This is a genomic window from Schleiferilactobacillus perolens DSM 12744, assembly GCF_001435585.1.
In the GTDB taxonomy this organism is placed as follows: domain Bacteria; phylum Bacillota; class Bacilli; order Lactobacillales; family Lactobacillaceae; genus Schleiferilactobacillus; species Schleiferilactobacillus perolens.
The window spans coordinates 57,672-115,342 of the sequence record NZ_AZEC01000003.1 but is presented as its reverse complement, the minus strand read 5'-3'; the positions used below and the strand labels follow the sequence as shown (position 1 = coordinate 115,342).

Below are 57,671 nucleotides of genomic sequence, written 5' to 3'. Positions count from 1 at the left end.
GATGGCATCAAATAGAGATTTGCCATCGGCATCTGTACCAAACCAATATTTAGCACTTGGCCACTGGTAACGGGCCGCTAAGTCATTAATTTTCCCGACATCAGTTAAACTATATCCGCTGAACAAAGGTTGGATGAAAGACATTCCTAGCATCACAATCAAGATTGCTAGCATAGCGATTGTCACTTTATTGGAGAAGAACGTTTTGGCAACCGACCCCCAATAAGAGTACTTGGGTGTATCAATTTTTTCGGTAGCTAACGAATCGAGATCTACGCGCTGAAAATCAGCAGCGGTCAACTGGTCATCAGTCATATTATTTCCTGATTTGCTTTCTTCCGGTACATCAGCCATTCTGTTCATCTCCTGACACAGCTAATTGAATACGAGGATCAACAATTGACATCAACACATCGCCTAACAGTACTGAGAAAACACCGATCGTAGTAAAGATGAATACCAGTGCAATCACCACAGAATTGTTGTGGGCGATGATTGAATCCGGCAGCATTTTCCCCATCCCTGGCATCGCAAACACTGTTTCAGTCATCATTGCGCCACTGATCAAACCAATAATATTGCTCGGAATTCCCTGGACAACTGGAATTGATGCATTCTTAAAGATATGCTTTCGGTAAATTTCTCGATCTGTTAAACCTTTACTTTTGGCAAATTTGACATAATCTGACTGTTGTTGATCGACCATGTATCGCCGGAACCAAATGACGATGCCCGAAACACTCAGCAAGGCCAGTACAACGGTTGGACCAACCCACGAACTGAATGCGCTAGCTCCTTTCGTGGGGAATGAATCAGGTGCTCCCGCAACCGAAAGAACATACCGAAATGTGTAAATCAACGCCAGGCCGGGTACAGCCATCAGTACTGTGACAACTCCGGTAAATAGTCTGTCAAACCATTTGCCCTTCAACCGAGCCATCCCCAACGCAATTGGAATCCCAATAACGTAAGACAGGATCAGCGCCCAAAAGCCCGCACGCACAGACGTACCGATCATGGACGGATCTTGATTAACTTGGTCCACGTTCGTGTAGTCATCCTCATAGCGCTCATAAGACATCTGGTTTCGTCTGGATGGTGATTGATACTGCCGCGTGTAGACGTTGTCAGCTGTATTCATCACTTGTCCATTTGGAAACTTATACTTTGTCGAAACTGTCTGTCCCTGGCGACCACCGATGACATCAGTTACTGCATTGCCAGCGAAAGTCGGATAAGAAGTACCTAGATTGAACTTAATAATGTTCTGGTGGATAAACGGGAATGAGCCATTGAAGTAAATCTGATATCGATATCGCGTACCAGAACCAACGACTGCCCAACCAACCGTCTTATCATTTTCAATCCGCAAATAACGAGCGAGTTTGGGATTGCTCTTATCGTGTATCGCCCAGGGTGTATCAATCTGAATCAAGTTGCCATAAAAACGGCCGAGTCGTTCCAACAGCGGCAACTCACGGGTAACATAATAATTTTTACTTACCGAATATCGATTCAGTTTATACCCATTATCATTTGCCCACTCTTTGAACAATTTTGCATTAGCCGCAGTGTGCGCGGTAGTAACTTTTGCATCAGGATGCTCAGCTTCTACCTTAGCGATTAACGACTTAGTGTCAAAATAGTCGATATAATTCATCTTGCGGTATGCATTTTCTTTGTAATCTGTTAGCGAATCCGGATCGTTTGCCAGCTTCTGAATCATTGGATCTTGTTTGAAAATATCCCGGCGCGGTACCATCGAAAAGACCATGATGTATGCAATGGTAGTGACCAAGAAGATACTGACAATGGATCGCAGAACCCGGAAGAACAAATATTTTTTCATTTTGCTGATCCCTTCTCAAAGCGTAAAAGAATGGGGAAAGAGTATTCCCAACTTGGGCCAGCTCTTTCCCCAAACTTTTAAAGTGCAAAGGTTCTACTGTCAAGAGAGCCTAGTCTTATTTAGCTGCTTCTTCTTTGGCAATTTTCGCACGTTCCGCATACCATGCCTTCTGTGCTTTTTCATATTGCGCAGCTGTCACAGTCTTGCTTTGCAGCTTCATCAGTTTGAACTTGTTAGCGCCTAAACCAGACCAGGAGAACGGACGGGAATAAGGTACGACTTTAGAAACAGATGGTGTACCACCCGCTGAATTGATTGGAATTTGAATTGCAGAATCCAACAATGTCGCCTCAGCCTTGGCAAACGCAGCATATCGTTCATTGTCATTCGACGTGATCTTCTCTGCGGCGGCAACCTGTTCGGCATAAGTATCTAGACCAACAGCCTTCTTAGCATCGGCTGTTTCATCCTTACCTTTCAACATTGCACCCGCTTCAAGACCGAGTGTCTGAACCATCGAACCAGTATCTGGGTTATAGATATCCAAGTAAGTGGAAGGATCATCATAGTCTGGAGACCAACCGGACGCATTACTGATATCGAAGTCTGATGCCTTACCAGTCGTAGCTTGGTAAGTGGCAGCCAGGTACTTATCTTCAGAAGTAAACTGAATATCGATATTAACGTTATCCTTACCCAAATTCTTTTCAACAGAACTCTTAAAGGATTTGGCCTGGTTACCTAACAGCTGTTGTTTCTCATCTTCAGGCAGATCCAAATGAATCGGGAAGGAGACACCCTCAGCTTGCAGTTCTTTCTTGGCCTTAGCGAATAATGTCTTCGCTTTTGCCGGATCATAGGCACCATCTTGCCCATCAGCTAGGCTAACACCTTTGTAAGTTGAAGGATCCAATGCAGCTAAATCCTTTTCGACTTGACTGCCATAATTCTTGCCGTCAATCGAAACAAATGCCGGTGGTGTCATTTCATTACGTAAGGACCGCTTAGCACCAGCTTCACCAACTGCTTGGGCATTATAAGCAGTCTTATCAAAAGCAAATTGAATGGCCTGACGGAAATTCTTGTTCAAAATGGCCTTCTTAGTATCTTCTTTTTCTTTGTCCGTCTTCTTAGATGTCAAATTGTATGTCTGACGATCCAAGTTGAAGGTCATGTTGTAGACCGATGCATCTTGAATACTCCAAGTGATGTTCTTAGCATCTTGCTTTTGGACGGTCTTATAATATGGTGATGTGGGATAAACTCGTGCACCACTCAAATTACCCTTTTTATAAGACTTGTATTGTGCATCTGGATCAGAGCCATCACTGTAGGTCAGCTTAACATTTTTAATGTGGACATTTTTCTTATCCCAATAAGAATCGTTGGCCTTATATTGGATGACGGACTTGGCGGTAAAGTTAGAAAGAATGTAAGGGCCATTGTACAGGATACTGCTGGCTTGCATCTTCCCAAAGTTGCTGCCCTCGCTCTTCAAGAACTTGGCATTGACTGGGAACATAACCCCATATGTCAACTTAGAATTCCAGTAAGGCTCTGCTTGGTTCAATGTATATTGCAATGTATCATCATTGATTGCCTTAATACCAACCTTAGAAAAGTCCTTGGTCTTCCCTGTTACATAGTCATTCAAACCTGCAATAGAGTTTTGAACAACATATAGTGTCTCGGATTTGGCGGCCACCGCGTGTTTCAAGCCAGTAACAAAGTCTTGGGCCTTGACGGTACCATATGTGTTGCCTTCACTATCTACCCACTTAACACCCTTACGAAGTTTGTAAGTGTAAGTCTTGCCATCTTTGCTGACGGTCCAAGACTTTGCCAAATCTGGCTTCAAACGACCATACTGGTCATTCTCTAACAAGCCGTCAACAAAATTGGCATAATGTGTGCTGTTCGTCGCCCGGGACGATACAGTGTAATCCAATGTGGTGGGATCTGTACTGTAAATGTAATTATAAGTGCTGGTTGCAGAATTGCTCCCAGAACCACTACTACTCTTTGAGGACTGATTGCAGGCCGCCAACAAAGCAACTGATGCTAATGCGACTACCATGAGTCCTTTCTTAAACTTCCTCATACACGTCAACCTCCGACATGATTTTTAGGTTTCGTCTGCGCAGACTACCTTGCAACAACGTTAGAGCTTTCTTAAGAATTAAGTCAAATTATAGGACTTCTGGCGGAGATGTCAATAGGTTTTGGGCCGAATTTCGTCATTTCCCTGATTGATTTACTCATTTTAGCCTAGAAAACGCTTATAATCAAGCCAAAACAAAAAGTGTTCTGCCACACTTATGGCAGAACACTCAGATTTGATCTTTTTCTCATTTAAGCATTTAAGAACTGGTCAAAAAGATCTTGGTACAAATCGCAAAATTGCAAATACATTTTCTTTGGTACTGATTCATTCACTTGATGCGGGGTGTTATTGCCTGGACCAAAGATAACGAAGGGATAATTCTTTGGTTTGCCTTCCAATAGGTTTGAGGCATCTGTCACTGGCGCAATGCCGCCGCGTTTTAACTCTTTGCCGCTGTATTGCTGACCGAGTTTGGCGGCTAAATCCGCCAATGCTGAATCGCCTTGAACAGAGCGGGATGGTTGGGACATGTAAACGTCCATGTCGATTTGAGCGCCATCTTCTTTTTGAATCGTCACTAGCCGTTGCAATTCTTCCTTCACTTCGGCATTGTTCAGCTCTGGAATGGTGCGGATATTCACTTCTGCGACTGCCTTGTCTGGAATCGAATTGACCTGGCTGCCGCCATTGAAGATTGTGGTGTTGAAGGTCAACGGTCCCAGGAGTTCATTGGTCTCGTGGTTCATTTCCCGAAAAAGATGGTTGCCGTCCTGCAGCAGTTGCAATAATGGGTCAATCGCGTTGAACCCGTCCTCAGGCATGGAACTGTGGGCTGCTCGGCCATGGGAGGTGAAACGAATGTCCATGGACCCTTTATGGGCATGGGCCACATACCAGCCAGAAGGTTCCCCGATCAGTAAAGCGTCCACATCCTTCATATAACCGTCGTCCAGGAAATATTTGGAACCTAATTCGCCGACTTCTTCACCCATGGTGGCCATGAGTCGAATCGTTCCTTTGGTCGGCTTGCCTTGGGCGGCCAATTCGATCATCGCGATCACCATGGCGGCTAACCCACTCTTCATATCGGTGGCGCCGCGGCCATAGAGATTGCCTTGGCGTTCCGTCAATGTAAAGGGATCACTGGCCCACTGATCGGCATCGCCGGGATCGACCACATCCATATGACCAGAAATTCCCAATATAGGATGACCGCTGCCAATTTCAGCCACCAGATTAGCACGGTCGCCGGTGACCGGTAATATCTGGCTATCGATCTGGTGTGCCGCCAGCAGTTTTCTGAGATATTCGGCCACTTTCTGTTCGTGGTCATTCACCGACAGAATGGCCACCAAGTCGTGCAAAATTTGAATCCGTTGATCCTCACTCAATACTGACATAAAAATCGCCCTCCCACTTACTATTGTAATGGTTTTAGCTGCAATTGGCCCACCCCATTTTTGATGGTATCTAGCAAAGTGTCAGTTTTGTAAGACGTGAGCCAATTCGTTGCAATGGTCTAACCGGACGCGCAAAATTTGGGTGGAGAGGGAGGTGTATTCTCATGGGTACACAAAAGGGTTTTGTGGCCGCATTTAAAGATTACTGGTTCCGTGCTGGTGACTTTCGCGGCAGTAGTACGCGTGGCCAGTATTGGTGGATTGTTTTGATGAATGTCATCGTCGCCCTGATCGGTGCGGCGATTACCTGGATCGCGATATTCATCAGCCTCGGTTTTGGGGCCTCGAACACGATTTCATCCGACAACATGGTCTGGTTCTTGGCAAGTTTTAGTATTGGTCCGATGGTCTACTTTATTCTTTATATCTTTCAAGGTTTACCCTGGTTGACTTTAAGCATGCGGCGTTATCGGGATGCGGGCGTCAGTCCGTGGGCGCTATTGATTACTGTCGTGGCCCCAGCACTCATTCTGGGAATTGCTGGCAAACAGTTGATACCTGTGATCATTGCGGCCGTCTTGACCATTATCGGAGTGGTGATCACCGTGCTGCCCACTCGGCATCCGGTGCCGCTGTGGTCCATGCGGCCAAATGAAGACAGCCGGCCGGTGGGCATGGGCGGCGCCATTGTCGATTTCTTCCGCCGGGGCGGCATTTTCAGCGGCCGGTCCAGCCGCTCGCAGTATTGGTGGATGATCCTATTACAAGTGCTGATCAGTATTGCTGCCTTTATTGTGCTTGTGCCCATGCTTGCATTTGTCGCATTTCACAATATCGGCACCAGTAACCTCAACAGCAGTATGACCAGCATGTCAGACAATTTTCTGAGCATCTGGGGATTCGCTTTTGCAGCCTACTCACTTATTGCTCTGCCTTCCTTGACCATTGTCATTCGCCGGTTTCGGGATGCTGGGTTTAGTCCGTGGTGGTATTTTGTGATCTGGTTGATCACAGTTGGTATCGGTGGTTACGTTGGCTTCCATCCCACTGTTGTGGCAGGCTGGATCGCGTATCTCGTTGTGGCTGTGGTCCAGACTGTGATTCTGGTTTGGCCGACACGAACTGATTTGCAAAATGGTCACGATTGATTCCTTATTTGCTATACTTCAATCAAAGGGGCGATGCGGATGTCTAAATCTAAATCAAAACAGTATGCCCATCCTTTCAGAAGAGGAAATATTAGCTAATTTCACAGATGAAGAATTGCGGCAGGTTGGCCTGAACATGGGTTACAAAATTCCTCAAGGCGCTAAATTTCATGCGGAGCAATCAAACCAAAAATCGTCAGAATAACTTTTTGCAAAACAAAGGACGGGCCACCAGCCAAACTGCTGGGTGCCCGTCCTTTTTAGATGTCCTTAGCCATGATTGTGTTGCTAATCTGAATACCCTCGCGCTCAACCGTATTGACTCGCACAACCTGATATCCCCGGGCTTTGAAAAACGGTAACGCCGTATGGGAGGCTGCTACGGTAATGTGGTGCACATGCCGTTTCTGCGCACGCTCTTCTAGCGTCGTCACAAGTTGCGTCGCAATACCTTCGCCTTGGTGGTCTGGGGCCACGTAAACGCGATCGAGATAACCAGACATGGTCATGTTGGCGAATCCGACGATAACAGCGCCCAGCACTGCAATCAACGTATCATCCACAAATAAGGGCGCACACCAAGTCGTCGGATCAATGCCCTGCAGTGGCGCCCAGGCAGCTAGCTGGGCGGGCGTGTAATCTTTTTTAGCAACCTCGTGCACACTCGCGATAAATAGCTGCACGATGGCCGTTTCGTCGCCTTTTTGAATCGCCCGCAACTGGATCATGCCGCCACCTTAAACGGCAGCCAGTCGAAAACTAATCCTAAATAGATCGTCAGGATCAATAAATCGGCACTGCCGCCCAGACTAAGGTTGCGGTCCATGAAAGTATTGTTCAAATCAGTCAGAAATTGCACTCCCGCCGGCGTTTGAGCGCCGCCCAGGCGGAAATATTCTGCCGCTTGCTCATGCACCCAGGGCACAATGGCTGCCGTACCTGCCCGTTTGATCACGTTGCTGTCGCGGGTATGGGCGACGATGACCATGAAAGTGTCGAGGAGCCGTTGGTTGCGGGTGCCTTGAGCGGTATCCCGGAGGTAAGGTACCGCCCATTGAGTCACCGCCGGGAAACCGGCCTCCGCCTCACCGCGAATGCCGGTGAAGCCGTATTTAAGATATTCCCGTTCGCCGGCCGTCAACTTCGTCGGGTCCTTCTTTTCAACCCCGGTAAAGTCATTCGCTGTGAGCCCGTGGAGCATGGTGCGCACCGCCGCCATAATTTGTGTAACCGTCAAGGAAGTCCCCTGCTGGGTACTCCAAGCAGTGGCAGCCACTAATACACCAAGGGAAAAGATCGCCCCTTTATGCGTATTAATTCCTTGCGTCGTTGCAAACATCGTCTTTTCTGCCGTCACGCCCACGGGTCGAATCTGCGCAAATAGATCCCGCAAATTGCCCGCAGAAAACGCCGCCCCCAGACGGGCGACTTCGGTGAAATAGGGCCGCAACGCTGTGGCGCTGTCAACGAAGGTGAAAGCATCCATGTCCTGATGGGCACCGGCACTCACCGGGTCCACCAGCCCTGGCTTGGGGTTGACCATCATTTCATAGATTAGCGCCCGCTCAGCCAATACCGGTAGTCTTTGGACGAGATCAGTTTGTACCATGCCCACCATCCTTAAAATAGTCAAAATAACGTTGACTAATATTAGCCTGCAGCTCCGCGACGCTATGCCGCCGGGACCGTGCACAATCCTTCGCCGGCCGCCCGCAAATCAGACACCGCCGGGCGGCAAAACCCAGGTCCTGGCGGGATAAAGGCCGCTCCTGAGTGGTCGCCGTGAGCGCATCCACATCAAAAAGCCGCCCGAGCGCAAAATCGTCCTCGAACTGAACAGCAATCTGCTTCGCTTCAGCCACGGGCATATCGACCACCCAGAACGCTTCGGGTCCCGTCGGTTTATGCCAAGTGGTCTCCGTTTTCAACGCTGTGGCAGGAAACAACTGCGCTAACTGGGCCACTCCAGTCGCAAAGAGGTGTTCTAGCTGGTCATTATTCTTAATTGGCCCTGGGATATTAAGCTTACTGGCTAAAATCGTGTCCTCTGGATATTCCGCCATCAACTTATCCTGCCAAGCCACCCGTGCATCCTTATTCGCCAACACTGACATAATATCCTGCGCCGCACCAGTCGCAAAAATCGTCTCTGCCATTCTTCCACCCTTTTCTCTACTCACCATTATATACAACAAGCGCCAGTGCCGCGAAAAAACGGCCCTGACGCTTGTTGAAGCATGTTTAATTAGCTCAAGTTAATCTTTTACTTGATTAATCACATCAATCAAACTGCCATCACGGTATTCGACCAAAGCAACCGGCCGATCCGTGTACTCAATTTCCTTAGGTTTGCCGACAATTGCTTCCGCCTTCGCCGCCAATTCCTGAATCGTATAGACCGGTACACCCGGAATATGGCTCAAGGCATCAATCAAGTCCTGCCGCTTCGGATTAATGGCAATCCCAATCTCCGTGGCGACCACATCAATGGATTCACCAGGCGTGGTGATTGACGTCATCTTCGGGACAATCGTCGCCAACCGGCCCCGGACTAACGGTGCCGAAATAATGGTCAATTTGGCCGTCGCCGCGTCTTGGTGACCGCCAACAGCGCCCCGAATGACTCCATCGGAACCTGTTAAAACATTGACGTTGAAGTCGGTGTCGATTTGCAAAGCGGACAAAATAACCACGTCCAACTTATCCACCATAGCACCCTTATTGTACGGATCAGCGTACCAAGAAGCATCGATTTCTTGTTGGGCCGGGTTAGTGTGCATGGAGTCTGCGGCGCCTTTATCAAAGTCTTGCACATCCATGACCTTGTTGACCAATCCTTCAGCCAACAGATCTGTCGTCGGCTTCGTAATCCCGCCCAGAGCAAAGGATGCTTTAATTCCCTTGTCCAGCATGGATTGCCGTAAGTACCGCGTCACAGCCAAGGCGGCACCACCAGAACCAGTTTGGAAAGAAAAACCGTTCTTGAAGTATGGGGAGTGGGTAATCACTTCATTAACTTCTTCAGCAATCTTCAATTCCTTAGGATCCTTGGTGAACCGGGTAGCGCCGGAACCGATCTTGTCGGGGTCACCGACTTGGTCGACTTTCACCACATAATCCACTTGGGTCTGGTTAATGGAAGCCGGTGTATTGGGATAGGCTACAATATTGTCTGTTAACAAAACGACTTTATTGGCGTATTTAGCATCCATCAGGGCATAACCCAGGGAACCAAAGACCGCGTCCCCAGTCATGCCGTTGGCGTTACCTTCTTCATCGGCGTTGGGTACGCCCAGGAAGGCCACGTCGATCTTAATCTTGCCGGTTTCAATCGCTCGGGCCCGACCACCATGGGAACGGAAAATCACGGGGGTCTTTAACGCACCGTGGGAAACAGCATCGCCTAAAGAACCGCGCATCCCAGAACTGGTGATGTGAGTAATGGTACCGGCTTTGATGGCTTTGACCACCATATCGTTCATGACGTTGGTCAAAGATGACGGCGCCAAAGTCAAGTCTTTGATGCCTTGGTCGATGATGACCTGCATCACTTCGTTAAAGACCTGATCGCCCTCCCGCAGATGATGGTGGAAGGAAATGGTCATACCATCTTTGACTTCCGCCTTAACCACATCAGCGATCGAGTCGACGACTTTGTTTTCGCCGAATTGCGCCCGTACGGTAGGGGCCACCCGTTGACTCACGGGGTTGCCCAGCTTCGTACCGGCATAAGGCTTGTAATCATACTGATTCAAAATTGAATCGGGAATATCAACACCGACATTATTCTTCGACATAGTTACCCTCCTCGTCAACTAAATGAGATGCCTTGGCTAAGTTCATGACCCGTTGTGCCCGCAAAGCAACTGGCCGGTCGACCATTTGACCGTTCAAGGAAATGACCCCGGAGCCCTTTTCGTGCGCCTCGTCAATCGCGGCAATGACCTGCTGCGCATTTTGCACTTCGGCCTTAGTCGGTGCATAAACGGCGTTGATCACTGGAATCTGGCGTGGGTTGATGACGGACTTGCCGTCGTAGCCCAATTGATGGATGAATTTAGTTTCGCGAATCAAACCAGCCTCGTCATCCAGGTTGGTGAAGACGGTATCGAAAGCGGCGATCCCGGCTGCCCGAGCCGCGTGTAAAATCACGTTGCGGGCATATTCCAATTCACGACCATCAGGATAGCGGTGAGTCTTCATATCGGTGGTATAGTCTTCGGCGGAAAGTGCGATTCCGATCATCCGATCTGATGCTGCAGCGATTTCATTGGCATTGATCACACCCTTGGCACTTTCAATGGCGGCCATGACGTGAGTGGAACCTTCTTCACGGCCAAATTCAGTTTCGGCAGCAGCCACATCGTCGACCAATTCCTTGATCATGTCGGCTGTTTCGGTCTTCGGCAGCCGAATGACATCGATGCCGGCCTTGACCATGGCCCGGACATCATCTTTATAAAAAGGTGTATCAACACCGTTAACCCGGACCACTTTTTCAGCAGTGCCGTAATCGACGGTCTTTAATGCTTCATAAACTAAGTCCCGGGCCGCGTCCTTCTCTTGTAAAGAAACGGCGTCTTCCAGGTCGAACATGATGGAGTCGGCGCCATAGATACCGGCGTCCTTCAACATGGCCGGATTATTGCCGGGGACAAACATCATTGTCCGGCGTAACCGTTCTTCTGTCTCAGCCATATTAGAGCACCTCCCAAGCTGGTTCTGTTTGTTCTAGTGCCCGCTGAGCGACAGCCACAGTCCGGGCTTTAATCACGCAATCCAAAGCGCCCTTATCCACAGCCTTGACCAGAGCATTCTCAATTTGGAAACCCTGAAGTGTCGTGGTAATGACGTCCTTAATTTGGTCACCATATTGGCTGGCCACGGCGGAGTCCAAGTCAATCTGGATACCACCGCTAGTGGCTGGCGACAGGGTAATCTGGATATCAGAAGATTCCAGCGTGCCCGCTAAAGCAGTTTTTTTAATTTCCACGAATATTCACGCCTTTCGCAATACGCTTAAGTAATTCATCTTGATGATCCTGAATAAACTGCCAGGTGCTGACTGGCAAGAAATCTTGAACGGTGGCCAATTGATGGTTCGCCAAGGCCTGGCGTACCTGAGTAGCCGTCACAACGGTTCCGGCCTGGGTCAAACGGGGCACGACGATCAGCTGTACCGCTGGCGGCAATTCTTTGGCCAATACCGTGTTGTAAATGGCCGTGGTATGAGATTTTGGCTCCTCTCCCACGTACCGCCGACTAATATGCAGCGTCGGGGCCACCCAATCTCGGAACAATCGGGCATCTAAAGTGGTTTGATACCGAATCACATCGTCCCCGGATTTAAGAAAATACGCGGGGAAGGTGGCATAACTGACCATGTAATCACCACCGGGATACACGCGGACATTTTTTAGATCCGCCACCCCGGCTTGGACTAATTGCATCCGTTCAGCACTGGTAAACAATGACCGATCAGTGGAAACGACGAAGACATCGACGATTTCGTTTTCCGCCGCGGCCTTTTCAACCAGATAACGATGGCCTTGGGTGAACGGATTGGCATTCATGACGATGGCAGCCACTTGTTTGTGGGCTTGATCCTGGACGCCGGGCAATTGCGTCAGATATTGCTTGATCCCAGGCGCACCAGCTTCCAGCAACACACCCACAGCGGTCTTTGCCAGCGTCGTGAATCCCACATGGCCAAAACTGGTTTCATATTGGGGCTTGGTGAACACCATCATATGGGAATGGCCCGCCATCATTAGGCGCGTCTGCAGTTCGGAGACCACCTGATTGAAGTTGGCCCCGGGCACATCCCCTTCGTCCACCGCAATGAACTTGAGGACGTTGCCGGCAATGGCCCCCGTGCCAACCAGCCGGTCGCCATCGAACAGGCCGATCACACTATCCACGCTGGCGACTTCTGCGTCAGAAAAGCCGCTGAGACCATGACTGGCCAAGAATGCGATCCATTCTTTTTTGACACTGGGCACCCGCAAATGGAGATCTCGAATATCAGCCATTGGCGATTAACCCATCAATACCATGATGATCGGGACCACGACGACGAAGAGCACAGAGGCCGATACCACAATGTTGGTAGCGAACTTCACATCGCCATGATAGGTCGTGGCCAGAATCGGCAGTACCGCAAAGGTCGGTGTGGCGGCCTGAATGATCAAGGTCTTTTGGAAGACGGGGACCATGCCGAGACCCGCTTTGACTCCGACTGCGATCAACGCAAACATGATAACGGGTGCTAAGACAAACCGGCCCAGCAACGTCACAATCACATTCTTGTCAAACTGCATGTTGCCAATTCCGAAGCTCTTCAACATAATCCCGATGTAAATCAAGGACAACGGGGTCACCAGCGCACCAATATCAGTCAGCGTCAAAGTGACGAAGTTGACCAGTAGATGGCTGCGCAGCCACGGAATGTAGATGAACGGTAAGGCCACAATGAATCCCCACAATGGCGTGGGAATTAAATGGTGCCAATCCAATTTGACTTTGGCCGTCCCATCGGCGCCCACGGTGGGGTCGTCGGCGGCAATGATCCATACCCCGATCGTCCATAACATGACCGTGTTGACGATGTAGTAAACCAACAGGTACGGAATGGAGCTATCACCGAATAGTGCTTGGTTCAACGGCATCCCGATGAAGACCGTGTTGGCAAAGTTCATGGCAGTCATCATCAAGCCGCGTTTACCCTTCGGTACTTTGAGTACCCGCACAACCAGCCAAGAAATCAGCAAGCCAACCGTGATACTCACGACACTGTATAACAGGCCAACGGATAACTTGGCCAATTGTTCTGGTTTGAAGTGGTTCATCATCGACATGAAGATGGATGCCGGTAAAGCCACTTGCATGATCAGTTTGGAAAGCGCGCCGGAGAACTTGTCGTCAAACCAGCCCTTTCCCTGGGCGAAGTAGCCAACTGCAATCATGATCATAATGGCTAGAACGCTTTGGATCGATGTCCAAAAGATTCCCATAATTCTCTCACCTCATCGTGGCGACACACCGAGTGCAGCTGCATCGCCAGTGTCTATTGTTTTATTTCTGTGCTTTTGCGAATTCTTCTACACCAGCAGTAACGGCATCCACAACGCCGTCATCGAAGACGCCCGGGACAATTTTTTCTGCCGTGGGCGTCGCGATCAAACCGGCTAGTGCTTGGGCAATCTTGGTTTCCAATGCCACGTTCACGGATTTTAAACCGCTCTTGAGCAAACCGCGGAACAGGCCTGGGAAAGCCAGAATGTTGTTCACTTGGTTCGGGTACTTGCTGGCACCAGTGGCAATGACTGCCGCACCGGCTGCTTGGGCCTCCGCCGGATCAATTTCTGGTACCGGGTTGGCTAATGCAAAGATGATGGGCTGATCGGCCATTTCCTTGACCTGGGCCCCAGTGAGTACGTGGGCATCAGATAAACCAACAAAGGCATCGGCGCCCTTAATCACATCGTCTAACGTCTCGCCGGCAGCACTGTCCACTTGGCCGGCCAATTCCCGTTGGTAGCTGTTATAACGGATATCATCAGGCTTCACGACACCGTGGATATCCACGAGAGAAATGTGCTTGATACCAGCCGCCAGTAACAACTTTGCAGTCGCAATGCCGGATGCTCCGACCCCAGTCAAGACAACTTTAAGATCGGTCACAGACTTGCCCACGACCTTTGCCGCGTTGATCAAACCAGCTAATACAACAATCGCGGAACCTTCTTGGTCATCGTGATACACCGGAATGTTCAATTCTTTTTGCAGCGCATCTTCAATGGCAAAGCAGCGTGGTGCCGCAATGTCTTCCAAATGAATCCCAGCAAAGCTCTTGGCAATATTCTTGATGGTGGCGACAAAGTCGTCAATGCTGACTTGTTCGACTGCCAGTGGAATGGCATCCACACCGGCCAGTTCCTTATAAAGGAGCGCCTTGCCTTCAACGATGGGTAACCCACCGGCAGGGCCGATGTTGCCTAAACCCAATACGGCTGAGCCGTCGGTGACCACGGCGACAAGTTTGCCGCTGGTGGTATAAACATCCTTCTTGGCGGGATCAGCCTCGATTTCTTTGGCTAAGCCGGCCACACCAGGGGTGTATGCCTTGCCTAGGTCTTCCCGGTTACGGACGGTCAATTCTGGGTGAATCGACAGCACGCCGGTGTGGGCGCTGTGTAATTGTTCCACTTCATTTTCTGCCACAATCATTACCTCCTTGTTTTGATGCATTCGTTCTTTTTGACGTCCATAGTATGGCACAATTCTTTTGAATTTTCAAAATTAAAGGCTTAAATTTTAAAATTGAAACTTTTGGGTAGATTCATGGTAAAATGGTTTTAGCAGACGGTTTAATGACGAAAGTCTGAAATTCGATGAACCAGTGCCATTGCGGAGCAGTCGTAGGTTGAAGGGGGCTCAGCTGTGGAAACCACACCGCGCGCTTTTTGCGCGGATGTGGTTAGGCGTGTTTGAGACCGCGCACTTTGCGGGCTCAAACCGCCATCACAGCTTGCTACGCCTGCGGCTCCGCACTTGCTGCGCTTCGCAGCCCCCTTCAACCGGAGACTGCGCAGCTTTGGCACGGCTCGTTTGGTCATTCTTGATTGGAGGAATCGTGATGGCGACGCAGGAACATCAGGCGCTTTTGACTGCGATTGCACAGGATTATTATTTTTCCCGGGCATCGGTCAGTGAGTTGGCCGAGAAGTATCACATTACCCGCTATTTCGTGGAGAAATACTTGCAGGAGGCGCAGGCCAGTGGATTGGTGACGATTACGATTCAGGCACCGACGACGCGGCTGCAGTCGCTGGAGTTGAAATTCAAGCAGGCGTTCGCTATTCCGCACTTGGTGATCATCAAAGATGCCGCCAATCCAACTCAGACGATTGAACATGTGGTGACTTATGCGGCCCAGCAAGTTCAGAATTTGATTCACGCCCAAAATGTTGTGGGGCTGTCGTGGGGGGCCACAATTTACGATGTCATCCAGCATTTTTCTGCCGATAATCAACCGGGTTTGACCTTCACCCAATATATGGGTGAGAATATGAAATACCATTCACGGGCTGGTTCCACGCGCATGGTGGAGATGGCGGCAAATAAATTCAGCGCCAACTACCAGACGATCGTGGGTCCGTTATATGTATTCAATCCCACTGTGCGGACCATGTTGACCAAAGAACCGGCCTTGGCTCCCGCCTTGCATTATGCGAAAAGCTAGATCTGATTATCTGCGGGATCGGGACCATGGATTCGATCGACTCGATTCCAGTTTGGCACCAGCATCGTAATGAGATCGTGCCGGCAGATCAAATTGAAAATGTGGCCGGGGTGTTGTTTGGGCGCCCCTATGATGTTCAAGGCCGCCTCATTGCACCGGACAAATCACCTCTTTTCGGAATTTCAGAAACCGCCGTCCGCGCCGTCCCGCGCCGGGTCGGGATTGTCACCAGTAAGTTCAAAACCCGCGCCACCCTGGGCGCGTTGCGCGGCGGGATGTTAACGGATTTAGTGATGAGTGAGGCAGTGGCCAATCGAATCGCCGCGGAAGCAGCAGAGTTACAGTAACCAACAGGGTCAATGTACGCCCATGGACGAACGACCCCCAAGAAATATGCCTGGTCACACTTCCGTCATCTTGTTTAAGGGTTCGCAAAGTCCCATAAGAGCTAGTTAAGAGGGGTACTGCTCCAGCACTGTGAGCAGTATCCTATTTTTGTGGTCAAGGAAAGCTTCGATTCCTGCTGGCTAAAGTGCCAATGCTCCGTATTGGCACGACCCCCCCTCACCAGAAAAAGCTTGTCCACTGACCACATCAAACATACCCATAAATCAGGAAGGACGATTCTTATGTTCAATATGAAAACAATTGGTTTATTCTCCGCTGCCTTATCCACAGCGTTTCTCGTCACCCAGTATGTGCGCATGCACCAACGGCGCCAATATGTCCACATTGACTCCGGTGCCCGCAAATAGATGATTAACCAGATTCAACCCACCAAAAAACGGAGCGGCCCTCGTCCAGAATTTTGGATGAGAACCGCTTCGTTTTTGCTTGCGGAATTATTCGATAACTTCAATCGCGTCCAGCAGGTAACTGCCTTGAGCCACCGTGATGGTCACAGTATGCTCGCCGGCAGCAAGACCCGCAATGATGAAATTCGGCTGTTTGGCCGGCGCGTTGAGCGGAGCCGCCAATGGTTGCGTCAATTGATCATCCACCTGGATGTCCAATCGGCCGGTCTCGTTACCGCCGCCGATAAGGGCAAAACCAGTGCCGCGGAAATGAAATTGCAGCGTGGTGGGCGTCGGGCTGTCGGCTTGCCCGACAGAATACGACCGTTCCCAATAATCACTGGCTTGCCCAGCCAAGTGCTGCCATTGACCGGTGTACGTCAGCCCTGGATGAAGATCATCCCAGCGGCGGGCACTAGTGGCCACCTGGTGAGGCACGGCGGTCACACTCAGGGCATGGAAAATCGTGTGGTAATAACCTGTGCCCACTTTAACCCGGCCGCTTAATGCCGGCCGATCCACAGCACGATGTTCAAATTGCGGCGCGCCGTCCAGCAGCACGGTGATGATGTGGCCAACGGCGGCCATGATCAGTTCATGGTCGACTGCGGCGTCAAACATCCGCAAGTACTGCCGGGCCACGATGCGGCCATGTTCCCACAGCACCAACCGGCCATCGGGCCAAAGCTGGGTGACATAGGGGGCGGCCATGACGCTGCCATCAGGATCGAGCTGTTCGCGCAGACCCAGCGCCACATAGTTGCCCTCGGCTGAATTCTGCCGGGTGCTGGTGTCGAACGTGAAACCGAGATTCACCCGATAGTTTTCCCAGCGATCATCGCCGATGGTGAAATTGGGGGCACTGGATTCTTCCCAGTCCAAAGCCCGTTCCTGTTCCGTAATTTGCTGGACCAAGGCTCTCTTGCCCACAGATATTTCCTGCACTTCAAAGGCACCGCCCAGATCCGTGGTGTACTGGGGTGCCCCGCCCCTATCCCGCAGATAGTCGGCCGGTTTGTCCTGATAAGCATAATCGTCTTGGAAAAGAATTCCCTGCTGGGCATCCACTACCAGCGGGACATCGGGGTTGGCCGCAGTGATCCGCTGATAGGCTGGTTGATCAGTTAATGTCGTCACGGTCGCAATGGCCCGGGCGGGTACCGTGATTTCGTAATGGTCCCCAGCCGGTAAAGTCGCCACCAACTGTTTAACCCGATCGTCCCATTTTTCAGTGGCCCTTTCCCTTCCTCGGGTTTCCCACATATGAAACGGTTTATCATTAGTCAAAAGATTGGCTAGCTGCACGATAAAGTGTTGCGGACCATCACTGTCGTTCACAAAAATCGTCGAGACATCCCGCCCATCTGGCGATGCCAGCGTCAAGTAACTTGGTTCATTGGCCTGTTGGCTAACGTTCTCCGTACCCTCCGCCGCGGAGTATGTCGCGCTGTTAATGTAGCGCCAGGCTGTCTCGGTCTGGTCCAACCAACCCGCCGTGGCAAAGTCTGTGAAATGCTTCAGGACTTGTATCCCAATATTATCAACACTGAAGAAACCAGACCAGGGCGTTTGGGCGATGATCAGATCCTTGTGGGCATAGCGCACCCCGGGATAAAACGCCGCCAGGGCGGGTTGGAAAATATAGTGGGAGCGCCGGGATTGGTGATAGCTTTTGATCCAGCGGTTAGCCACGTCCAAGCTGCTTTGGACGCCGCCAATCCCCGTATGGCGGCTGTCCTGCTGGCGCAACGAGCCATTGGTAGTGGGCGCAATTCCTTCGCTGTACCACACTTCATGGTGATAGGTATCAGCCAAAGCTGTAAACGGTTTGGCCGGGCCGTCCGCTGTGTTGTAATGGTAGCCCACCGCTGGGACCAGCGCCCGCAATGCCGGATCGGCGACCATGGCGCTGCCAAAGTCAGTATCGTAGTTTTGATCCGCCGCAATAATTTTGATTTGCTGGTACTGGGCGATGGGGAAATCAGCCGGAAATCCCGTGTCATCCACCGCCAGCCGTTTGGCGAACCATTGGATATAGCGGTACATCGGGTAACGGGTTGCATTCCGGTCGGGGTCCACATAATTAAATAGGAAACCATACGTTTGCCAGGCGGCGATAATCGTCTTTTTATAATACTGATACATTGGTTCGTAAGCTTCAGTAGGCACTTCGTGGTCAGGATCGGTTCCCCGCACATGGCGCCACAAGGTCCGTAACCACCCAGGTTCACCCCAGCGCAGCAAAGAAGTCATCAAATTGGGCTGAATCTTTTTGGCATCGGCGATCAGTTGGAAACCCATCCCCCGCCGGACATTGACTACCCCCGCCGCACTGCGTAACGGAGCCGGTTCTGTGCCCGAAGACGTATTGGCGTCATTGCCCAATTCAATTTTTAACATCCGCATCAACGGGTGCGTCCCGCCAAACAGCAATTGCAATAATTGCGCATAAACTTCCGGGTGTTCCCACTTATAATCCAACAGCAAGCGGGAAGAGTTATTGCAGCTGAGGTAGCCAAACCCTTTGAAAGTATTCGCGTCGCCCCAGTCGGTATGCAGATCGTGACCGTCAATGGTGAACTTAGTCGCATCCATTAGCGAACCTCCTTTGACCATTCAGCGAGGTGAATGGTCCGAGTTTGATCGGACCACTGGATGGTGACTTGGGCACCATCTTGGCTCACCGTCGGCACGATGATTTGGTTGTTCACCATACTTTCGCTTTCCCGATCGCCCAAGAATAGGGCCATCCACGTGTGTTCGCCGGGTGCCAAGGTAGCGGTTTGCAACGGCAGGCGGGTCTTGGGAAAGTCGATATTAGTGTTGGGTTCCGGAGTGGATAATTCCACGGCCCAGACCGGCGTCAACGCCACTAGTCCGACAACGCCGACACGGCTTGTATAAAACACACTGTGGGGAATGTCGGTGATCAATTCCTTTTCATCCGCCGCCCCACTGTCTGGCGCTGAGAAACTGCCCTCGGCCAAATGGAGGGTCCGGGCCGTGTAAAGGTGGTGAACACGCACATGCCAAGGCATCTGGGGGATGACGAAATTATCGATGGTCACGTCTGGCCACGGCTGCCATTGGGAATATACATAGTCGTCATGAATTTGCCAATCTGTGTAATGAAAGGCCGTCCGCCAAAATTCATCGCTTTCGGATACCGCTAAAGTGCTGTCAAAAGCCCCTTGTTTGAGTAAAGTCGATCCTTTGGGGGTGCTGAAGGCAAAGGAAGAGGAATAGACATATTTCTCATATTTAGCCGCACCATGGGCGTGTTCATGGGAATGCTGGCCGGCGGTGAAGGCTTGCACTTCTTGCCCGGTGCGACTGTGGACCACCAGCATCCGCGGTTCTGGCTGGCGCTTCACCGGTTCAAACTGAAACCGCTCTGCTTCCCGCACTTGCCAGAATGGGTCATCGGCTGGCAAGGCCATAAAGATGAAGGTCTTTAACGCCCAGTATGCGGATGCCGGGGCATTGTACCCTTCCGCAAAGTTCATGTTGGGATAGGCGTAGCCGACTGGCAATAGCCCATCGGATTGGAACATATCCTGACTAAACCACCAGCGCAGGTTGTTGAGCAGCAAATGTTTCACATCTCCCAGCGCATAACCTTCTGGCATTGCAATATGGGCAAAGGCGCAGGCGGCCCAAAAAGCACCTTGGGCAAAGCGGTAATCCAGTGATCGGCCAAACGGCAGCCCTGCCCCGTCCGCCGCAAACCAATTGGCATAGCTCTTTACAAAGGCAGTGGCCCGCTCGCGCAGCAATTTTTCTTGTGCATCCTGGGGTTGGGCAAAGGCCACATACAACAGCGTAAAGAATTGGTAGGCAAAGGGAATATAGTTATCGATTTGATTCTCATACCCATCGAAAGACCAGCCATGATCCAAATAATGGCCGTTGGTGATGGCAAAATCAGCATCGATCTGCCGTTGGTGGTCGCTTTGGCCGACATGGACAAACCAGGCATTGACCATCACTCGGAACAACAACCAATTGGTCTTGGGCAGCACCCGCTGGTTGATCTGGGCCAGCCAATTCAGGATTTGGGTTTGTTCTTTGGTGGTGAGATGCCGCCAAAACGATGACTCAGTTTCAAACAAGAACGCGGATAATGCACCCATCTCGACAAACAGCTGATCATAGTCTTGCAGCGGGCCCTGGCCCCAGTACCATTCACTCTCCGGATCTGTTCCAATGACAATACTAGTGCGCACAAATTCCCACCATGTGAAGTGTTCGGTAATGCGGCGCGGTTGCGAGAATAACGGTCCTAAGCCCCACAGTAAGCGCATGAAACCTTCGATTTCGGTTCTGTCCGCGGTGTACACTGCCCCGTGACTACTGAGCTTAAAGCGGCCAGGCCGGTTCTCGGTAAGCATCACTGTCATCGCTGGTGTTAATAGATCCAGCAGTGCTTTTTCCATGTCGGCTTGAGTTTCTAACGGGTTCTTTTTTAATTGGACATTAAATAAAGGTGGCGTCATTCTATTTGCCCTCCTGTGCGAGTTGGTGCCAACGATCATGGTAGTAAAAAGCAGCGGCCTTAGGTTGGCGCTCTCGGGTGAAGATGCCCTTCTTATTGCCGTCTACCCGCATGGTGCCTTCCACGGTTTGAAAATCAGCGAAATTCCAGACTTGCTCGCCGCAAATAAAATCATAGTCGTCAAACACCCGGCTAAACATCTGTAAAACTTCAATCTGATATTCTTCCGACCACATCACGCTGGGCAGTTTGTGCAGCCCGGCTTGGGTGTCGGCCCCAAATTCGGTAAAGATCACCGGTTTGTGATAGTCCGAAGCGGCCCATTTATCCATCTCAGCGCGCAGATTAGTCTCTCCGTCGCTGATCTGATAACCGGCGCAATGATACCACCCAGGATAACGGTTCAATAGATAAATATCTGGGAACGCCAATACTTTCGAGGTTTCAATCGTATCGTCTTCACTTAAAGTGAAAGTGCGCGGCCGCTGTTGAGGATCTAGCGCCGCAGTGTCCGCAAAGAGCTGACGGAAATAAGGCACCGCATTGTCATCCACCGTATCCGGCTCATTCAGCAAGCTCCAGGCAAAAACCGACGGGTGGTTCTTGTCCCGCTGAATCATATCGGTGATTTGGGCCAGATGGCGTGTATACAACTGTTTGATCCAGGGGCCTTTGAAAAAGGACTGGTTCAAACCGCCCAAGAACTCAGCGGCGGCCATCTTGAAGCCCACCGCAGGCACCTCATCAATCACTAAAAAGCCTTCTCGGTCAGCCATCCGATACACCTGTTCATCGTATGGATAGTGGGAAGTGCGGAAGGAATTGGCGCCGATCCATTTCATCAACGAAAAGTCTTTTTTCTCCACATTCAAATCGAACCCGCGTCCGGCAAACGGTGAATCTTCATGCCGGCCGAAACCGCGCAGGTAAACCGGTTGGCCGTTCACTAACACCCGGGCACCGTCGACAGCAATCGTGCGAATACCCAACGGAGCGCTATATTCGTCCACTAAATCCGCCCCGTCATGAATTTGCAGCGTCAAGGTGTACAGATAAGGGGCGCCCACATTCCATAAATGGGGATCAGTAACCGTTAACTCACCGTGGACGCCTTCACCGGTGGCCACAGTTTGACCTTGGGCATCTGCCAAAGTGACCGTCACGGGATGATCCCCATTGGTCGTCACGCGATAGTAAACCGTGGCGGCGGCGCCTGTGCGGGTAAACCGGGTGTCGTAATCAACGATCTGCTCTTGCGGCAGCGTCAGTAAGTGGACCGAGCGATTCAATCCGGAATAGTTGTAGAAGTCAAAGAACGGCCGCACCATTTTACGGCCATTCTTTAAAGTGATGGTGTCTCCCGCAGGTAAATCTTCCCGGGACAATTCATTGTTACCCTGGACCACGACGGTATTTTCCGCGCCGAAGTGCACCACGGCCGAGATGTCGACGACAAAGGTAAAAACCCACCCTCGTGGGTACCCACCTTGTGACCATTGACAAAAATCGCTGCCCGGTGCGTGACGGCGTCAAACCGCAACCCGACAAACCGCTCTTGAGCATCAGCCGACACAAAGAACTGGCGAGCATACCAAAAAACACCCGTGTATTCTCGGTCGGCTTTGTCTGTAAAGAAGTCGTTGAAACTGGCCGGAACCGGCAAATCAATGGTTGCTGGTAACCCATTAGCCCAGTTCTGGGCAATGCCGCTCCCTTCTGGATCAAACGAAAACTGCCACAAACCATCCAGTTTTTGGTCTGTCCGAGTGCGATTGATCGTGGGGTATAGCAAACTTTTTTCCATAAGATACGATCCTCCAAATCAGGGAATGATGCCTACGCCGGCCAAGTAACCAGCGAAGCGCTTACAGATTTTATCTTATCTTGTTTACTAAAATTGTCAATAGTCTCCGTGACTAAATGGGCAAAATAAATAGACATCCTTTATCGACAGCGTCTATAGTCGCTCATCAGATGTCTGAATTTATTTTACTAATGGATTTTTATTTGCTGCTTTTCCGCAAAATCAGCTTGGTGGCAAAGTTCAATTGCTGGGGCACCCGTTCCGGATCGGCAATCCGTTTGCGCAGCAGATGCAATGCACCACTCCCCATTAAGTCGGTGTAAGCATGGACCGTGGAGAGCTTCGGAGTCGTATAGCGGGCTACGGCCACATCATTGAAACTGATGAGGCTCACCCGGCCAGGGACCGCCAGATTGTGCTCTCGCAAGGCGCGAATCACGCCCACCGCCATGGCATCGTTCCCCACGATGAAGGCATGGGGCAATTCGTCGCCCAACTGTGCAATGGCTTGGTTCATCAGATCGTAGCCGGAAGTCGGGGTGAATTCTCCGACAAAAATCCGGGCGGGATCATAAACGCCGGCTTCTTGTCCGAATGTCTCAAAGGCCTTCAACCGGGTGTCCTTAATTAAATGACGACCAGCACTGGTGGCCTCCTGACCAATCAGTAGGCCAATATCGTTAATGCCCGCCTCCTGGAAGTGATCAATGATCCATTGGACCGGACTGACAAAGTCACTGGTGATACTGTCAAAGCCGTACACCAGCGAGTTTTGGCCAACAAATACAATGGGCAGCCCTTTATCGGCAATATTCAGAATTTCATCGTGATCATATTTTCCCAACGCGATAATGCCCGAGAAACTCTTATTCACGCCCTTCTCAAAATCGGTGATCGTCACGTAGTTGAGCGAATACCCCATCATCAGAGCGGAGCGCTCAATGGCATTTTGAATCTGCAGATAGTAGAGGTCGTTAAGTTCTTGGGCCGCACTGTGCCACTGGAGAACCGCAATTTTTTTGCTGGTCCTGCCTGCCTTTTTACGGCGGGGGGTGTAGTCGAGTTCTTCTGCGATGCGCAGCACCCGGGCACGGGTGGTGTCTGTCACAGACAAGGCCGCATCGAAATTCAAGATGCGCGATACCGTGGTAATCGATACCCCGGCCTTGTCAGCTATTTCCTTGATCGTCGCCATATTCCATTCTCCTTTTCATGCATACTTAGCAGTTTACCCAACCCGATTCTTTTTCGCAAAGCACGCAGTGGGCGAACACATGCTTATCATAACGCGTCGGCCATAAATGTGAAAATATTTCAATTCAACGACGCGTAGATAAATTTAGTAAAATCCACGATTATCAACATTCATAACGCCTGAAATTTTTGATAAAGTCTTGCAAACGCCTGTGCTTCAACGTTTCTAATCCAGAAAAACTTTTATTATAACACTAAAATTTCCTTGACGTTAAGCGCTTACAGCTGTACACTTGGGTTGCTTAAGTGCTTAAGTTTAGTAATAAACAATCGGAGGTGCCCCATGAGCCACAGTACAATTCAAGATATTGCCGACAAAGCGGGCGTCTCCATCGCCACTGTGTCGTATGCACTCAATGGTAATCGCGGTGTCGGTGAAGCCACGCGGCAGCGGATCAAAAAAATTGCCAAGGACATTAAGTACAAACCGCACATGGCGGCTAAAATTGTGGCCAGCCAATCCACCCCCATGGTTTGCGGTCTGGTGGACTCCTTCTCTGGCGTCTTCAACAACGAACTGCTGGACGCCGTGCAGGACCAGTTTCAAGCCAAAGGATACTCCCTGTTGGCGACGAATCGAATACTGCCTGACATTCTGGGTTCCGATTTGTTTCAAGGGGTGATCGTGTTTGACTTCAATATCAGTCCCGAAGCCCAGCATACGGTAGAAGCACTTAACACCCCGGCCGTTTTCCTCACCAATGTCCGCACCGACCGCTCTCCCTGCGTCGGCATGGACAATCAACAAGCCATTGAGCTGCTGTACCAAGAGATCAGCCAAAGTAAACATCGGCGGCTGTGCATTCTTTCAGGCCACCGTGGTTCGATCAACAACCAAGAACGACTGGCCACCATCAAGCGGCTTTATGGTCTGAATCACCCCGGCGCCGATGTGTCCAAGCACATCTACAACGGCCACTTTGAATTCAAAGCAACCTTACAGATGGGGGCCGATTTGTTGAAACGCTATGATGCGTTCCTCTGTTTCAACGATGACATGGCCATGGCCATCTATCAGTGCGCGGCCAACGAAGGTTTGGTGGTGGGCCGGGATATCTCCGTGACAGGTTTTGACAACAGTCCCATCAGTCATGGGGCCATCCCTGGATTGACTACGGTGGAATTCGATGTCCATCAATGGGCCAAACTCATTGTGGATCGCTTCGCCAAGTTGGTCGATATGCCCCAGCCCTCATCCACTTTAACCCTGGTGCCGCCCCACTTAATCCGGCGCGAATCCATTGCGTACGCCTAATGGTTAAGGAGGCTGGATCACGGTGAAACAAATGAAACGAATGATCGTCGTCTTGCTGATCCTCCTGGCCGCCTGGGCCGGTGTGCACTGGCTGCAGCCCAAGATTTCAGCCCAGCAGGAAGCCCGGACAGAGGAACGGGCAGCCAAAAAAGGGGCCAAGACTTACACCAATACCCAGTTCAAACAAGGTCGCATTCCTTACCGCAGCGGGATTAAGCTCCACGGTCAAATTATCCAAACCGATGCCAAAAATAAACAACAGATTGGTAAAAATGACCGCATCGTTCTGCGGCAAAACGGCACTAAATATCAAGTGTTGGTGGCGTGTCAAAAATCCTTGAAGATGAATCAAACCGTGACCGTCTACGGTACCTTCATGGGATTGATCCGTGCCGACTGGATTGAATAGAAAGGAATAACCGCCGCAATGGATACTTATCAGGTGCTCAGCGGAATGCGCAATCCGCTGGCTGATCACATTCGGCAAGAAGCTGCCCGCTTACCCGACCAGTTACCCCCTCTGACTTGGTCGGATTTTGCCCGCTTCATGGCCACTGGTGATCGCCAGCATTACGAGGATGTTTACTTCTCCCGTCGCCAAACCCTGGCACTGCAGGGTGCCGCATGGTACTTGGCCCCCACGGCCGAGAATGCCGCTGCGCTGGCCGAGACCCTCTGGCAAATCGGTGGCGAACCGACCTGGGCCTTACCCGCCCACATCTTCAAACCTGGTGAACAGATCCGCCAGAATGGCGATATCGCCGAATTTCTCGACTTGTTTGCCTGTGAGACGGCGCAAGCTGTGGCTCAACTGCTGCACGATGCTGGCGCCCATCTGCCAGCTATACTGGTGGCTTTCCTTCAACATGAATTGGACCGGCGGATTTTCACCCCCTTCCTGGATCATGACTGGCAATGGTTGTACCTGCACAACAACTGGGCCGCCGTTTGCGGCGGTTCAGTGGGAATGGCGGCACTGGCCACCCTCCCCGCCACGGCACCACGCCGGCAGGCAATCTTGGCCAAGGTCGACATCGCCCTGCAGAATTTCTTACAAGGCTTTGGGAACGACGGCGCCACGGAAGAAGGCGTGAGCTACTGGGCGTATGGGTTTGGCTATTATGTTTACTTTGCCACGGCTTACCAAGCCGCCACTGGTGATGCCCGCTATTTACAAGGCGCTAAGATTGCGGCTATTGCGCAGTTTCCTTTCGCCGCATCCGTCTATCCCGATCAATACGTCATGTTTGGCGATGTCCCAGATCGTCAAACCGATATCCCCAGCGGCTTGCTCAGTTTCTGTCACCAACAATGGCAAGCACCATTAGCCGCTCCGGTGACTTTTACCGGGGTGGATGAAAACGGCCGCTTTGCACCTCTCCTGCATAACTTGCTGTGGACCGATCCGGCCTTCCAACCAACTCCTCTCCCCCCTGTGACTCACCTGCCATCTGTCGCCTGGACCATCCGCCGCCAAAACGGTTGGTGCCTGACCTGCAAAGGCGGCAGCAACAATGTCTCCCATAACCATAATGATGTGGGCACCTTCGAAATCATCGAACCGGACCAGACCATCATCACGGAACTGGGCTCCGGCCTCTACACCAAACAATATTTCGACGATACCACTCGTTATCATATCCTGGAGACCCGCTCCCTGGGTCATTCCGTTCCCTTCATCAACGGCTGCGAACAATATTATGGCGACGAAAGCATGGGTCGTCTAACCCATACAACCGATTTTGATCGGATCGAAATGACAGCGGTTTATTCCGCTAAATCCCACTTAACCAAACTCACCCGCACCTTCCAAGTATCCCCCGCCGGTGTCACCATCACCGACGACGCGGCCTTCAATCAACCCGCCAACTCATTCGAAGAAATATTGATACTCCCCCACGAACCCATTATCCACGGTCACACCATCCAACTGGGTGACTGGCAGCTTACAACCACTTTAGGAGGTGATTTTTCAGTCGACACGCTCGAATCATTCCACCATACCGGTGATCGGTATCATGTGTATCGTTTACGCATTCATTATCAATTGGGAAGTGACGGTGTCATCGTCTTGCACCTAGACCGACAGACAGACATCGAATAATTGAGAAAGTGAAAGGTTTTAGGTACTCCGACGAGTTAGTGCCAATGCGGAGCAAGCGTAGGCGGCCTGGGGCTCAGCTGTGGAAACCACACAGGGCGCTCTTTGCCCTGATGTGGTTAGGCGTCTTGAAGACCACGCACTTTGCGGGCTTCAAGCGCCGTCACAGCTTGCTACGCCTGCGGCTACGCACTTGCTGCGCTTCGCAGCCCCAGGCCGCCGAAGCTTGCGCAGCTTTGGCACGGCCGCCACCGCCGATTCATTTCACTGACTCATATGATAATTGGAGGACATAACAATGAAAAAATGGTCAAGCAAACTTGTCATTGGCGTTTCACTCATGGCAGCTGCCATGTTGGCACTCACAGGGTGCGGCAGCGGATCTTCTTCTAATGGCACCAAGAGCAGCGGTAAAAATGACAAAGTGACCCTTACCGTCAGCACCTGGAACTACGACACGACACCTGAATTCAAGGCATTATTCGAAGCATACGAGAAAGAAAATCCGAATATCACCATCAAGAATGTGGACATCGCCGCTGACCAATACGATAACAAGTTAACCACCATGTTATCTTCTGGCGACACCACGGACGTCTTAACCATGAAGAACCTGCAAAACTAAGGTGGTTATGCCAACCGGGGCCAATTGTTAGATATTACCGCCGATGCCAAGAAGCTGATCTCCGGCCAATATGGGGACGTGATTAAGACTTACAAGGCTGATGGCGACAAATACTTTGCCCTACCTTATCGGAATGACTTCTGGGTAACTTATTACAACAAAGACCTGTTCAAGAAAGCCGGCGTGACGATGCCGGAAACCATGACTTGGGACCAATATGAAGAAATGGCCAAGAAATTGACCAGCGGTTCCGGTTCCAGCAAAGTCTATGGCACATATCAACATATCTGGCGCTCCACGATCCAAGCCATTGCGGGTGCCCAGACTGGTCACAACCTGCTGAAACCCAGCTATTCATTCATGGCCCCTTACTACAACCGTGCATTGGCCATGCAAAAAGCCGGCGACCAAATGAACTATGGTACCGCGAAATCCACCCAAACGACGTATACGGCTCAATTCCAGACTGGCAAAGCCGCCATGATGGTCATGGGCACTTGGGCCATGGCTGCCAACATTCAGGCCAAGGAAAAAGGCGAAACCAAGGTTGACTGGGCGATCGCTCCCGTCCCCCAGAACAAGAGCGATGAAAGCATCACCTTTGGTTCGCCGACCGGTTTTGCCATCAACAAGAATTCCAAGCACGCTGATGCCGCAAAGAAATTCATTAAATGGGCCAGCGGTAAGAAGGGTGCCGCCATTGTCGCTAAAGTGGGGGTCGTACCGGCTTACCGGGATGACGCCATCAACAAGATCTACTTTGCCGACAAAGGGATGCCTTCCGACAGTATTTCTAAGACCGCCTTTGAACCCAAGAAGGTCGGTATCGAAATGCCGCAATCTAAGAGTTCTGCGCAAATCGACAAGATTTTACAAGAAGAACATGACTTGATCATGATTGGCGACAAGAGCGTCAACCAAGGCATCAAGGAAATGGAATCACGGGTTAAAGAACTGCAGTAATTTACACGAACACAGCTAAGGGTCAAGGCCATCGTTTCTTTGACCTTTGCCCTTAGTTGCTGTTAATCCTTCATTTGTATCACTTGACGAGCCTTGCTCAGTAGAAAAAGCCGTTTGATCGCTGGGCACCGTTCTCTACTTGAAAGGAGGAGCTGGGTTCACCAGCGCCAGCCATGGAATATACAAAAACCCCAAAAAGTGTCTCCCCCCGCCAGCGGAAACGGAAAAATCTGCTGACCGCGTGGTCGTTCATCGCGCCTAACTTCATTGGTTTCTTCATCTTCACCATGATTCCCGTCGTGTTCTCCTTCGTTTTGGCCTTCATGAATTGGGATTCATTCAACCCGCCGACATGGGCTGGGTTCAATAACTTCATCCGGATGTTCCAAGATGAAACCTTCAAGATTTCCTTCTGGAACACGATCTGGTACACCATCGGGACAGTCCCGATCACGATGATCCTCTCGTTGTTCTTCGCCATTTTACTGAACCAAAAGATTCGCGGAATGGCCTTCTTCAGAACAACGATCTTCTTCCCCTACATCACTTCCCTGGTAGCCGTCGCTGTGGTGTGGAACATGCTGTTTCACCCCACATTGGGGCCCATTAATCAGTTCCTGAACTTCATCGGTATCAGCAATCCCCCAGGTTGGACTTCTTCCTCCCAATGGGCCCTACCGGCCATCGTCATTGTCAGTATCTGGCGCAATGTGGGGTACTACATGATCCTTTACTTGGCCGGCCTGCAGTCGATTCCGCCTGAATTGTATGAAGCTGCAGAAATTGACGGTGCCAATAAGTGGCTGCAGTTCACTAACATCACTTTGCCGGGACTCAAACCGACGACTTTCTTCATTTCCATCATGGCTACCATCAACAGCTTCAAGGTATTCGACTTGATCCAAGTGATGACCAACGGCGGTCCTGGCCGGGCCACCAACGTGTTGGTGTTCGATATTTATAACGAAGCGTTTGTGAACTTCAAATTTGGTTACGCTTCCGCCATTGCGCTGGTGTTGTTCGCCATCGTCTTAGGCGTGACGATCGTCCAGTTTCGCTTCCAGACCAAGAATAAATGAAAGGAGTGATCATCAATGGCTGCAGAACCTGTTAAATTGGACGGCAATAGTGATGGCATCGTGGAAACGAAGGGTTATAAGCAACATGCTGATTTGATCAAAAAGATCGTCGTGTACACCTTGCTGATCATCATTTCCATCCTGATGATGATTCCCTTCTTCTGGATGATCTCATCATCGCTTAAATTCGATAACCAAGTCTTTGAAGTACCGATTCGCTGGATTCCCACCAATCCGCAATGGGCCAACTACAAGACCATTTGGACCCAGATCCCGCTGGCGAAGTTCTTCGAGAACACCTTGATCCTGTCCGTGGTGATTACCTTTATCCAACTGGTCACCAGTAGTTTCGCTGCCTATGGTTTCTCCCGGATGCGGTTTAAGGGGCGGGATGCACTGTTCCTGTTCTATATCGGCACCATCGCCGTCCCTTGGCAGGCGTACATGATTCCCCAGTTCATCATGATGCGGCAACTGGGCTTAACGGATAAATTGCTGTCCTTGATTCTCCTGCAATCCTTCAGCGCCTTCGGGGTCTTCTTGATGCGGCAATATTATGAAGGCATTCCGGAAGAGTTAAGTGAATCGGCTCGGATCGACGGGTTGAACGAATACGGCATCTATGCCCGGATCATTTTGCCCCTCACGCGTCCGGCCATTGCCAGTTTGACGATCCTCACTTTCGTCAACACCTGGAACGACTACATGGGACCGTTTATCTACCTCAGTTCCACCGAGAATAAGACGATCCAATTAGGGTTGAAGATGTTCGTTTCTCTCTACGATGCCCAGTATGCCTTGATCATGGCAGCTTCCGTGTTATCGGTACTCCCTGTGGCCCTGGTCTTCTTGACCCAACAGAAGTACTTCGTGGAAGGCATTGCCACCTCTGGTTTGAAAGGATAGGTGAACTCCCATGCATGTACGCACCCAATTTGCTGGAAATGCGTTTACCCGCGTATTCAACACGGCTTACGCGTTCTTCATCCCCAACCTGTTCTTCCTGGTGACGAACGTCTGGCTGATCATCACGCTGCTCACGGTGCCCTTGACCCTGCGCAATACACTGCCTTATTTACTGGCATGTGTGCCCATGGGTCCGGCCTTCATCGTGTTGTTTCAATGTGCCGATGACTTCCTGACGCACCATGAACTGCCCAGGTGGTGGCGGTTGTTCCGGCAATACGGGCAGGCCGCGAAGAAAACAATTGGGGTGTGGACCGCTGCATTGGCGATTCTCTACATTGCCATCGTGGACAGTTTTGTCTTCGTGCAATCTCCGCTGGGCAAATGGCTGCTGCCGCTGATGATCATTGTCAGCCTGGTGGCACTAATGACTGGCTTGAATTTCCTCACCTTTGCCTATCGCAACCCCGACGGACGCTTTAAGCCGCTGCTCCAAGCCGCCCTCATGCTGACTGGCCGCCGTTGGTACATCGGCCTTGTCAACCTCGTGTTGTTCACCTTGTTCCTACTGACCCTGGCCGCCAAGCCGGCATTGGGCTTCATGATTGCCCCGATCATTTTTACGACCCTGCTGTCTTTGAATAATCACCAAGCATTCCGAACCATTCAGAAAGGACGTTGATGCTGTTCATGCTTGCCCAAACTGACGCACCAAAATATGTTTCTGCCACTCCGGATTGGGCCGCTGCCGCCTGGGCAAAAGTCCAAGCAAAATACGCGGTCACTGTGCCCCGGGTGGGCGAAAAAATCCCCTATGTTCCCACTGACGAGGTGTATACCGATGTCGGTGCGGATGATATCTATTGGTGGACCAACGGCTTCTATGCTGGCCTGCTTTGGGAATTATACAGTCACACCGGCGACGACCAATACGCTGCTGCGGCCCACCAGCAGGCGGATCGCTTGGATAAAGCGCTCCATGGCTTTGTCGGGCTGCACCATGACGTCGGCTTCATGTGGCTGCACGCGGGAGTTGCCGATTACCGGCTCACGGGCAGTGACGAAGGTAAACGGCGCGGCCTGATTGCAGCCAATGTCCTGGCTGGCCGCTACAATCCGGTCGGTCGTTATCTGGTCTCCTGGAACGAGGATCGGCCGGGCTATGTCATCATCGACAGTATGATGAACATCAACATTCTGTACTGGGCCAGCCAAGTGACTGGTGATCCCCGCTTTACGGAAATGGCCAAAGCCCATGCGGACACAGTCCTGGCTCACCATATTCGGCCGGACGGATCGGTGTACCACATCGTGAACTTCGACCCGAATACTGGCGAATTGGTCGGCTATCCTCAAGGTCAGGGTTATGCCCCTGAGTCTTCCTGGACCCGAGGCCAAGCCTGGGCGATCTACGGGTTTGCCTTGAGTTATCGGCATACCGGTGATGCGCGTTATCTGGATGCGGCCAAGCGGGTGGCCAATTATTTCCTCGCCAATGCGGCATTGGACGACAACGAAATTCCAATTGATTTCCGATCTCCTCGGGAACCGGTATATAGCGATACCAGTGCGGCGGCGATTGCGGCCAATGGGTTGCTGCTGTTGGGCACCCAGGTGGACGCGCTGGAACGGCCGTTGTACGAAGACGGTGCCCTGGCGCTGTTGAAGCATCTCACTGAGGCCCATACGGATTTTGATCCGGCACATGATGGCATCGTGCAGGGAGCGACGGCGGAGTATCATTCGGCGGAGAACCGGGAAGCTGCATTCAGAATAGCTAAGATAGTCGTTACTATTTCACTTTCAGTCATTATTGCGGATACGGTACCGATTCAAAATGCCAATATTATTACTATTCCAGACGCGGCTTACCAAACAGTCGCCTACATGGCTAAGAAGGGGATCATTGAAGATTCCTCAGCATGGCATGCAGCCATGGCAAAAACAAATGGTGGCCGCAATCTCCACACGGTTAGGGACCTAGCGATGCTTTTGAATACTGCCAATAAACACTCAAGTGCGGTCTCTTCTGCAAATACTTTAAAAAAAGAACAAATGCCCCATCAATACACCGCTAACGGACTGACGATCATTAACGTTCCCAGCTTCCACACGACGGAGAAATCAGTCTATTTGACTTATATACGCAAATTAAATGCGCTTGTCGCTGACATCCGCGGACCGTTTGTGCTTAACTTCTCTGGAAATGTTGGCGGTTCGCCATCCGCCATGATTCTTGGTCTATATTCGTTAATCCCCAATGGCCAGCTATGGACAAGTGTTGCCAGAAATGGAAAGGGGCAGCAGGTCCACTTAAGTAAAAATGGGTTGCGTGGCAGTGCCGCAGAATACCTGGGAACTGATGTCAAAACAATTATTGGTAAGAAAAATCTGCATACCAAAGTGGCCGTCGTGATGGATAATCACTCTGCCAGTGCCGCAGAATTTACGATAATGAGTTTAAAGCATAATCCAAACGTGAAAATATTTGGTTTGCCATCAGCTGGCTTCACTTCAGAAAACAGTGGACAAACTTTCCATTCTCCCCTCTCCGATAATAGCTGGAAGATCATTACATGGACTACAATCCGAACGGATCATTGGGTCCGCTGCAGTAGCGTTTTGAACGCCCAAGGGACGCATCAATTTAATAACGCACCAATTATGCCGGACGTGCTGGTGGCTGAGCCGAATACCTCTGATTCGTCAAATACAAAACAACCACCCGTCAATCCAACCGTATTAACTGAGATCAAAAAGTGGTTTGCGTTGACTTAACAATAAATGTGGAGAGACAACTTGGAGTGTTGATGGATATAGTGCCAATGCGGAGCAATCGAAGGCTGAAATGGGCTCAGCTGTGGAAACATCAACAATCTTGGCCTGGTCTTGGCCAAGATTGTATGATGTTAGGCGACTTTGAGACCGCGCACTTTGCGGGCTCAAAGCGCCGTCACAGCGTTCCAGCCCATTTCAGCCGAAGATTGCGCAGCTTTGGCACGGCACATCAGGAGAATACTGTATTCTATGTATTCTTCCCTAGGAAACCGGTTAACCTGGTGCTATACTAAGTATGCATTCGGTTCCACACGACACACTTGAAGGAGCGCACGATCAGAATGGATAAAGTACTGACAATGGGTGAAATGATGCTGCGGTTGAAGCCGCCGGAATATGAACGGATTTTACAAGCGGAGCGCTTTGCCGCTAATTATGGCGGTTCGGAGGCGAACGTGGCGGTCTCCCTGGCGCTGTTAGGTGATCAAGCGGATTACTTAACGAAGCTGCCAGATAATCCGTTAGGCGACATGGCCTTGGCCACGGTACGCAAATTCGGCGTGGACACCTCTAAGATCTTGCGCGGCGGTCCGCGATTGGGAATTTACTTCTTTGAAAAAGGGACCAGCGTCCGCTCGACGAATGTGGTTTACGACCGGGCGGGCAGTTCTTTTGCCCTGGCTCAAGCTGAGGAGTTTGATTGGCCTACCCTCTTAACTGGCGTCACCTATTTTTATTTCTCTGGCATTACAGTGGCTTTATCGGCGGAAATGCAAAAAGCATTGCTAGCCGCCTGTGAGTACTGCAACGCCCACAATATTACGGTGGTGTGCGACATGAACTATCGGGGTAAGATGTGGTCACCCGCAGAGGCCCAGGCGGCGATGGCAAAGTTGATGCCGTTCATCAACATTTGTATCGCTAACGACGAAGATTTCGAAGGTGCCCTGGGGATTAAAGCTTTTGATGGGGATATGAGCCGCGGAATTGAGCAGAAAGACAGCTTCATTGCGGCCATGCACACTGTCCAAGAACGCTATCCCAATTGTCATACCGTGGCCAGTGTCGTGCGGGACATGCCCACGGCAGACGACAATACCTGTACCGCTCTGCTGGTTCAGGGCGACCAGGTGTATCAGGGACGTACTTATCACGTGCACGTCATGGAAGGGGTGGCCAGCGGTGATGCCTTCGGTGCTGCTTTGATCCATGGCTTCATCAACCATTTCGAGCCGCAGCAAATGATCGACTATGCCAGCACCGCCAGTGTCTTGAAACTGACGATCCACGGCGACATGAATATCATTACGGACACCGATATCCAAAAGGCCTTGGCCAGCAGCAGCAACGTCAGTCGTTAAGTCTCACAGATTCCAGTATAATAGGGAGTGATATTTCAACATAAGGGGTGGAACGCGTGCATCGCTATACGATCAAGGACGTGGCCAAGGCGGCTGGCGTCTCTAAAACAACGGTATCCCGTTATTTAAATAAGCAGTTCGACCGCATGTCCGAGGAAACCAAGGAGCGGATCGAAGACATCATTCAGGACCTGGATTATGTCCCCAACCGCTACGCCAGTTCACTCACGACGAAGCGTTCGGGCCAAATTGGCGTGGTCGTCGGCGACATTTACAATATGTATTCCACTGCGTTGCTCAAAGGTATTGGCCAAGTCACGCACAAGGCCGGCAGTCAAATTTTGATTGCTAACGGCGCCGGTGATTTGGCTCAGGAAAAACAGGTCCTGCTCAACATGCTCAGTCAAGGGGTCGACGGTATTGTCCTGCAACCCGCCACCGGCGACGCCGATCATTACGCGTTCTTAAAGCAAAGCAATATCCCCGTCGTGCTGGTGGACCGGATCACCCAGCCGCTGCTCTTCCCCTGTATTACTTCCAATGACATTTCATCCGCGGAAAAAATGGCACAGATCATGTTGGACCGCAACTATGAGAATATCTTAGTGGTCGTCAACCCCATTGATCGGGCGAGTGTCCGTTACGAACGGTACCGCGGCGTGGCCCAGGTCGCCCGAGCGGCTGGGAAACCGATTAGTCTGCTAGAAGTGGAAAACGATGTGGTGGATGGCATTGGCCAGTGGCTGACCACTACCAAGGCCCACCATCCGGCAATCTTTGCCGCTAATGGTCGGCTATTACTGGAATCTTTACGCTGGTTGCAAAAGAACCAGATCAGTGTGCCCGACGAGGTCGGCCTGTGCGGATACGATGATTGGGACTGGACTGATCTCGCAAATCCGCCGTTAACCGTCATCAATCAGCATCCCGAAAAAATTGGTGAGGCTGTCGCCGAAAAGCTCATGCAAAAGATTTCTGGGGTCCCAGTGAGCATCTCGCGCACCCAGTTGCCAGCCGACATCATCATTCGCAGCTCTTTATAATCCTTGGTCTAGCCCATTTCAATCATGCGATGGGCTATTTTTTTACGATTTTTTAACCGCCAACGTATTGTGCAATCAGTACTGAAGGACTACCATTGGTCTTGGTTAATTGGATACTACCAAATAAAAAATTGGGAGGTCTCTTTTATGGCTTATCAAACAATTTATCCAGATACGAATGAAACGCTAAAAACTTACGAGAATGCCACAGCAGATGACTTGAACCGGGCCTTAACGACTGGTCACGCTCTTTACCAACAATGGCGCAATGAAGCACCGGCAACACGCAAGCCCATTTTACATAAGGTAGCTGAGCTGTTACGGCTGCACAAACACCACTATGCCAGTGTGATGACCCATGATATGGGCAAATTGATTGGCGAAGCGGAGGGCGAAGTTGACCTATGTGCCGATATCGCCGATTACTACGCCGATCATGGTGAAGACTTCATGGCCCCGCGCCCCTTGGTCAGCAAACAGGGCAAGGCGTATTATATCCGTCAAGCCACCGGTATCGTTATGGCTGTAGAACCTTGGAATTTTCCTTTTTACCAGGTGATGCGGGTATTCGCCCCGAACTTCATGGTGGGCAACCCGATGATTCTCAAGCATGCATCTATCTGCCCTGGTTCGGCAGTTGCTTTCCAGGAACTGGTCAACGAAGCTGGGGCACCTGCAGGCGCCTTCACCAACCTCTTCTTATCCTATGATTTAGTTAGTCAGGCCATTGCTGATCCTCGGGTGGCTGGGGTAGCTGTGACCGGTTCTGAACGGGGTGGTGCTTCCGTCGCCGCTGAAGCCGGGAAGAATCTGAAGAAGTCTTCCATGGAATTGGGCGGTACCGATGTATTTATCGCCCTAGAAGATGCCGACTGGGATCGGGTGTACAAGATCGCCCCGCAGGCTCGGCTGTATAATGCTGGTCAGGTTTGCACATCGTCTAAACGCTTCATTGTTCCTGCTGACCATTACGACGATTTCTTGGCGCACCTGAAGGCTGCCTTTGCGCAATACAAGCCTGGTGACCCAATGGATCCCAAGACCACATTGGCACCCATTTCTTCAGCCAAGGCTAAGCAAAAAATTCAAAGTCAAATCGATGAAGCTGTGGCTCATGGTGCCAAGGTTTACTACGGCAATGAACCAGTCGATTTGCCTGGGCAATTCATCCAACCCACGATCTTGACGAATATCACTAAGGATAATCCGGCGTATGGTCAAGAAATCTTTGGGCCTGTAGCGGCGGTTTACAAAGTCGTCAGTGAAGAAGAAGCTATTGCATTGGCGAATGATTCTCGTTACGGCTTGGGCAGCGTCGTCTTTTCCAAAGACCCCGCGCATGCGGATGCGGTCGCACAGCAGATTGAAGCTGGGATGACCTTTATCAACAGCAGCTTTATCACTGTGCCGGAATTGCCGTTTGGCGGCGTGAAGAATTCTGGTTACGGCCGGGAACTCAGTGAGCTGGGCTTCACGACATTTACGAATGAGCATTTGGTGATTAACGCGACTGAACATTAGCTTAGTAAGAACGACAAAGCAGGTACCTCGTTGATGAGATACCTGCTTTTTTGTTGAAAGTTATTTTGCTGTTTGTACGCCGTGCCAAGTGCTGCGCAAGCTGCGGCGGCGGGCTGCGACGCGCAGCTAGTGCGTAGCCGCAGGCGTAGCAAGTGGTGACGGCGCTTTGAGCCCACTGAGCCCCCTGCCGCCTTCGCTTGCTCCGCATTGGCACTATATCCAGGGCACAGTTTTGTCTCGCATTTTCATACTAAAGGTACTACTTTAAGGTTGAACATCCTCGATTTGCCCTTCTGCTGTTCGTTCGACTTTCATGTCTGCGATGGGGATGTACCCTAGTTCGGATACGAGTTTGCGTTGGACTTTGGCTGATTGTAAATATTGAATGAATTGAACCTCCGCCACGGTTGGCTTGCCTTTGACATAAAGGTGCTCATACTCCCATAACGGCCAAGTGCCGGTGACGATATTCTTCTTACTGGGAGTGATGTTGTCGATATGCACTGGTTGAACATCATCATTCACGTAAGATAATGCCAAGTAGGAAATTGATCCAGGTGTCGTCGCGACCATTGACCGGACTTTCTCAGAGGATTCCTGTTCTAGGCCGGTCTTGGGTTCGCCGCCATTTAGAACCAATCGATCAAAAGACGTGCGGGTTCCTGAACCTTGGGCGCGATTGATAATCGTGATCGGCATATCCGGTCCGCCTAGTTTTTGCCAATTGGTGATTTGCCCGGCAAAAATCTGTCGCAACTGCACAGTGCCAATGTTTTTAATACCTAAACGGGGATTGACGATGGGTACGATGCCGACGACGGCAATCTTATGATCCACCAAATTGTCGGGCACCACCCCATTTTTTTCTTCCGCAAAGATGTCACTCATTCCCATGCTGACGTGACCATCCGCGACCTTGGTCAGACCTGCAGCCGAACCGCCGCCCTGGACGGTAATGATGGCGTGGGGATGATCCGCGTGGTAGACCTTCGCTGCTTCTTGCACCAACGGACCCATCGCCGTGGACCCGGCCAAGGTCAACCGCTGCGGGGTGTTACTATTCTTCTGGCCGCCTTGAACCACGGCAATACCACCAATCAAAACACCAATGACCAACAATACAGCAGCACTCCATATCATCAAACGGCGCTGTTTCGTCATGATCGAAACCTCCTCTATCTCCATATCTTAGTTTACTGAGAGAACGTAAAGATCAGCGCTGTGTTTATGTCAATAAATTGTAACGATGACAAGTCCAGACTTCCGACTGATGGACAGTCCGGCAAAAGTGGCTTAATGTACCTATATCACGCAAAACGAATTTTGACGTCTGGGGTCGGACTAATTTTCTGATTTTTGACGAATATAGTGCCAATGCGGAGCAATCGGAGGTGGGATGGGCTCAGCTGTGGAAACGTCACAGTGGCCCGGTTTTGGCCACTGATGACGTTAGGCGTGTTTGAGACCGCGCACTTTGCGGGCTCAAACCGCCGTCACAGCGTTCCAGCCCATCCCACCGGAGATTGCGCAGCATTGGCACGGCCGCATCCACCCCATAAAAAGGAGCTACATATGTTAGAACTCAAGCACATCAAAAAATACTACCAGGTTGGCGACACGACCACCAAAGCGTTGGACGATGTTTCTGTGTCGTTCCGCCAACAAGAGTTCGTGGCCATTCTCGGCCCTTCCGGTTCTGGGAAAACCACCCTGCTCAACATGATTGGCGGTTTGGACCGCTATGATTCTGGGGATTTAATTATTGAGGGTAAATCGACCAAGACCTTTAAAGACGCTGATTGGGATGCCTATCGGAATAATTCCATCGGCTTCATTTTCCAAAGCTACAACCTGATCGGCCATTTGAGCATCATGGATAACGTCGAAATGGGGATGACCCTCTCTGGCGTTTCTCGGGCGGAGAAGGAAAAGCGCGCTGTGGACGCATTAACCCGAGTGGGCCTGGCAGAGCATATGCACAAGCGGCCCAACCAGCTGTCTGGTGGGCAAATGCAGCGAGTCGCCATTGCCCGAGCGATTGCCAACGATCCGGAGATTTTGCTAGCCGATGAACCCACCGGTGCCTTGGACTCCGAGACCAGCGAAGAAATTATGCAGCTGATCAAGGACTTGTCCAAAGAACGTCTGGTTATCATGGTCACCCACAACCCGCAACTGGCTAAACAGTATGCGGACCGGATCATCAACTTTGCGGATGGGAAGATTCAAGACGACTCGGCCCCCTATAGCGAACACGAAGCCGATGATCATTTTACATTGAAACGGACTAAGATGAGCTTCTGGACCGCTCTGAAGTTGTCTTTCACCAATATCAAGACGAAAAAAGGGCGGACATTTTTGACCATGTTTGCCTCCAGTATCGGGATCATCAGCGTCGCCATTGTGTTGGCGCTGTCCACGGGGTTCCAAACCCAAATCGATAAGACGGAGGCAGAAACGCTTGCCCAATATCCGATTACGATTGCCCAGCAAGGACAAGATACATCCCAACGGCCCGATAGTCAGGATAAGGGTTTTTCCAAGAGCAACCAAGTGAAGGCCCAGACCAGTGCCGCTGATAAGGCCCAACATATTAACAAATTGGATCAAAATTATCTGGATTATATCAATGGTCTGGACAAGAAACTGGCGAAGAACATCAGTTATACCTATGCCACAGGCTTTAATCTGTTACGAGACGAAAATGGGCAATATAAACCTGTGAAGTTCTCCAATAGCAATCCGGACCGCAGCGGTGTCGATGCCAGTGCGATGATGACCACTTTGGGTGTCGGCGGATCAGTGTACCCGGTGGATCGCTACGGTAAACAATCCTATCTGGAATCCAACTATAAGGTATTGTCTGGTAGTTATCCTAAGTCTGCAACTGACATCGTGTTAATCGTGAATCGGGATAATACGATCAATATTAACAGCCTGAAGAACCTGGGCTTCACGGTGAAAGAAAACCAGAAGTACAACTACAATGATCTGGTCGGCCAAACCGTGAAGGTGGTCGCCAACGATGACTACTATCAAAAACTGCCCACCGGCAACTTCTTGCCGAAGAAGGACTACAACGATATGGCTACCGCCAAGAACACCAAGACGTTAAAGATCACCGGTGTTTTACGGGTGCGGTCCAAGAAGTCGGACGGGATGCTGGCCAGCGGCGTGGCATACTCTGATCGATTGAGTAGTGCGATTATTGATCAAAACAAGGATTCAGCCATTGTCGCTGCCCAAAAGAACAGCGATACGAATGTCATGACCGGTGAAACCCTCACCAGCAGTGCCAAGAAGACACTGATGGCTTATCTTGGCGGCGACAAGATTCCCATGGCAATTCAAATCTACCCAAACAACTTCGATGACAAGGATAAGATCTTGAAGTATTTGGATAAGTACAACAAGGGCAAGAGCAAGGCCGACAAGATCATTTACACCGATTTGGCCGGCACTGTTTCTGCTTTGACTGGCGGATTGATGTCCGCAATTACGTATGTTCTGGTGGCCTTCGCCGGTATTTCACTGGTGACCAGCATGATCATGATTGCGATCATCACCTACACTTCGGTACTGGAACGGACCAAGGAAATCGGGGTACTCAAAGCGTTGGGAGCCCGGAAGAAAGATATTACCCGGGTGTTCGATGCTGAAACAGTGATCCTCGGGGTCGGTGCCGGGGTACTGGGCGTCTTAATTGCCTGGTTGGCGACCTTCCCAATCAACGTGATTCTGTATAACATCACGAATCTGTCTAACGTCTCCCATCTCAATCCGATGCATGGGGTGATCCTGATTATTGTCTCCACGATACTCACCGTGCTGGGCGGACATATTCCGGCCCGGATGGCGGCGAAGAAGGACGCAGCCATTGCATTGAGAACAGAATAATTCATTGACCCGAAGCGGCCCCATCCTCGCAATTGAGGATGGGGCCGCTTTAGTCTTCGCTAGATTAATTAGTGATTCAAGGCATGCAATGCTTGAGTGACTGCTCCCGGACCAGCAATGAGTTGCTGGAAATCTTTCTCCACTGTGTCGCCTAAGCCAATTGCATAAAGATCATGGCCAAAAAGCTGCGGGTTGCTCAGGATCGGCTGTAAAACAGTGTGCACGTTGCTTGTCTCACCCAATTTCACTGCCGCCATCTGTTTGTGTAAATCAGCCTGCAACGGATCAGGGCTCAAGGTGAAGGCTTCACCGTGGTCATCCACGCCCATTAAATAGCGGCACCAACCGGCCAGGATAAAGGGAATCGCCACCAATTGACTGACGAGTGCGGGTCCGCGATCCAAATAATGCTGAATGGTGACACCGTAACGAATGGACAACATTTGCGAGGCATCCGTCACTAACCGTTGCGGCGTGTCCGGAATATAACGGTTCGGCAGGCGCTTGTTGATAAAAGTATCCAAGAAGTCCCGTGGATTGATGATCTTAGGATCCTTAACCACTGGCAAATCTTCCTGATAACCCAGCCGCTTGATGAGCGCCACCAGATCCGGGTTATCCATTTCATCGACCACCGATGTATAACCCAACATGCTGCCAAAAATACCCAGGGCAGTATGTAATGGATTCAAGCAAGCCGTCACCTTCATTTGGTCTGCGTCGTTGACTGTGTTGCGATCCGTCATGATGACTCCGGCCTTCTCTAACGGTGGTCGGCCATTGGGGAAGCTGTCCTCGATGACCAGATAATGGGTCTCTTCGGTATTCCCAAATGGCGCAATGTTTGTATGTTTCGGGGTGTGGATAATATCCGTGTCCGTAAAACCTTCTTTTTCTAACCTTGCGGCCACGGTTTCCGCTGGGTTCGGAGTGATCCGATCAATCATGCTCCACGGGAAACTAACCTGGGCCGGATCGCTTAAGTAGTCCACAAAGCCCTGAGGCGCGTGGCCATTAGCCACCCAGCCCCGCGCAATGGTCAGGATGCCATCCGCAAAATGCTGACCGTTCTCTGAAAAGTTATCGGTGCTGACCATGGCAATCGGCAGCGCACCGCTTTGATAACGCGCTAACAACAACCGGGCAATGGCCCCCATATTCGTTTGCGCAGTTTCTGGACCATTGGCAATATCGGCTTGGGCGGCCGCGGTCAGCTGGCCAGATAAGTCTTTCAGCGTGTACCCTTTCTCCGTAATCGTCATTGTCACCAGTTGCAGTGACGGCTGCTCAAAAATCTTTTTCATCAGTGTCCAACCAAAGGCACTATCACGCTGATAGTAAATTGCATGAGCAATACTGGCAATTAAGGTTTGATCCATGCCGCCATCCGGGGCCAGCACCACCTGCAAAGCCCGATTATTGTATGGTTGATATATTTTAGCTGGCACATCATCGTCGTAAGTTTCAGCGACAATGATGCCGCTGGTCAAGTCGCCGCTGTTTAATAATTCTTGGGCGATACGGGCGTGGAAACACCGGAATAAATTACCGCCGCCCATATGCACCCACACCGGCTGTGCATCTGTAGCCGCCTTCATGGCCGCTTGATCGTATTTGGGAACATTGATTCCTGCATCCTGGAACACCTGTGCATCGTGTTGATAGTCATCCGTCAATTTCACCATAAAAAATGGCCTGCTTTCCATATTGACATCATTAAGTAAACGGTTGCCTGCGCAATTCCATCATAGCATGATGTACTCTGAACACCATGCTCAGAAGGACACTCTGAGCAAGTTACACAATTTGGGACAACCCCCTTCGCTGGTTATCCTGTTGGCAACTGTTTCCCAAAGGTACAGGAAACAGTTGCCTCTTTTGTATTGCTTTACACATTCAGACTCAGAAATATTTTTTTGTTTTTTTATCTCTGTTAAATAACTGATGCAATTTGTCATTGCTCAACAGTAGCGGAATGCCGCGTAAGCACTAATTGTGACATGTATAACAATTGAAGCAATTCGCGCTGTTATTTTGTGATTTTTAGAGCAAAATAGTTTAGGAAACCGGTTGCTTAAAGTTTCTATTTACTGTATCCTTCTAAATGTAATCGTTACCATCGTTGCCACAAAGGAGGAAAATCTCTTGACTAATGTTATCATCGGGCTCTTGCTCATTGCCTCGTTTATCTTCATGGTGTGGTATTGCATGAAGGGCTACAACTTGATGGTTGGCTTCTTCATTATGGCCTCCATCTGGGTCATCTTAGTCCTCATCGGTAATGCCATTGAGCCCACCGCTGTGCTAAAAGGTAAGTCCGTCATCGATGTGCTCACCTTCGTCTACGCGGACGGGCCCGCTGCCTATGCCCAGTCCATCCTGGTCAATATCTTCTTCGGCGCATTCTTTGGCCGAGTGCTGATCGACACAGGGATTGCGGCGACCCTCATCCGGAAAGTCGTCGAACTGGGCGGAGATATGCCCCGCTTGACGATGAGTCTGCTCTGTATTGTCACTGCGGTCATCTTCATGTCCATGACCGGGATCGGTCCGGTCATCTCCATCGCCGTGATCGTCTTGCCTATTTTGTTCTCCTTGGGAATTAGTGCACCGGTTGCCCTATTTGCCTTCATGGGTTCTATCATGGCCGGTATCTTCTGTAACACCGTCAACTTTATTCAATATCACACCATGTATGCCGGCTTCGTTAAATCAGCGGCTAGCTACAGTTACAACGATTACTTCCGTATTGGTTTGATCGGCATGATCGTTGGTCTCGTGGTGGTTTTGACCATCGCCAACCTCACAATGCACAGCGGCACTTCCCACAACTGGGCGGTGAATGCACAACAAGCCAGTGGGAAAGAAAATGCCCCTTGGTATTCTTGGATCGCTGTTGTCCTGCCTGTTCTTGGGGTGGTCCTCCTGAAGTTGCCAATCATCTTCGGCTTTATTGCATCTGCCGTTTACGCCATGTTGACAACCGGTAAACTGCGGGGCAGCTATAAAGAAGTGACGCGCCGCTTTGCCAAACTGTTCACGGATGGTTCCATTGATGTGGCACCGATGATTGGTTTCCTGCTTTCCTTAGCGATGTTTAATAACGCGGCTACCTATGCGGCCCCTTACTTCACCGCCTTAATTGAGAATATCATTCCGACCAATCACTTGGTACTGGCGTTAGTCTTTGCCTTACTGGTACCGCTTGGCTTCTTCCGCGGACCGATGAACTGGGTCGGCAGTGGGGCTGCAATCTTCGCCGTCGTATTGGCTGCGAACCCCGGTATTCCCGTTCAATTCATGTATCCGTTAACGGCCGCCACCACCATCTTCCCGCAGCACTTGGATGTCACCCAATCCTGGGTTGCTTGGGGCTTTGGCTATACCAAGGTGGCCTCCAAAGATTATCTCAAACGTTCGTTACCCGCTGGTTGGATTTGCGGCGCCATCATGTGCGTCATCATTTACTTCATGTATGGCAATCTGTAATCCGCCAATTTGTTGAAAGGTTAGGTGAACTGTCTTGAAACGTTCAGTAAGAATGGGGATCGACGTCGGCGGCACGCATACCAAGGCCGTCGCCATCGACAACGACACCCACAAAATGATTGGGGAACCGTCGGTGGTGAAAACGACCCATGATGATCCCCGGGGCGTGGCCGCTGGGGTCGTGCAATCCTTTGAAACTTGTCTCAATCAAAATGGTATCAGTCCCGACGAAGTGGTCTTCGTGGCCCACTCCACCACCCAAGCCACCAACGCCCTCATTGAAGGGGATGTGGCCCCGGTGGGCGTGATCGGCATGGCTAAGGGTGGTTTGGAAGGTTTCCTAGCAAAACGCCAAACTCGCTTAGCCGACATCGAACTGGACGAGAAGAAAAAAATTAAGATCTATAACGAATATTTGCCGTTGAAGCAATGCGATGATGCCCATGTCAAAGTGGCCATCGAGAAGCTGCAGCATGACGGGGCTAAAGTACTGGTGGCCTCCATGGCTTTCGGCGTGGATGAGGGTGGACCTGAATCCACTGTGGCAGAGGTCGCCAAAGCAGAGCACATTCCCACAACAATGGCTTCGGACATCACGAAACTGTATGGCCTCACCCGGCGCACCCGGACGGCCGCCATTAATGCCTCCATTTTACCGAAGATGTTAGACACCGCCCTGTCCACCGAAAGTTCTGTCCGCAGCGCAGGTGTTAAGGTTCCCTTGATGATCATGCGCGGGGATGGCGGGGTGATGGAAATCAACGAAATGAAGAAGCGGCCCGTGCTGACAATGCTGTCCGGACCGGCCGCCTCCGTCATGGGTTCGCTCATTTACTTGAAGGCCTCCAACGGGATTTACTTCGAAGTCGGTGGGACCACTACCAACATCGGGGTCATCAAAAACGGCCGCCCGGCCATTGACTACTCTGTTGTCGGCGGCCACCCCACCTATATCTCCAGTCTGGACGTGCGCGTGCTCGGGGATGCTGGCGGCTCCATGATTCGGGCGAATAAGAACGGCGTCGTGGATGTCGGTCCTCGTTCTGCCCACATTGCCGGCTTAGATTACGCCGCCTTCACAGACCCAGCCAAGATCGTCGACCCCCATGTGGAATTCTTCTCCCCCAAGGAGGGCGATCCAGATGACTATGTGAAGCTGGTCAATGCCGACGGCTCCGCATTCACCATTACCAATACCTGTGCCGCTAACGCCCTGGGCTTGGTCACTCCTGAATATTTCTCCTACGGCAATCAAGAATCCTGCCGCAAGGCGATTCAAGTGCTGGCCGACTATGCGGGGACCACGGTGGACGACATTGCCACCCAGATTATGGAAAAGGCCTTTGCCAAGATCGAACCCGTATTCAACGAATTGGTTGAGAAATATAAGTTGGAAAAGGATCAGATCTCACTGGTCGGTGTCGGCGGCGGGGCCGCTGCGCTGGTCACTTACTTCAGCAAGAAGACTGGTGTGAAGTATTCCATCCCCCGGGATGCCGAAGTGATTTCTTCCATCGGTGTCGCCCTCTCCATGGTTCGCGACGTGGTAGAACGGATCGTGCCCAACCCGACCAAAGAAGACATTCGCGGCATCAAGAACGAAGCCTTGAACAAAGCGGTCGAATCTGGCGCAACGCCAGATTCAGTGGACGTCCATGTGGAAATCGATCCGCAAACATCGAAGATCACCGCCATCGCCACCGGTTCCACGGAGGTGAAAACTTCCGATTTAACAGCCAGCGTTGATGATGATGAAGCCCGGGACATTGCCGCCGCCGATATGCGGATCGAGCCGGCTCAAGCCGAACTCGTCAGCAAAACCGACTACTTCTATATCTATGGCGCCCCCCACACTGGCGACGATCCCGCCCAACCGGTCCGGATCGTCGATAAGAAAGGGTTCATCAAGGTACAGCGCGGCCGCGCGATGTGTGAGAAGACAACCGCCGCCAACTACCTGGACACCTTGGCCCGACTGTGGGACGAAATGGCCGTGTACCAAGCGGAAAACATCGCCCATCCAGACTTCTATCTGTGTCTGGGTGCCCGCGTGATGGACTTCTCGGCCACAGACTTTGAACAATTGCAGTTGTTAACGGATCTGGAAGTGGCATCCTTAGAACCCACAGACGAGGTGATTGTCGTTGCCGCAAACATTGATCAAACCTAATCCACTCACCACACTCTTCAATGAGTTGACCGCCTTCTCCAAAGAAACGTGGTGTCAATACTTGTTCGACCGCGACTTATTGGTCAACAAGGTAACTCCGGAGCAACGGACCATGATCATTGCCGGCGCCAGCCAGTGCGGAGAGAAACTAGCCGCCACGGTCACAGCGGAGCATGGTCCCATGACTGCCCCCACACTGGCGGAGAAAGTCTGCACGGTAGAACATGGGGACAGCCAGAACATCAGCGAACAAGTCTTCTTGGCCACTTTCACAGAGCCCAACATGATCAAAGTGTATGACGAACCCATGCGCAAACTAGCCCGACTATCCCTGCCTGGGTTCAACGAAAAGATGATCGAAAAAATCGTAATGGACCATGAGCTGTATCACTATTTGGAAGGTCAAGATCCCACCCTGTTTACCCGCCGCACCAAGATCGGCCTTTGGCACTTCTTGGGTTACGAACACCGGACGACAGTGCGCGCGGCCAGTGAAATTGCCGCCATGACCTTCAGCTGGCAGTTGAACAAACTGCCCTATTCCCCGCTGGTATTGGATGTGTTGTTGCTGCAATGTTATAACGAAAAAGCAGTGGCACCGGTACTGGAGGAACTGCGTGCAGTGAACGTTTAAAGAGCACAGATAAAGAGCCGCTTGATATTCCTTGCGTCAAATCGAGGCAGGGACATATCGGGCGGCTCTTTATCTGTGGCTAAGAACATCTACCGGTTTAAAGCTTTAGATACGGTTCAAAAAAACAGCACGGTCATCTGAAGTGCAACCGCGCTGTTTGAATACTAATGTGTTCTATTCCTTGGTCTCAAAGAACCCAAAGTAATCATGGGCATTATTATAACTAATATCCTGCACCACCTGACCCAGTGCCGGTAAATCATCCGGTGCCCGGCCCTCTTCGATCAAGTTGCCGTAGAAGTTGCACAATACCCGACGGAAGTACTCATGCCGCGGATAAGACAGGAAGGACCGGGAATCCGTCAGCATCCCCACAAAGTTTGGCAACAAACTCTGCTCTGCAAAAGTCCGCAGTTGCTGAGTCATCCCCTCGGCGGTGTCGTTGAACCACCAAGCCGCACCCAGTTGCAGGTGTTGACGATCGCCGGTATCCACGAAGGATTGCAGCATCGTCTCCAGTCCTAACCAGTCGTTAGGATTGCAGGAATAGAAGATGGTCTTCGGAATCGCATCGACACTGGCCATTTTGACGAAGAGTTGGCGGAATTGATCGACCAAATCCGGTTGGGTGCCCATGGCATCAAACCCCGTATCCGCCCCGATTTCGGCAAAGCGGCGGGTGTTCAAATTACGGGCCACATTGGCATGGAACTGCATCGTCCAGCCAAAACGTTTGTTCAATTTCATCAACGTCTCAATCAACATCGTCACAAACTGATTGATCTCGTGATCCGTCAACGGTGTATTGGCGATCCCTTTTTGTAGGATATGATCCAATTCGTCTGCGCTGGCTTCCGCAAAGTGGAAAGTATTCAAGCCATGATCTGACAGCCGCCCGCCCACTTCGTTAAAGTATTCAAAGCGTTGTTCCAGCGCTGTTTGCAATGCCGCAAAGGACCCGATTTGAATCTGCGCTTGTTTGCCCAATTCTTGTAAATATGCCCCGAAACCGTCATCCTCGATATGCACCAATTTGTCGGGCCGCATGGCGGGTAAGACCTTGAAACCATTGGCGGTTTCTTCTTTCTTTAACAACTGGTGATAGTGCAAATCAGACGCGGGGTCGTCGGTGGTGCACACCACTTGGACATTGCTGCGCTTAATTAGCGCCCGGGGCTTAAAGTCCGGCTGCTGCAAAAGCGCGTTGGTTTTTTCCCAAATAGCCGGCGCTGTTTGCCGATTCAAGACCTCATCAATCCCGAAAAAGCGGCGTAATTCCAGATGGGTCCATTCAAAGACAGGATTACCGAAAGCCCGCTCCATCGTGCCGGCCCAGGCCATAAACTTCTTTTGGTCGTCGCCGTCGCCCGTGATCAATTCTTCTGGGACGCCATTGGCCCGTTCCAACCGCCACTTATAGTGATCGCCATAGGTGCCTTCATTTAACCAAATCCGGGTAATGTTGGCATAGTTCTTGTTCTCGTAAATTTCCTTGGGATCCAAGTGACAGTGGAAATCGATGATCGGCATCTGGGCCGCATATTGGTGAAACAGCTTCTTGGCTGGCTCACTCGTTAACAAAAAATCGTCGTCTAAAAATGCCATGGTCGCGCAATCCTTTCTATTGGTGGTCCTTCGTAATAGCTTCCCACAATCCGTTCAGATAGGTGATGCCCAATGCCCGGTCGTAAAGGCCATAGCCTGGGCGTCCCTGTTCGCCCCAGATCATTCGCCCGTGGTCTGGGCGGATATATCCGTCAAAGCCGGTGTCGTAAAGGGCCTTCATGATTTCAAACATGTCCAGTGACCCCTCAGAAGAAAGGTGGGCAGACTCGTGGAAGTCACCCTGGGCATTGATAAACTTGATGTTGCGAGCGTGGATGAACGGTGCGCGATCCTTTTTCACAAACTCCCGAATAATCTCTGGGACATTGTTGGTCGGATTCTCGCCGAGACTACCGGTACAAATGGTAAAACCGTTATAAGGCGATTCGTGCATCCCCTCAATAATCCGCATATCGGTGGCATTCTTGTAGACCCGGGGCAACCCGAATAACGGCCGCGGCGGATCATCCGGGTGCATCGCCATGCGCACGCCGTAGGATTCACAGGTGGGGATAATCGCATCCAGAAAATACTTCATGTTTTCCCGCAGTTTGCGTTCATCCACATCGGCATAGGCCTTGAATAACTTCTCAATCGTCGCCAACCGTTCTGGTTCCCAACCGGGCAATACGTACCCCTCCGAATCATTGCGGACAGAGTCAATGATGTCTTGGGGATTATCTTTCAACTTGCCTTGCTGGAATGCCATGTCGTTTGATCCATCGGGTAATTGGTAATGCAGATCCGTCCGCAGCCAGTCAAAGATCGGCATGAAATTGTAACAGATCACTTTGATGCCATAAGCGGCTAGGTTTTTGATGGTCTCTTTGTAGTTCTCAATATATTGATCCCGGGTAGGCAGACCGATCTTGATGTCATCATGGATATTGACAGACTCGATGACTTCCAGTTTCAAACCGGCATCTTCCACTTGCTTCTTCAACGCGGCAATCTTTTCCTTTGGCCAGATTGCACCCACTGGCACATCGAATAATGCCCCCACCACTTGGGTGGTGCCGGGAATCTGGCGAATTTGTTGCAATGTGATCGGATCGTCTTTAGACCCGTACCAGCGAAAGCCCATGTTCTTCATTGGCTTAATCCTTCCTTTCTGCTAATGCATGCAGCTCTTGAGCGACTGCGCCGGGACCGGCAATCAGTTGTTTGAAGTTGGCCTCGACCTTGGCACCTAAACCAATGGCGTATAAGTCGTGGGCAAAGATTTGTTTATTGCTTAAAATCGGCTGCAAGGCCGTGTGGACATCACCGCTGTCGCCCAGCGTGATGCCACTCAATTGTTTTTGCAGATCTGCTAACAACGGATCCGGACTTGGCGTAAACGGCTTGCCTTCATCGTCCACCGCCAGTAAATAACGGCACCAGCCTGCCAGAATGAACGGAATGGCCACCAATTGCTGAATACTTTGCGGATCTTTATCCCAATAGTGTTGAATCGTCACACCGTAACGAATGGGAATCTTTTGCGACGTGTCACTGGCGATACGCTGCGGGGTATCTGGAATATTCTTATTGGGCAGCCGTTTGGTGATTAATTCATCAATGAAGTCTTTGGGATTGATAATCTTAGGATCCTTCACAACGGGCAAATCTTCCTGATAACCTAGCCGTTTAATTAATGTCACCAGGTCGGGATTCTCCATTTCGGCAGCAATTGAGGTATCACCCAGCAGATTGCCAAAAATCGCCAGCGCAGTGTGCAATGGGTTCAAGCAAGCCGTCACTTTCATCTGGTCGGCATCATTCACTGTTTCCCGGTCGGTCAAAATGACGCCCGCCCTTTCCAGTGCTGGTCGGCCATTGGGGAAACTATCTTCAATGACGAGATAGTGCGTCTCTTCAGTGTTGCCAAACGGGGCGATGTTGGTGTGCTTCGGTGTGTGCACAATGGTGGTATCCGCAAAGCCTTGGGCCGCTAACTTTTCAGCCACACTCTGAGCCGGGTTCGGCGTGATCCGATCAATCATTGACCAGGGGAAGCTGACCTGCTTGGGATCGCTGAGGTAGTCCACGAATGCTTGGGGCACCATATTATTGTCGACCCACCCCTTGGCGATGGTTAAAATACCATTCTGGAAGCGTTGGCCGTTCTCGGAAAAGTTGTCGGTACTGACCATGGCGATCGGGGCCGCCCCGTTTTGGAAACGGGCAAACAGCAATCGGGCAATGGCGCCCATGTTGGTGCTGGCTTCATCTGGATCATTGCGCATATCGGCTTGGGCGGCGGCGGTCAATTGACCATTCATGTCCCGCAGCGAATATCCTTTTTCCGTGATAGACATGGTGACGAGTTGCAGTGACGGCGCCTTGAAGATCTGTGCCATGGTCTGCCAGCCGACTGTGTTTGACCTGTTGTAATAAATGGCATGGGCGACACTAGCAATCAGGGTCTTCTTCAGTGCACCATCAGGTTCCATCACAACTTGTAATACCCGGTTCTGATAAGGCGCATAAATATCCTTGGGAACATCACCGTCATACGTCTCACCGACGATAATCCCACTTTGCAAATCGCCGCTGTTTAACAAATCGTGCGCGATCTTGGCATGGAAACAACGAAATAAATTACCGCCGCCAAAGTGGACCCATACCGGTGCTTCGTCGGTGTGGGCCTTCATTTGGGCTTGGTCATATTGGGGCACGGCGATACCCGCATCTTGGAATGGTTGAGGATTGCGTTGGTAATCATCTGTCAAATGGACCATAACAACATAGCCTCCTATAGTGGCGGGCAACCCCGCACGCTGCTTTCTGATGTACTAATATATCAGTTACAGTATACCACGCCGTCAAGAACGGTGTAACCCTTTTCAAGGAGGAAGAGTGCATTTGTTAAACTGATATATTACAATAGACAAAACACGATCAAGAAAGGAGGCCGCCCATGTCTCTGACCAACCAACAGGATGAAGCCTATGCGGCGCTGAAGGAAATGGTCCTCACCAGCCGCCTTGTTCCGGGCCAAAAAATTGATAAGAACACACTTGAAACTGTGTTGCGGATCGGCACCACCCCCATTCGGGAGGCCATTATTCGTCTGCGCCGGGAGGGACTCTTTAAAGTAGTTCCCCAAAGCGGCACCTATGTCGCCAAGATCAATTTGGACGAGCTGTATCAAGGCCGTTTTGTGCGCATGAATATTGAAAAATTGGTGATCACCGATAGTGTGGATAAAATCACCCCTGGCCAAGTCGCGGATTTAGAACGCATTTTACAGTTGCAACGGATATATTTGGAATCCAACGACTATGATCGTTTTTTCCAACTGGATGAAAAGTTTCATCACCTGTTTTACCAAATTAGCCACAAGGAATTCGTGTGGCAGTGGCTGCAGTTGCTGAATTTACAGTTCAATCGGTTCCGGTATTTGCGTCTGGAATTGAAGGATCTGCAGTGGGACCAAATCATCGCCCAGCATCAGGCAATTGCGGATGCAGTGAAGGGCCATGATAAGGCCGCTGCCGAGGAATGGACAGTCAAGCATTTACATATGGTCGATCATGATGTTCAGGTGGTTTTGGCGGCGTACCCGCAGTATTTCACAGATACAGCGGCGGTCAAAGAAGATGATTAGATGCATACCCGTGATCCACAAGACCGTTATTACTGGTGGCTGCCCGTCGTTGGGTTAGTGACCAGCGGTGTCTTACTGATCCTGGCGAAAGTCGTCAATGGCACCATCCCGTTACGCGGTTATCTGTACTGTTTGATGCCGTTTGGATTTTATTGTTTGCTCGCCATCGGCCACGAAATTGCCGCGCTGATCAGCCGACATTGAGGGCGTGACGGGATTTGCTCTTGACGCCCGCCCCTGCGCCGCGGTATTATTGTTTAGTGGTTTTGGGGCCTTAGCTCAGCTGGGAGAGCGCTTGCTTCGCATGTAAGAGGTCGACGGTTCAAGTCCGTTAGGCTCCATCATAAAAACCGGATCAGCACTGAAATTCAGTGTTGATCCGGTTTTTCGTATCTTGTTTAATTAATTTGATTCAGCCACGGCACTTTCTTCAGATTCCAAATAGGTGTCTTGCTGACTGACAGACCGCGCGGGCAGACCGTTGATGGCACGGTACACGGCTCGTTCCACATTGACGATGGATAATGTGTTGGCTACCGCAAACGGCCGGTCGTACCGCTTGGCTAATGACACGGCGGTTTGGGTGGAATGGTGCGACGCCGCCGTGGGAATCAAGATGACGTAATCCGCATGCCGAATCATGGTGGGTAACTGACTGTAAGAATTGCTTTTGGCGTCGAAATGTTCCAATTTGCCATTGTGCTTTTTTAACATATCAATGACGTTGCCATCATGCTTCGGGGCGCCCACGATGAGGACGGTCCCGCCAGATAAATCAAACTGTAAACTGGGTTCTTCTGGTTCCGGATTTGGCGCAGCAGTCTCCCTCTTGGCTTCCTTTTTCACCGGCGTCGCTGCTGATTCCGCCTTTTCCGGTGCCGCACTTTCTGCCAACGGATGGATCCAACTGATCTTGCCTGCGGTAGGATCTTGTCCTTCATACCAGGCAAAGTCCACCAGTTGACCCACATGCAGCAACGGATAGCGGGTACTGTCAATTAAATATTGGAAGGTTTCACCAGTGCTCGGATCCGTTAATGGCTTATGGGCATAATCTTGTTTCAAGATTAATTGACCATCCGCATCCTGCTCAGTGGGAATAAAGGATAGCCGATGGATGTGGGGATTGTAGTCGGCAGCGGCTTCTTTAATTACCTTGAAATAAGGCAAACTGTCGCTGCTGCCTTGTTCTCGGGGAACGATTTCAACTGTTTCACCGCCGTGGAGACCCAACTGGCGCAGCAGCGATTCACTGATATACTTACTGCCCGCGGTGGCGCCGATTAATTTACGTTCCACTAATGCCCGAGGATTGCCCGCCGGTTTGGGCTTAGCCGGGACGGTCACCCGCTTAAAGGGCAGCGATGCGGTCGGCTTTTCTGGTGCTGTCCCTAGCTTTTGGGCAATTGCGGTTTTTTCTTGCCGCTTATCATCTTCCGGTTTATCTCCGGCATGTTTAGCATACGTCAATGCACCCTGTAACTGTTCAGAAGAGATGGTCACCGCTTGACCCGGATCATAGTCGGACAAGACATTATTTTTAATGTAAGTAAACAAGGGTAAATCAAATTTTTTGGTGAAGAACAATGTGTTTTGCAGATCCCGGGGAAACCGATGAGTCGTGCGTTTTTCCACCAATTCAACGATTTGGCGAATGGTTTTAGCCATGAGTGGCACCTGTAAAAGCAGCGCGTTAAAAGATAAATCATCCGGTGCGGGTCGCGGCGGCTCTGGTGCCGATTCCGCGATTGTTTCTGGCGCTGGTGTCGAAACCGGCGCAGGAGTCTCGACGACTGGTTGTTTAGTCGCCGGCACAGTTTCAGCCATTGGCGGCGCGGTCACCGGGTGATCGGTACCGCTTAAACTCGTGTGCAAAGCGGATACGGTATATATGCCCCGCTGATGTAATAATGCCAACATGCGCCGGTCGCTTTCGGCCTGCAGTGTTTCCAGCTTAGTCCGTAATTGATTGATTTGTTGATCTAAATCATCATGTTGATCCATGTGGCTCCTTCCTTCCTATTGATTGAAACACGCAAGCCTAATTTTTGAACGAATGGATCGGTGCCGGAATATGGCCGCCGCGACCGATAAAGTGCGCCGACGATGCAGTGTTCACTGCCATCACAGGGGCGCGGCCAAAGATCCCGCCAAATTCCACCATGTCGCCAACTTGACTGCCAGGGACGGCAATCAGTCGGACCGCAGTAGTCTTGGCATTGATCATCCCAATAGCCGCTTCATCCGCGATCATGCCGCCGATGGACGTGGCGGGTGTATCGCCGGGAATTGCGACCATGTCCAACCCCACTGAACATACCGCGGTCATGGCTTCTAACTTCTCCACAGTGATCTGCCCCGCCGCCGCGGCCTCGATCATGCGGCCGTCCTCGGATACGGGAATGAATGCGCCGGATAAACCGCCGACCCGTTCCGCCGCCATGATACCGCCCTTCTTAACGGCGTCATTGAGCAGGGCCAAAGCCGCTGTGGTCCCCGGTGCGCCCACGGAACCAAGACCCAGAGTTTCCAAAATTTCTGCCACAGAATCCCCTGGTGCTGGCGTCGGAGCAAGGGATAAATCAACAATATTAAAAGGCACCGATAGTCGTTCAGCCGCAATTTTGCCCACGAACTGACCCATCCGAGATACTTTGAAAGCGGTCTGCTTAATTGTCTCACAAACCTGTGCAAAATCCGCGTCAGGCACCTTGGCCAATGCGCGTTGCACGACGCCAGGACCGGACACCCCCGTATTAATCGCGGTGTCCCCTTCCGACACACCCCAAAAAGCGCCGGCCATGAAGGGATTGTCTTCCACCGCATTACAAAAGACAACCAATTTCATCGCATTCGTCGCACCAGTTGCACTGAGGTCCCGAATCACTTCACCCATAATGCGGACTGCATCCATATTCATTCCAGCCTTGGTAGAGCCAATATTGACCGAGCCGCAAACCCGATCTGTGATACTCAGAGCTTCTGGCATGGACCGCATCAGATTCTCTTCAGCGGGCGTCATCCCGGATTGCACCGTGGCGGAATAGCCGCCAATGAAATCCACGCCCAATACCTTAGCCGCGTCATCCAGCCGCTTGGCAATCACTGTGAAATCGGGATGCTGATCCGCTCCCGCGAGCATGGCTACCGGCGTAATGCTAATCCGCTTATTGACGATGGGAATACCGTATTCCGTTTCGATGGCATCCGCCACATCAACCAGTTTTTCAGCCCGCCGCGTGATTTTATCGTAAATTCGTTCAGCAGTGGTCTTCGTATCGCCAGTAATACAGTCCAACAAGGAAATTCCCATCGTAATGGTGCGAATATCCAATTTTTCCTCGCTGATCATCTTAATGGTATCAATTATTTTTTGTTGTTCCATGGTGACCTGCTTCCTATAACGACTGCATCGCGTCAAAGATTTCTTGCCGCTGAATGCGAATCGTCAGGTCTTGGGATTGGCCAAATTCGGTCAATTCCTGTTGCAACTGTTTGAAGTCTGTTTGTTCAGGCAGCTTGCCCAGCAGCATCATCGTGAAACTACCTTCCATGATGGTTTGGGAGATGTCTAATATATTAATATGCAAAGCAGCCAGTTTGGTACTGACAGCGGCCACAATGCCGACCTTGTCCTGGCCGACAACGGTAATAATAGTTTGCATGGAATCACTCTTTTCTGTCGATTTGACATTAGTATAGCAAAATAGAATGAGAAAAACGGGACGAAAACAAAATCGTCGCTGACGGCCGTACCATCAAGTTTCAAATTTTATTTCTGTCCCGCTGGATACAGATATTTTATTAGTATTGTAATTTTGAATGATCAAGCGCCCTTAGCGTATTGAAAACTTGTCGCTCAAAAAGAAGAATCAGCATCTTGCTGAAACATTTGAAAGACTTGACCAATGCAGTGTAATAACCGAACCAACACGGCTGGAAAGTCAGTTAGGTCAGAGAACTTAATGGTCAGTTCTTTGTCTCTGGAAACCGTCACTCTAAATGATGCCAGTATTTGATTGAAAGAGTTTTTTCGCCGCGTTGACAATGACACATCAAGAACATACCCATCATCATTAATCTGATAACCGGTCGGTATTGTCGTGACGACCAGTGAGATGTGATCATGAAAAATATCGATGAACGATGTCTGCACTTCCACAAATGATTGATGGTCCTCGAATTTTAGGATTGTCTCAGGCCATCGGTCGTAAACATTTTGCAAGTCTTTTGATTTTAGTTTACGCAATTGATGGTCCCTTCTTTCAAATAACAATATTCCTTATCATAGGATGACTACTCTACTCGTAGTTCAGCGCATAGTCCTCTGGTGTTTGATAGTGCAGCACTTTAGTGAACACAATGTTGCTGGCATACCCTAGCGCGATTGGCGCGACCAGGAATAACAGCACAATCAGGATAATGTTGCCCGCATTGGCTGTGCCGTAACCTTCTAAAGCAGCCAACGGACCCACCAAGCCAGAGAAACCAAAGCCGGCGCTCATCGGTGTGCCTTTCACTTGGAACAAAGCACCCAGACCGCCTAAAATCCCGGCATTC

At 50.8% G+C, this 57,671-nt stretch carries 45 protein-coding genes, 1 tRNA gene and 3 pseudogenes (2 of these 49 cut by a window edge); 22 read left to right on the top strand and 27 right to left on the bottom strand.

The window, feature by feature from the left end; all coding sequences use genetic code 11:
- The 4 genes from oppC to FD09_RS04280 all read right to left on the bottom strand — a co-directional run.
- Window positions 1-315, bottom strand: the start of a protein-coding gene (gene oppC / locus FD09_RS04295) for an oligopeptide ABC transporter permease OppC (RefSeq protein ID WP_057819030.1). 618 nt of this gene lie to the left of the window's left edge; 315 of the gene's 933 nt are visible here — the first part of the coding sequence; it begins with the start codon at window positions 313-315; its stop codon lies off the left edge, out of view.
- Window positions 316-346: 31 nt separating this feature from the next.
- Entirely contained in the window at window positions 347-1,849 is a 1,503-nt protein-coding gene (locus FD09_RS04290; RefSeq protein WP_057818688.1) for an ABC transporter permease, read from the bottom strand.
- A gap of 115 nt (window positions 1,850-1,964) precedes the next feature.
- On the bottom strand, window positions 1,965-3,950 hold the full coding sequence (locus tag FD09_RS04285) for a peptide ABC transporter substrate-binding protein (protein WP_057818686.1): 1,986 nt from the start codon (window positions 3,948-3,950) through the stop codon (window positions 1,965-1,967).
- Window positions 3,951-4,201: 251 nt separating this feature from the next.
- On the bottom strand, window positions 4,202-5,353 hold the full coding sequence (locus tag FD09_RS04280) for an ArgE/DapE family deacylase (RefSeq protein WP_057818684.1): 1,152 nt from the start codon (window positions 5,351-5,353) through the stop codon (window positions 4,202-4,204).
- Between the two features lie 164 nt (window positions 5,354-5,517).
- Between FD09_RS04280 and FD09_RS04275 the strand changes: the two genes are divergently transcribed.
- Together FD09_RS04275 and FD09_RS16205 are read left to right on the top strand one after the other, a co-directional pair.
- On the top strand, window positions 5,518-6,501 hold the full coding sequence (locus FD09_RS04275) for a DUF805 domain-containing protein (RefSeq protein WP_057818682.1): 984 nt from the start codon (window positions 5,518-5,520) through the stop codon (window positions 6,499-6,501).
- Window positions 6,488-6,706: a hypothetical protein gene (locus FD09_RS16205; RefSeq protein ID WP_157053677.1), complete on the top strand. Its 219-nt coding sequence runs from the start codon at window positions 6,488-6,490 to the stop codon at window positions 6,704-6,706. The genes FD09_RS04275 and FD09_RS16205 overlap by 14 nt, the downstream gene beginning before the upstream one ends.
- A 55-nt stretch (window positions 6,707-6,761) precedes the next feature.
- Here FD09_RS16205 and FD09_RS04270 read toward each other — a convergent pair whose 3' ends face one another.
- The 9 genes from FD09_RS04270 to FD09_RS04230 all read right to left on the bottom strand — a co-directional run bounded on the left by FD09_RS04270 (window position 6,762) and on the right by FD09_RS04230 (window position 14,727).
- Window positions 6,762-7,229, bottom strand: coding sequence for a GNAT family N-acetyltransferase (locus FD09_RS04270; protein WP_057818680.1), 468 nt, complete (start codon window positions 7,227-7,229; stop codon window positions 6,762-6,764).
- The gene (citG, locus tag FD09_RS04265) at window positions 7,226-8,110 is read right to left on the bottom strand and encodes a triphosphoribosyl-dephospho-CoA synthase CitG (RefSeq protein ID WP_057818678.1); all 885 of its coding nucleotides are present in this window, start codon (window positions 8,108-8,110) and stop codon (window positions 7,226-7,228) included. The genes FD09_RS04270 and citG overlap by 4 nt, the downstream gene beginning before the upstream one ends.
- The gene (gene citX / locus FD09_RS04260) at window positions 8,097-8,657 is read right to left on the bottom strand and encodes a citrate lyase holo-[acyl-carrier protein] synthase (RefSeq protein WP_057818676.1); all 561 of its coding nucleotides are present in this window, start codon (window positions 8,655-8,657) and stop codon (window positions 8,097-8,099) included. Before citX ends, citG begins: the two co-directional genes overlap by 14 nt.
- A gap of 99 nt (window positions 8,658-8,756) precedes the next feature.
- Complete coding sequence (gene citF, locus FD09_RS04255; RefSeq protein ID WP_057818674.1) at window positions 8,757-10,298, bottom strand: citrate lyase subunit alpha; 1,542 nt, start codon at window positions 10,296-10,298, stop codon at window positions 8,757-8,759.
- Complete coding sequence (citE, locus tag FD09_RS04250; protein ID WP_057818672.1) at window positions 10,285-11,199, bottom strand: citrate (pro-3S)-lyase subunit beta; 915 nt, start codon at window positions 11,197-11,199, stop codon at window positions 10,285-10,287. Before citE ends, citF begins: the two co-directional genes overlap by 14 nt.
- Window position 11,200: 1 nt before the next feature.
- A complete protein-coding gene (gene citD, locus FD09_RS04245; RefSeq protein ID WP_057818669.1) occupies window positions 11,201-11,494 on the bottom strand; it encodes a citrate lyase acyl carrier protein in 294 nt (97 codons plus the stop codon).
- Window positions 11,484-12,533, bottom strand: a complete 1,050-nt coding sequence (gene citC, locus FD09_RS04240; protein ID WP_057818667.1) for a [citrate (pro-3S)-lyase] ligase — start codon at window positions 12,531-12,533, stop codon at window positions 11,484-11,486. The genes citD and citC overlap by 11 nt, the downstream gene beginning before the upstream one ends.
- Window positions 12,534-12,539: 6 nt before the next feature.
- The gene (locus FD09_RS04235) at window positions 12,540-13,514 is read right to left on the bottom strand and encodes an AEC family transporter (protein ID WP_057818665.1); all 975 of its coding nucleotides are present in this window, start codon (window positions 13,512-13,514) and stop codon (window positions 12,540-12,542) included.
- 61 nt (window positions 13,515-13,575) lie between these two features.
- Window positions 13,576-14,727, bottom strand: coding sequence for an NAD(P)-dependent malic enzyme (locus FD09_RS04230; protein ID WP_057819028.1), 1,152 nt, complete (start codon window positions 14,725-14,727; stop codon window positions 13,576-13,578).
- Window positions 14,728-14,974: 247 nt separating this feature from the next.
- On the opposite strand from FD09_RS04230, the pseudogene FD09_RS17060 reads away from it, so the two are divergent.
- Together FD09_RS17060 and FD09_RS16890 are read left to right on the top strand one after the other, a co-directional pair.
- A pseudogene (locus tag FD09_RS17060) lies at window positions 14,975-16,092 on the top strand (sugar-binding transcriptional regulator).
- Between the two features lie 282 nt (window positions 16,093-16,374).
- Window positions 16,375-16,500, top strand: coding sequence for a hypothetical protein (locus FD09_RS16890; protein WP_268873280.1), 126 nt, complete (start codon window positions 16,375-16,377; stop codon window positions 16,498-16,500).
- Between the two features lie 87 nt (window positions 16,501-16,587).
- Here FD09_RS16890 and FD09_RS04220 read toward each other — a convergent pair whose 3' ends face one another.
- The 4 genes and pseudogenes from FD09_RS04220 to FD09_RS04205 all read right to left on the bottom strand — a co-directional run bounded on the left by FD09_RS04220 (window position 16,588) and on the right by FD09_RS04205 (window position 24,033).
- A complete protein-coding gene (locus FD09_RS04220) occupies window positions 16,588-19,134 on the bottom strand; it encodes a hypothetical protein (protein WP_057818663.1) in 2,547 nt (848 codons plus the stop codon).
- Window positions 19,134-21,035 carry a DUF2264 domain-containing protein gene (locus FD09_RS04215; RefSeq protein WP_057818660.1) on the bottom strand — a complete coding sequence of 634 codons (1,902 nt, stop codon included), beginning with the start codon at window positions 21,033-21,035 and terminating at the stop codon, window positions 19,134-19,136. The genes FD09_RS04220 and FD09_RS04215 overlap by 1 nt, the downstream gene beginning before the upstream one ends.
- A gap of 1 nt (window position 21,036) precedes the next feature.
- Window positions 21,037-22,838, bottom strand: a pseudogene (gene uidA / locus FD09_RS04210) (beta-glucuronidase).
- A gap of 199 nt (window positions 22,839-23,037) precedes the next feature.
- A complete protein-coding gene (locus tag FD09_RS04205) occupies window positions 23,038-24,033 on the bottom strand; it encodes a LacI family DNA-binding transcriptional regulator (protein WP_057818658.1) in 996 nt (331 codons plus the stop codon).
- A gap of 342 nt (window positions 24,034-24,375) precedes the next feature.
- On the opposite strand from FD09_RS04205, the gene FD09_RS04200 reads away from it, so the two are divergent.
- The 11 genes and pseudogenes from FD09_RS04200 to FD09_RS04150 all read left to right on the top strand — a co-directional run bounded on the left by FD09_RS04200 (window position 24,376) and on the right by FD09_RS04150 (window position 37,724).
- On the top strand, window positions 24,376-25,347 hold the full coding sequence (locus tag FD09_RS04200; protein ID WP_057818657.1) for a LacI family DNA-binding transcriptional regulator: 972 nt from the start codon (window positions 24,376-24,378) through the stop codon (window positions 25,345-25,347).
- A 22-nt stretch (window positions 25,348-25,369) separates the two neighbouring features.
- Entirely contained in the window at window positions 25,370-25,756 is a 387-nt protein-coding gene (locus FD09_RS04195; RefSeq protein ID WP_057818656.1) for a hypothetical protein, read from the top strand.
- Between the two features lie 18 nt (window positions 25,757-25,774).
- Entirely contained in the window at window positions 25,775-27,451 is a 1,677-nt protein-coding gene (locus FD09_RS04190; protein WP_057818655.1) for a heparinase II/III domain-containing protein, read from the top strand.
- Between the two features lie 295 nt (window positions 27,452-27,746).
- Window positions 27,747-29,036 (top strand): annotated as a pseudogene (locus FD09_RS04185) (ABC transporter substrate-binding protein).
- A 173-nt stretch (window positions 29,037-29,209) separates the two neighbouring features.
- Complete coding sequence (locus FD09_RS04180; RefSeq protein ID WP_057818654.1) at window positions 29,210-30,115, top strand: carbohydrate ABC transporter permease; 906 nt, start codon at window positions 29,210-29,212, stop codon at window positions 30,113-30,115.
- A 144-nt stretch (window positions 30,116-30,259) separates the two neighbouring features.
- Window positions 30,260-31,021, top strand: coding sequence for a carbohydrate ABC transporter permease (locus FD09_RS04175; RefSeq protein WP_235812213.1), 762 nt, complete (start codon window positions 30,260-30,262; stop codon window positions 31,019-31,021).
- Between the two features lie 10 nt (window positions 31,022-31,031).
- On the top strand, window positions 31,032-31,703 hold the full coding sequence (locus tag FD09_RS04170) for a hypothetical protein (RefSeq protein ID WP_057818652.1): 672 nt from the start codon (window positions 31,032-31,034) through the stop codon (window positions 31,701-31,703).
- Window positions 31,703-33,799: a S41 family peptidase gene (locus tag FD09_RS04165; RefSeq protein ID WP_057818651.1), complete on the top strand. Its 2,097-nt coding sequence runs from the start codon at window positions 31,703-31,705 to the stop codon at window positions 33,797-33,799. Before FD09_RS04170 ends, FD09_RS04165 begins: the two co-directional genes overlap by 1 nt.
- A gap of 341 nt (window positions 33,800-34,140) precedes the next feature.
- A complete protein-coding gene (locus FD09_RS04160) occupies window positions 34,141-35,160 on the top strand; it encodes a sugar kinase (protein WP_057818648.1) in 1,020 nt (339 codons plus the stop codon).
- A gap of 56 nt (window positions 35,161-35,216) precedes the next feature.
- The gene (locus tag FD09_RS04155) at window positions 35,217-36,203 is read left to right on the top strand and encodes a LacI family DNA-binding transcriptional regulator (protein WP_057818646.1); all 987 of its coding nucleotides are present in this window, start codon (window positions 35,217-35,219) and stop codon (window positions 36,201-36,203) included.
- Between the two features lie 147 nt (window positions 36,204-36,350).
- Window positions 36,351-37,724 carry an NAD-dependent succinate-semialdehyde dehydrogenase gene (locus FD09_RS04150; RefSeq protein WP_057818644.1) on the top strand — a complete coding sequence of 458 codons (1,374 nt, stop codon included), beginning with the start codon at window positions 36,351-36,353 and terminating at the stop codon, window positions 37,722-37,724.
- Window positions 37,725-37,988: 264 nt separating this feature from the next.
- On the opposite strand, the gene FD09_RS04145 is transcribed toward FD09_RS04150, so the two are convergent.
- On the bottom strand, window positions 37,989-38,885 hold the full coding sequence (locus tag FD09_RS04145) for a phosphate ABC transporter substrate-binding protein (protein WP_162261472.1): 897 nt from the start codon (window positions 38,883-38,885) through the stop codon (window positions 37,989-37,991).
- A 411-nt stretch (window positions 38,886-39,296) separates the two neighbouring features.
- Here FD09_RS04145 and FD09_RS04140 point away from each other — a divergent pair, with 411 nt between their 5' ends.
- Complete coding sequence (locus FD09_RS04140) at window positions 39,297-41,621, top strand: ABC transporter ATP-binding protein/permease (protein WP_057819024.1); 2,325 nt, start codon at window positions 39,297-39,299, stop codon at window positions 41,619-41,621.
- A gap of 68 nt (window positions 41,622-41,689) precedes the next feature.
- On the opposite strand, the gene FD09_RS04135 is transcribed toward FD09_RS04140, so the two are convergent.
- Window positions 41,690-43,306, bottom strand: a complete 1,617-nt coding sequence (locus FD09_RS04135) for a mannitol dehydrogenase family protein (RefSeq protein ID WP_057818636.1) — start codon at window positions 43,304-43,306, stop codon at window positions 41,690-41,692.
- Window positions 43,307-43,766: 460 nt separating this feature from the next.
- Between FD09_RS04135 and FD09_RS04130 the strand changes: the two genes are divergently transcribed.
- From FD09_RS04130 to FD09_RS04120, 3 genes are read left to right on the top strand one after another with little or no spacing between them, the layout of a single operon-like run.
- Entirely contained in the window at window positions 43,767-45,110 is a 1,344-nt protein-coding gene (locus tag FD09_RS04130) for a hypothetical protein (protein ID WP_057818634.1), read from the top strand.
- Window positions 45,111-45,144: 34 nt separating this feature from the next.
- On the top strand, window positions 45,145-47,280 hold the full coding sequence (locus tag FD09_RS04125; protein WP_057818633.1) for a hydantoinase/oxoprolinase family protein: 2,136 nt from the start codon (window positions 45,145-45,147) through the stop codon (window positions 47,278-47,280).
- Entirely contained in the window at window positions 47,255-47,914 is a 660-nt protein-coding gene (locus FD09_RS04120) for a hypothetical protein (RefSeq protein WP_057818632.1), read from the top strand. The genes FD09_RS04125 and FD09_RS04120 overlap by 26 nt, the downstream gene beginning before the upstream one ends.
- Window positions 47,915-48,088: 174 nt before the next feature.
- On the opposite strand, the gene uxaC is transcribed toward FD09_RS04120, so the two are convergent.
- The 3 genes from uxaC to FD09_RS04105 are packed head-to-tail and all read right to left on the bottom strand — an operon-like array spanning window position 48,089 to window position 52,242.
- Window positions 48,089-49,519 carry a glucuronate isomerase gene (uxaC, locus tag FD09_RS04115; RefSeq protein WP_057818630.1) on the bottom strand — a complete coding sequence of 477 codons (1,431 nt, stop codon included), beginning with the start codon at window positions 49,517-49,519 and terminating at the stop codon, window positions 48,089-48,091.
- A gap of 16 nt (window positions 49,520-49,535) precedes the next feature.
- A complete protein-coding gene (gene uxuA / locus FD09_RS04110; RefSeq protein ID WP_057818628.1) occupies window positions 49,536-50,612 on the bottom strand; it encodes a mannonate dehydratase in 1,077 nt (358 codons plus the stop codon).
- A 4-nt stretch (window positions 50,613-50,616) separates the two neighbouring features.
- The gene (locus tag FD09_RS04105) at window positions 50,617-52,242 is read right to left on the bottom strand and encodes a mannitol dehydrogenase family protein (protein WP_057818625.1); all 1,626 of its coding nucleotides are present in this window, start codon (window positions 52,240-52,242) and stop codon (window positions 50,617-50,619) included.
- 179 nt (window positions 52,243-52,421) lie between these two features.
- On the opposite strand from FD09_RS04105, the gene FD09_RS04100 reads away from it, so the two are divergent.
- The 3 genes from FD09_RS04100 (at window position 52,422) to FD09_RS04090 (ending at window position 53,452) form a co-directional block, all read left to right on the top strand.
- Window positions 52,422-53,111: a GntR family transcriptional regulator gene (locus FD09_RS04100; protein WP_057818623.1), complete on the top strand. Its 690-nt coding sequence runs from the start codon at window positions 52,422-52,424 to the stop codon at window positions 53,109-53,111.
- Window positions 53,112-53,315, top strand: coding sequence for a hypothetical protein (locus FD09_RS04095; RefSeq protein WP_057818621.1), 204 nt, complete (start codon window positions 53,112-53,114; stop codon window positions 53,313-53,315). It abuts the gene before it with no gap.
- Between the two features lie 64 nt (window positions 53,316-53,379).
- Window positions 53,380-53,452 (top strand) — tRNA-Ala (locus tag FD09_RS04090).
- A gap of 61 nt (window positions 53,453-53,513) precedes the next feature.
- On the opposite strand, the gene FD09_RS04085 is transcribed toward FD09_RS04090, so the two are convergent.
- The 5 genes from FD09_RS04085 to FD09_RS04065 all read right to left on the bottom strand — a co-directional run.
- Window positions 53,514-55,115: a DUF2325 domain-containing protein gene (locus tag FD09_RS04085; RefSeq protein ID WP_057818619.1), complete on the bottom strand. Its 1,602-nt coding sequence runs from the start codon at window positions 55,113-55,115 to the stop codon at window positions 53,514-53,516.
- A 37-nt stretch (window positions 55,116-55,152) separates the two neighbouring features.
- A complete protein-coding gene (locus tag FD09_RS04080; RefSeq protein WP_057818618.1) occupies window positions 55,153-56,496 on the bottom strand; it encodes a PFL family protein in 1,344 nt (447 codons plus the stop codon).
- Window positions 56,497-56,509: 13 nt separating this feature from the next.
- A complete protein-coding gene (locus tag FD09_RS04075) occupies window positions 56,510-56,776 on the bottom strand; it encodes an ACT domain-containing protein (RefSeq protein ID WP_057818616.1) in 267 nt (88 codons plus the stop codon).
- A 194-nt stretch (window positions 56,777-56,970) separates the two neighbouring features.
- Entirely contained in the window at window positions 56,971-57,360 is a 390-nt protein-coding gene (locus FD09_RS04070) for a DUF1828 domain-containing protein (RefSeq protein WP_057818614.1), read from the bottom strand.
- A gap of 52 nt (window positions 57,361-57,412) precedes the next feature.
- Window positions 57,413-57,671 carry the 3' portion of a PTS sugar transporter subunit IIC gene (locus FD09_RS04065; protein WP_057818612.1) on the bottom strand. 791 nt of this gene lie beyond the right edge of the window, so the window shows 259 of its 1,050 coding nt (coding positions 792-1,050); the start codon falls outside the window, past its right edge; it ends in the stop codon at window positions 57,413-57,415.

What these genes read in the sequence shown, in the direction of transcription:
- FD09_RS04080 (WP_057818618.1), bottom strand. Translation starts at nt 56,496, where the DNA reads ATGGAACAACAAAAAATAATTGATACCATTAAGATGATCAGCGAGGAA.
- FD09_RS04285 (WP_057818686.1), bottom strand. Translation starts at nt 3,950, where the DNA reads ATGAGGAAGTTTAAGAAAGGACTCATGGTAGTCGCATTAGCATCAGTT.
- FD09_RS16890 (WP_268873280.1), top strand. Translation starts at nt 16,375, where the DNA reads ATGTTCAATATGAAAACAATTGGTTTATTCTCCGCTGCCTTATCCACA.
- FD09_RS04140 (WP_057819024.1), top strand. Translation starts at nt 39,297, where the DNA reads ATGTTAGAACTCAAGCACATCAAAAAATACTACCAGGTTGGCGACACG.
- FD09_RS04290 (WP_057818688.1), bottom strand. Translation starts at nt 1,849, where the DNA reads ATGAAAAAATATTTGTTCTTCCGGGTTCTGCGATCCATTGTCAGTATC.
- FD09_RS04165 (WP_057818651.1), top strand. Translation starts at nt 31,703, where the DNA reads ATGCTGTTCATGCTTGCCCAAACTGACGCACCAAAATATGTTTCTGCC.
- FD09_RS04075 (WP_057818616.1), bottom strand. Translation starts at nt 56,776, where the DNA reads ATGCAAACTATTATTACCGTTGTCGGCCAGGACAAGGTCGGCATTGTG.
- uxuA (WP_057818628.1), bottom strand. Translation starts at nt 50,612, where the DNA reads ATGAAGAACATGGGCTTTCGCTGGTACGGGTCTAAAGACGATCCGATC.
- FD09_RS04200 (WP_057818657.1), top strand. Translation starts at nt 24,376, where the DNA reads ATGAGCCACAGTACAATTCAAGATATTGCCGACAAAGCGGGCGTCTCC.
- citC (WP_057818667.1), bottom strand. Translation starts at nt 12,533, where the DNA reads ATGGCTGATATTCGAGATCTCCATTTGCGGGTGCCCAGTGTCAAAAAA.
- FD09_RS04135 (WP_057818636.1), bottom strand. Translation starts at nt 43,306, where the DNA reads ATGGTGAAATTGACGGATGACTATCAACACGATGCACAGGTGTTCCAG.
- FD09_RS04270 (WP_057818680.1), bottom strand. Translation starts at nt 7,229, where the DNA reads ATGATCCAGTTGCGGGCGATTCAAAAAGGCGACGAAACGGCCATCGTG.
- FD09_RS04205 (WP_057818658.1), bottom strand. Translation starts at nt 24,033, where the DNA reads ATGGCGACGATCAAGGAAATAGCTGACAAGGCCGGGGTATCGATTACC.
- FD09_RS04190 (WP_057818655.1), top strand. Translation starts at nt 25,775, where the DNA reads ATGGATACTTATCAGGTGCTCAGCGGAATGCGCAATCCGCTGGCTGAT.
- FD09_RS04170 (WP_057818652.1), top strand. Translation starts at nt 31,032, where the DNA reads ATGCATGTACGCACCCAATTTGCTGGAAATGCGTTTACCCGCGTATTC.
- citF (WP_057818674.1), bottom strand. Translation starts at nt 10,298, where the DNA reads ATGTCGAAGAATAATGTCGGTGTTGATATTCCCGATTCAATTTTGAAT.
- FD09_RS04275 (WP_057818682.1), top strand. Translation starts at nt 5,518, where the DNA reads ATGGGTACACAAAAGGGTTTTGTGGCCGCATTTAAAGATTACTGGTTC.
- citG (WP_057818678.1), bottom strand. Translation starts at nt 8,110, where the DNA reads ATGGTACAAACTGATCTCGTCCAAAGACTACCGGTATTGGCTGAGCGG.
- FD09_RS04100 (WP_057818623.1), top strand. Translation starts at nt 52,422, where the DNA reads ATGTCTCTGACCAACCAACAGGATGAAGCCTATGCGGCGCTGAAGGAA.
- citX (WP_057818676.1), bottom strand. Translation starts at nt 8,657, where the DNA reads ATGGCAGAGACGATTTTTGCGACTGGTGCGGCGCAGGATATTATGTCA.
- FD09_RS04180 (WP_057818654.1), top strand. Translation starts at nt 29,210, where the DNA reads ATGGAATATACAAAAACCCCAAAAAGTGTCTCCCCCCGCCAGCGGAAA.
- FD09_RS04095 (WP_057818621.1), top strand. Translation starts at nt 53,112, where the DNA reads ATGCATACCCGTGATCCACAAGACCGTTATTACTGGTGGCTGCCCGTC.
- FD09_RS04105 (WP_057818625.1), bottom strand. Translation starts at nt 52,242, where the DNA reads ATGGTCCATTTGACAGATGATTACCAACGCAATCCTCAACCATTCCAA.
- citE (WP_057818672.1), bottom strand. Translation starts at nt 11,199, where the DNA reads ATGGCTGAGACAGAAGAACGGTTACGCCGGACAATGATGTTTGTCCCC.
- FD09_RS16205 (WP_157053677.1), top strand. Translation starts at nt 6,488, where the DNA reads ATGGTCACGATTGATTCCTTATTTGCTATACTTCAATCAAAGGGGCGA.
- FD09_RS04150 (WP_057818644.1), top strand. Translation starts at nt 36,351, where the DNA reads ATGGCTTATCAAACAATTTATCCAGATACGAATGAAACGCTAAAAACT.
- FD09_RS04215 (WP_057818660.1), bottom strand. Translation starts at nt 21,035, where the DNA reads ATGACGCCACCTTTATTTAATGTCCAATTAAAAAAGAACCCGTTAGAA.
- FD09_RS04145 (WP_162261472.1), bottom strand. Translation starts at nt 38,885, where the DNA reads ATGACGAAACAGCGCCGTTTGATGATATGGAGTGCTGCTGTATTGTTG.
- uxaC (WP_057818630.1), bottom strand. Translation starts at nt 49,519, where the DNA reads ATGGCATTTTTAGACGACGATTTTTTGTTAACGAGTGAGCCAGCCAAG.
- FD09_RS04220 (WP_057818663.1), bottom strand. Translation starts at nt 19,134, where the DNA reads ATGGATGCGACTAAGTTCACCATTGACGGTCACGATCTGCATACCGAC.
- FD09_RS04280 (WP_057818684.1), bottom strand. Translation starts at nt 5,353, where the DNA reads ATGTCAGTATTGAGTGAGGATCAACGGATTCAAATTTTGCACGACTTG.
- FD09_RS04235 (WP_057818665.1), bottom strand. Translation starts at nt 13,514, where the DNA reads ATGGGAATCTTTTGGACATCGATCCAAAGCGTTCTAGCCATTATGATC.
- FD09_RS04160 (WP_057818648.1), top strand. Translation starts at nt 34,141, where the DNA reads ATGGATAAAGTACTGACAATGGGTGAAATGATGCTGCGGTTGAAGCCG.
- FD09_RS04175 (WP_235812213.1), top strand. Translation starts at nt 30,260, where the DNA reads ATGATGATTCCCTTCTTCTGGATGATCTCATCATCGCTTAAATTCGAT.
- FD09_RS04085 (WP_057818619.1), bottom strand. Translation starts at nt 55,115, where the DNA reads ATGGATCAACATGATGATTTAGATCAACAAATCAATCAATTACGGACT.